Origin of the sequence: Pseudomonas sp. WS 5532 (assembly GCF_012985445.1) — a bacterium.
Taxonomy (GTDB): domain Bacteria; phylum Pseudomonadota; class Gammaproteobacteria; order Pseudomonadales; family Pseudomonadaceae; genus Aquipseudomonas; species Aquipseudomonas edaphica.
Genome location: NZ_JAAQWK010000033.1, coordinates 1 through 48,795 on the forward strand (window position 1 = coordinate 1; position 48,795 = coordinate 48,795).

The following is a 48,795-nucleotide window of genomic DNA, read 5'->3' on the forward strand; positions in this document are numbered from 1 at the left end:
CGATTTCAGATCAAGATCAAAAGCGCAGATCAAAAGACCGCTGACTTCGTCATCGAAAAGGATGTAAGAGCCAGAGCAACAGCAACAGCAACAGCAACAGCAACAGCAACAGCAACAGCAACAGCAACAGCAACAGCAACAGCAGAGCCATACTCGGTCAAAGGTGGGAGCTGGCTTGCCTGCGATGGCATCAACCGGTTGTACCTGATGTACCGAGGTGTCTGCATCGCAGGCAAGCCAGCTCCCACAGAAAAGCAGCTCTTCAGTGTATGCAAATCCGCTTTTCGCTTTTCGCTTTTGATCCAACCACTCAGGTCGGCTTTCAGGCCGCCGTGCTGTAGATCTTGATCTTGATCTGCTTTTGATCTCAGGCGCCCCGTTAACCACGATGGCCGAACGCAGGCTTGAATCCGTGGGTAACCCGGCAGGACGCCGGGTTAGCCGCGCTGGGCCAAGGATGGCCCATCGCGGCGGCCCACGGATTCAAGCCGGAGTGAGGGCATGCCGAGCCTAAGCGAGGCACCGAGTGGTGGGGCGAAGACCTTTTGGTTACTTTTGGGGCGTTTGCCAAAAGTGACCCGCTGTAAGAGCGGAACCAATAGCCGCCGTTACCCAAATAACGGATATACCCCCAACCTACGGCTCCCCCTCCCCAGTCTCAAGCCAGACCCTGCTCAAACTCAACGCGCTCGCCAGTCCCTCCAGATGCACATCCGGCAAACCCCGCAAAAACCAATTATTCAAACGTTGCGGACTAATACGCAACCACTCGGCAAACGCCGTCGGAGGAATTTCGCACGCTTTGAGCGCCACCCGCAGGCGGTGCCCCGAATGCACAAGACAAGTTGGCTGTGCCGCCTGCCCCTGAAGATGCTTATTGCAGATATTCATGAAGGATCGGCTCCCTGCCGTGCTTTTTCCCAGCAGTGACTATAAACACCGCCCGTGGGATTGGGCAGCTGTTCAAAGAGGCCGAAAAAACACAACGAGAAGACACCTACAATCACCGAGGAAAAAATCCTACACACCAAGCAGTGTTTAAAAGCGGACGCAGAGCGTCCATGGCGGCATTCCCACGCAGAGCGCGGGAACGATCAACTGAGCAACGATCAACTGAGCAACACCACCCCACCCGGCAGCTCAGTACACTTGGCCCCATACGCATCCCGAATCAACAGCGCCACGCCCGCTAATTGCTGCAAACTGAACCGCGCCTGCACCCGCCGCTGCCCCAGTTCTTTATTAAGCAACACCAACATCCCCGGCCGATAACGATTGATCTCATCCACCACCGTCGCCAATGTCGCGTTGTTAAATACCAGCACCTGTTCACGCCAAGCGACGACCGCCTGCGCATCCACCCCAATCGGCTCGCCCACACCTCCCGCGCCATAAGTCAGTTGCCGGCCACTGTCCAAGCGCACACTGCGCCCGGAAACATCCACCGTCAGCGAACCCTCGATACAGGTCACGCACACATTGCGGTCGGTGTTGCGCACATTGAACCGCGCCTGCGCCGCAGTCACCCAGCCCTCGCCGGCCTGCACCTTGAGCGGTTGCGCCAGCTGTGCAAGCACTTCGACTTCGCCTTCAAGCAACTCAATCCCCTGCCCGACCCGGCTGATACGCGTCTGTGTGTTGAGCTCCAGGCTGACGCCTTGGCTCAACAGCACCTGGCGCTGCTCACCCACCTCGGTGCGATAGTCGGCCCTCAATCCGGCAAACCCGCCCGGCACGCCCACACGCACCATCACCACTGCCGCCGTGGCCGCAATCGCGCCACCCAGGAACGCACGACGCCCAAACTGACGGTGCGGCGCCGACTGTTCGGTGGCCGCGCCCAATTGCCGCCACAACAGCTTGGCCTGCTCGAACGCCTGGGCATGCGCCGGGCTTTGCGCGACCCAGGCCTGCAGCGCCTTGGCATCAGCCACGGTGGCCCGGCCCGAGGTCAGCAACAGCAACCAATCACGGGCTTGTTCGTGCACAGGGTCAGCGGGCGATTGCCGGGTGGAGGGGAAACTGAAAATGTTCAAGCGCGCACATACTCACGGTTTTATCAGGGACTCGACACTAAGACGGTTTTCCGGCCCCGGGACCGAACCGCTGAATCACTTTTCTTTCCAGGCGCTTGGCACAATGGCCCAAAGCAGCCTTGATTTCCTTCTCTACCATGCGCGTGGAAATACCGAAGCGCTGGGAGATTTCCAGGTGCGGCGCTTCTTCCAGGCGCGCAGCGATCAGGATCTTGCGTCGGCGCGCCGGCAGTTCGTACAGGGCTTTGACCAACGACTGGATCTCTTGCTGGCCACCCACCACCCGCGAAGGGTCCTGGGCCTCATCGGCGCTTTGCAGCAACGCCTCGACTTCACTGCCGGTGAGCAAGCGCGCATCCGCCTGGCGGCGGTCGGCGGCGATGTTCAGGGCCATGCGGTACAGGTAGGCGTTGGGTTGTTGCAGGTTCGGCGGCACGTCCATGCGGTCGACCCGCAGGTAGGTTTCGTGCAGCACATCATTGGCCAGGTCCTCCGAGCCCAAGCGTTTGCGCAGGCGCACCTTGAAGTCTTCATAGGAGGCCAGAAACAGACTGACCATCGCACTGTGCCCGGTGTTCTTCATGCGCCCGCGGCTCCCGTCCCTGCTGTGCATTCCATGCGTATTCCTGTTGTGTCGGGCATCAAAAGTAACGTCACCGGCTGGCGCAGCGCGCTGGGTGCCGGGCGTTCGACCCGGGTTGTCCCAAGGCTGCGCACCAGTGCTTCATCGCGTTGTTCATCGCCGGTGGAGCTGACCAGCCGGCTGTGTTCAATCACGCCATCAGCGTTGACCCACACCTGCACCAACGCCCGAAAGCTGCCGGGCCGGGTCAGTGGCGAACGGCACAGGCTGGCTTCGATCGCCTGTTGCAGCGCGGCGGCGTAACTGGTGTTGATGCGTGCCGTATTGCGCGCTGACGCTCCCCGCAGCAAAGGCGCCGGGGTCGGCGGGACTTGCAGGGTGACCGCATCATCACGTGCATAACGCGCCATCAGCCCACTCCCCGTCAGCAGCACCGCCAGCGCCTCCTGCGCAGTGAACCGCCCGCGCACACCGATGGAGCGCCGGCCCCGCGTCAACTCACGGTCGACCAGCACCGCCATCCCGGTGGCGCGGCTGTAGGCATGCAGCGCGTGTTCCAGGTCCTGCGCGGGCAGGTCCAATGTCAGCAGCGATGGCGCGGCGCTGGCGGGCGTTATGCCAACCAACAGCAACAGCAAGGCCAGGGCACCCATGGCGCGCTTCCAGCCTCCCTGTTCACCCCCCACGCGGCATCGCTGCACGGCTGACGTGTCCTTGAAAACCGTCATCCTGAGGCCCGTTTATGAACCTGATGTTACGGTGATAGCAAAAAAAACATCACGGTGACGGCAAGCCCGCTGAACTACACTTCGCAACACTAACGGCCCCTCTGTGCGGGCCTGCCAGGAGGCTCCGATGAAGCGTTACACCCCATTCGCCGGCCTGTTGCTGTGCGTCGCATTGCCACTGGCCGCCCACGCCGAAACCGCTGCCAAAGGCTGCACGGAAGTCACGGTAGATGGGTACAAGGCACCCGACTATGGCTGCCTGAGCCAGCAAATGGGCAATGACCCGGACGCGGCCAAGGCCGCGCAAAAGAACCGCGAGGCGCAGAACCTCCCGGTACACAAGCGGCCGCCGAACCAGGTGGGGTTGGCCACGCCGGCGGCGACCAGTAACCGCATGGGCAATACGTTCGGGACGTCGGTAAAACCCCAACGCCCCTGAGCAATCAGGCCAACGCCGCAGCCGCAGGCGGCACAACCACCGGGCTACCGCTGGCAACAAAATCTTCTTTGCGCAACACCACCAGGGCAATCAGCGATACCACACCGGTGGCCACGTAGAAGTACCACGGTGAAGTAATGTCGCCCGTCACTTTGATCAGCCAGGTGGAGATCAGCGGCGCGCTGCCACCAAACACCGCGACCGGCACGTTATAGGCCACGGCAATCCCGGTGGAGCGGATGCGCGTCGGCAGCAACTCACTCATCAGCGCGTAGGTGGATGAGGCGTACAGCCCGAACAGGATCGCCACGGCCATCAACGGCGCGAAGAACGACGCGGGCGTTGCGGTGGGTGCCGACTTGAACAGCCAGAACATCGCCAGCGTGGCCAGGGTGCCGATCACCATCAGAAACGGCTTGCGCCCGTATTTGTCAGTGAAGGCGCCACCAAACGGCATCACGAATGCCGCCGAGAAGCTGGCGACAAACACATAGAGCAAGGTGGTGCCGCTGTCGAACTTGAGGATCTTGGCCATGTAGGTCGAGGCGAAGGTCAGCACCAGGTAAAAGATCGAGCTGTGCAAGGTGATGATGAAGAACACCAGGGCGATGGCGCGTTTCCACTGCCAGACCTCGCGCAGCGGCGCGCGGGAGGTTTGCCCGGCGCGTTGCAGGGCCAGAAACTCCGGGCTGTCTTCGAGCTTGAGGCGGATATACATGGAGATAAAACCCAGCGGTGCCGCGATCAGGAACGGCACGCGCCAGGCCCACTCCTGCATCGTGTCGGCGCCCAGAATCCAGGTCATGCCGTTCGCCACGGCGCCACCCAGCAGCAGGCCGAGCACGGCGGTAACCATCAACCAGCACGTGGCAAAACCGCGGCGGCCGGGGCCGGCGTATTCGGAGATAAAGCTGGTGACCGTGCCGATCTCGCCGCCCGCCGAAAAACCCTGCACGCAGCGCACCAGAATCAGCAGGATCGGCGCGGCGATGCCCAGGGTCGCATAAGTGGGCAACAGGCCCAGCATTACAGTGGAGCCGGTCATCATCACCAGCGCCATGATCAAGGTTTTGCGCCGGCCGATCTTGTCCGCCAGCGGGCCGAAGAACAGCCCGCCCAACGGCCGGATAAAGAAGCTCAGGGCAAACGCCGCGAAACTGGCGAGCAGGCTGGTGGTGGGGTCGTCGGAGACGAAAAACGCCTGGCCGATGTACACGGCGAGAAAGCCGTAGACGCCATAGTCGTACCACTCGATCAGGTGGCCGGAGGTGGCACCGAGAAATGCACGGCGGCGCTTGCGCTGCGTGTCTTGCGCTGTATTGCCCATCGAAGGGACTCCTTGTCGGTTGTTCTGTCCATGAAAAGCTAGGAAAGCGCGGCGATACTCGCTGCTTTCAACCACTGCCGCAAGTCGGTCTTGAGGGTTTTGCCGTAGCTGTTCTTCGGCAAATCGGCCCTGAACACATACTTTTTGGGTTTCTTGAATGACGCCATGCGCTGCAGAAACCACGCGGTGAGTTCGGCCTCATCCAACGCCTGCCCGCTGCGCGTGACCACAAAGGCCACCACTGACTCGCCCCATTGCGCGTCCGGCTCGCCCACCACACACACCTCGGACACGTCGGGATGCTGCACCAGCACTTCCTCGACTTCACGCGGGTACACATTGCTGCCGCCGCTGATGATCACGTCTTTGGAGCGGTCGGTGAGGGTCAGGTAGCCGGCCGGGTCGAGAAAGCCGATGTCGCCGGTGAGCAACCAGCCATCCACCAGGGTTTGCGCGGTGGCCTGCGGGTTGCGCCAATAACCTTGCATCACCGTGGCACCGCGCACGGCGATCTCACCGCGCTCGCCGGTCGGCAGCGGTTGGTGCCGGGCATCCAGAATACGGATTTCGACACAGGCTTGCGCATGGCCAACAGACGCCGCCAAGGTTGACCAGCCTGGGCGCTGGCGGTCCGCGATCAGAGCGCGTGGCAATACGCTGATGGTCATCGGGCTTTCACCCTGGCCGTAGATCTGCACCAAGCGCGCGCCGAAGGTGTCGAGCGCCTCGCACAGGTCGGCCAGGTACATCGGCCCGCCTCCGTAGACGATGGTCTTGATGCCGTCGCCGCCATAACCCTGGCGCCGCGCCTGTTCGACCATGCGCTTGACCATGGTCGGCGCGGCGAACAGCGATACATTGCCCAGCTGCGCAGCCAGGCCAAACAGCTCGCCGGCATCAAAACCGCCGGAAGCCGGCACCACATGCCGGGCGCCGCAGCGCACATGGATAAAGTTATACAGCCCCGCCCCGTGGGACATCGGCGCGGCATACACGGCTGCGTCGTCGGCACTCACCGGGTCGACATCCGTGGGGTAACACAGCGACATGGCGACCAGGTTGCCGTGGGACAACATCACGCCCTTGGAGCGCCCGGTGGTGCCGGAGGTGTAGAACAGCCAGGCCAGGTCCTCGTCCAGGCGCGGCACCGGCTGCTCCAGGGTCGGCCAGCCGCGGGTCGGCGGCAGTGTGTGAGCGTCCAGTTCCTTGCAGCGCGCAGGCAAGTCCCGGGATGACGCAAATACCCGGCCGCCGTCGGTAAAGATCAAGCGGGCCTCGGCATGGGTAGCAATCCACGCGGCTTCTGCCGGGTGCAATTTGGCGTTGATCGGCACCACCACGCCACCCAGCCACCAGATGGCGTAGAGCACTTCCAGGTAGTCGCAGCTGTTCTTCATCAACAGCGCCACCGCATCGCCCGGCACCAGGCCATATTGATCGACCAGTTGCGCGGCGCGTTGGCGGACATGGGCGGTGAAGGTTGCGTAGTCGGCGACTTGCCGCGTGCCCTCAAACAACGCCGGGCGTTGCGGATCGCGGCGCTGGGTGTCGTGCAGCCAGTTGGCAATGTTCATGGTTCAGCTCCGACGCGCGTGCAGAACCGAGGCATAGTTGGCCACGGCCATCCCGCCCATATTGAACACCAGGCCGAATTCGGGGTTGGGTACCGCCAGGCCGATCGGCTCGCCGGTCAACTGGCGAAACGCCAGGGCATGCATCGACACACCGGTGGCGCCCACCGGATGCCCCTTGGCCTTGAGCCCGCCGGACAGGTTCACCGGCAACCGCCCGCCCGCGCGCACCACACCGCTGTCGAGCACACGGTGCCCCTCACCTTTGGGCGCCAGGCCCATGGCCTCGTAGATCAGCAGCTCAGCGATGGTGAAGCAGTCATGCACCTCGGCGAAGCTCAGGTCGGCCAGGGTGATATTCGCCCCGCGCAACGCCGTATGGATCGCGCGTTGCGGGCCTTCAAAGGCGAGGATGTCGCGCTGGGCAATCGGCAGGCAATCGTTGACCTGGGTCAGTGTACGAATCTGCACATCACGGCGGAACGCCCGCGCGCGCTTGGGCGAGGCCAGGATGATCGCGGCGGCGCCGTCGCTGATCAGCGAGCAGTCGGTAAGGCGCAGCGAATCGGCCACAAACGGGTTGCTCTGGGACACGTTGTTGCAGTGCTCGAAATCCATCACCCGGTGCATCTGTGCCAGCGGGTTGGCCATGGCGTTGGAGTGGTTCTTGGTGGCGATGGCCGCCATCGAGCCCAACGGGCAGTGGTAGCGCTCGGCATACTGGCGCGCCGCACGGCCGAACAGCTGCGGGAAACTCAAGCCCGCTTCGGCCGGGTCGTTCTGATAACCGGCGCCGGCCAAGGCCTGGGTCACCTCGGCGGTGGTGGTGTGGGTCATTTTTTCCGCGCCCACCACCAATACCAGCTCGGCACTGCCTGACAGGATCGCCTGGACCCCGGCCAGGATTGCCGCCGAGCCGGACGCGCAGGCGTTTTCACAGCGGGTCGCCGGTTTGAAGCGCAGCCCAGGGTCGGCCTGCAGCAGCAGCGAGGCCGGGAACCCGTCGGGCACCAACCCGGAGTTGAAGTGGCCAAGGAACAACGCGTCGATCTCGCTCGCGTCAATCGCCGCGTCCTTCAGGGCTTCGCGGGTGACCTGTACGATCAGATCCTCCAGGCTGGTGCCTTCAAGGCGACCAAAACGTGAATGACCGGCAGCAACAATGGAGACGCAATCAGCTGGCATAATCAATTTCTTCTATTTTTGGCGCGGACATTTACCTACAATGACCCACCGTTGGGCGCGCGCCAATTCGTGCAACTACTTACATGGCTAAGTAGCCCCAGTTGAGAAAAGCGACGAGGCAGGATGCCCAATGAACGCGTTTGCACAGCAGTTCCACGACATAGAACGCCTGGCGTTCCAGCTCTCCCCCGCGCCGCAACTGGTCACCCGCAACCGCGTAATGGTCGACTGTAATGAGGCTTTCCTGCAGTTGTTCGGCTATTCGCGCGACGCATTGGTCAACCAGCTGACGCTGCTGATCTACCCTTCCCAGGCTGACTACCACGCCATTGGCAAGCGCAGCCATGAATGGCTGCTGGAAAGCGAAAACGGCTTTTACTCCGACGAACGTTTCATGCAGCACCACAACGGCGAAGTGTTCTGGGCCAGGTCCCACGGCTACACCCTTACGCCCAAAGACCCGTTCAAGCTGATGATCTGGCACTTCGAACGCCTGGACCGCACCCACCAAGGCACCGGCGACCTCACGCCACGGGAGCGGGAAATCGCCATGCACATCGTCAATGGCCTCAAGTCCAAGGAAATCGCCTTGCGCCTGGCGATCTCACATCGCACGGTAGAGGTGCACCGCGCGCGCTTGATGAGAAAGTTGCAAGCCAAGACGGTGGTGGAGTTGGTGTCGAAAATTATTATGGTGGCGTGACGGAGGTAGATTTTTGTCGGGTTGCGATATCACTCGAAGCTACAGCAGTGTTGCGCGCTGAAAAACGCACCTGTCATGCCCTGTGACTTTCCTGCCTCAAGTGTTCCATCGAGCACGCCCGTACAATTCGCATCCGTGCCGGCCGCCTAAGCTCCTGACTTTCCAAAAACGGCTGGAGAGCAGGCATGGGTAGAAACGCGAATACGGTAAGCCTGGCATTGACGCTGTTGGTCGGGGCCATGATGAACAGCGCGTTTGCGGCAACGCCGAGCGTGGCAGTGGCACCGCAATACGACACCAGCCACGTCTACGTGGCACCCGCTGATGTGGACCGCTTTGCCACGAGCTTCCTCGCGACCTTCGGTGGCAAAAGTACCCCACAGGTGGTGGTGAACGTACTGCCAGTGCCAAGCAGTACCACCTCGCAATTGCTGCAGACGCCAGTCGGTACGGTGTCACTGTTCGGCTTCAGCACACCTATCCCACATCCGTTTGGCCAAGAGCGCAACGGTTATCTGGTCAAAGACATGGACGTGGCACTCAAGGCCGCACGGGAAAATGGTGCAGCCGTAATTGTCAGTGACTTTCCCGACCCCATCGGCCGCGATGCCGTGGTGCAGTGGCCAGGCGGTGTGAACATGCAGCTCTACTGGCACACCCAGGCGCCGAACTACGCAGGGTTCCAGACGGTGCCGGAAAACCGCGTCTACCTGCCAGCCGAGCGGGCCGAGGCGTTTATCAACGCTTTCCTCGGTTTTTCCCATGGCAAGGTCCTGGCTGACGACAAACACGCGCCGGGTATCGATATCGGCCAGGGCGGCCTCTACCGGCGTGTCGACCTGCAATCGCCGTTCGGACGCATGGCCGTACTGGTGACCAATGGCCAACTGCCCTACCCGTTCGGCCATGAGACCACCGGTTACCAAGTCGACGACCTGACGGCTACCCTGGCCAAAGCCACAGGCTCTGGCGCCACTGTGCTGGTACCGGCGTTCGCGAGCAAAGGGCGGCGCAGCGCAATGGTCGAATTTCCCGGTGGATACGTCGCGGAAATTCACCAGCTCAGCGCGACAAAATGAATCGTCGTGCCCCCTGGGGCTTGGCCGTGCTGTGGCCGCTGCTCACCGCCAGCGCCCACGCAGAGGAGCAAGCCACCCGACCGGTGCTCAAAACCAACCGCTGGCAGGAAAACTGGTCGGTGCTGCAAGACCCGGTGCTGCGCACGCAACCGCTGGACAACTTGAAGTACATCCCGCTGTCAAGCGCCAACCCGTTGACGTACCTGTCGTTGGGCGCGAGCTTGCGCGAACGCTTCGAGATGAACGATGCCAGTGGCTTCGGCGTGCGCGATGTGAAGCGTGATCGCTACCTGATCCAGCGCTTTGAGATCCACGCGGACCTGCACCTGGACGAAAACTGGCGGGTGTTCACCCAACTCGAAGATGCTCGGGCGTACGACAAAACCACAGTGGGTGGTGCCGATCAAAACCGTGTCGACTTGCGGCTGGCATTTGCCGAGTACGTGAACACCTTCAGCAGCGGGACGTTCAAGGGCCGTATCGGCCGCCAGGACTTCGCCTTCGACTTGCAGCGTTTTATCTCGTCGCGGGATGGGCCGAATGTGCGCCAGTCGTTCGACGCGCTCTGGGCCGACTGGGAAACCACCCATTGGCGTTTTATCGCGATCGCCAGCCAGCCGGTGCAGTATCAGGACGAGAGACACTTCGACGACCGCTCCAACAGCGACGCTCGCTTTCACCTGCTGCGGGTCGAGCGACTGGTGGGCGGCAGCAATGAGTTGTCGGCCTACTACGGCGTGTATGAACGCAGCGCTGCGCATTACCTGGACGCCGACGGCGAGGAAACCCGCCAGCTGTTCGACGCCCGCCTGGGCGGTGTGGCCCGGGGCTTCGATTGGGACATCGAGGCGATGCTGCAAAGGGGGTCGGTGGGGAGCAAGTCGATTCGGGCGTGGGCCGCTGGCAGCCGTACGGGCTACACGCTTGACGGCCTGGCATGGAAACCACGGCTCGGCGTGCAACTGGATATCGCCTCCGGCGACCGCAAAGCGGGTGACGCTACCGTCGGCACGTTCAACCCGCTGTTTCCCAACGGCTACTATTTTTCACTGGCCGGCTATACGGGCTACAGCAACCTGATCCACGTCAAACAGTCGATCACCGTCAAGCCCATTGCCAAACTGAGCGTACAGACTGCCATCGGCCTGCTCTGGCGACAGACCACCGAAGACGCGGTCTATACCCAACCGAACTTGCCCGTGGCCGGCACTGCAGGCAAAGGTGAACGCTGGACCGGCGCCTACACTCAGCTGCGCACCGACTATGACTTCACACCGAACCTTACCGGCGCGGTGGAAGCCGTGCATTACGCGGTGGGCCGCACCCTGCGCGAGGCCGGTGGTGACGACAGCAATTACCTGGGAGTCGAGCTCAAATTCAGTTGGTAAACCCAAGCAAGCACAGGTGTACAAGCCCTTCGACACGTGCAGGGCAATAGTAACGCGCAGTCATCCCCCTCAATCAAGGAGTTATGCATGAGCACATTCGTTGCCAAAGATGGTACCCAGATCTACTTCAAGGACTGGGGCAGCGGTAAACCTGTATTGTTCAGCCACGGCTGGCCGCTGGATGCGGATATGTGGGAATACCAGATGGAATACCTGAGCAGCCGCGGCTTTCGCACCATCGCTTTCGACCGCCGTGGTTTTGGCCGGTCCGACCAACCATGGACCGGCAATGACTACGACACCTTCGCCGACGATATTGCCCAGTTGATTGAACACCTGGACCTCACCGACGTGACCCTGGTGGGCTTCTCCATGGGCGGCGGCGACGTCGCTCGCTACATCGCCCGCCATGGCAACGCACGCGTAGCCGGCCTGGTATTGCTGGGTGCCGTGACGCCGATCTTTGGTCAGAAAGCGGACTACCCGCAAGGTGTGCCCGCCGATGTATTTGACGGTATCAAGGCCGGGCTACTCAAGGACCGCGCGCAATTTATCAGCGATTTCAATACCCCGTTCTTTGGCATCAACCAGGGGCAGAAGGTCTCGCCAGGCGTGCTCACCCAGACCTTGCAGATCGCCTTGCTGGCATCGCTTAAATCGACGGTTGATTGCGTCACGGCATTCTCCGAAACCGACTTTCGCCCGGACATGGCCAAGGTCGATGTGCCGACCCTGGTGATCCACGGTGATGGCGACCAGATCGTGCCGTTCGAGACCACCGGCAAGGTGGCGGCGCAGATGATAAAAGGCGCGCAATTGAAGGTGTACAAGGACGCGCCGCATGGTTTTGCCGCCACTCACACCCAGCAGTTGAACGAAGACCTGTTGGCCTTCCTCAACCGCTGAAACAACGGCGTCACCCTCTCCTTTCTTTGGCCGGGCTTGCCCGGTCTTTTTTCGTTCAGGCTCAACCGTGATCAAGTGCCAGGCGACCGGGCCCCGCGATCAGAATGCTGGAAAACAGGATCAACAGCAGCCATCCAAACTGCCCTTCAAACAGCGACCACTGCGGGTGTACTACCAGCAAAGCCACCAGCAGCACTGCAAGGATCGGCAAACAGGCCAGGCGCACCCAAACCCCGGCGATAATCAACAACGGGCAGACGACTTCAGCGCCAATCGCCAAGCATAACGTGACATTGGCACCCAGGTGGAACGGGTCTTCGATCAGCGTCAATTGTTGGCTGTAGTGGAGCAGTTTGGGCAGCCCATGTACCCACAGCAAGAACAGCGATGCACTCACTCGCAGAAACAGCAGCCCAAGCGCCTGACTTTTTGATTCATTCATCTGCAACGTCCATAAAAGAAACCGACGTCGATTGTGTCCGCAGAGCCGCGCCCGAGCTTGCAAGCCTGTGCTGACCTTATGGCAAAGAGCCGGCTATGCTGGGCGCCACACAAACTACCCCGGTTGAATCAACCACCCCAGGCTGCGGTCCCACTTCATACGCTCATCGCTACAGGAATCGTAAACATGACTCTGCCCCACGACATGACCCAGATTGAAATCACCACCTTCGGCGGCCCCGAGGTTCTCCAGCCCCGTCAGGTTGCAGTGCCCTCACCCGGCCCCGGCGAAATTCTGATCCGCGTGCATGCCGCCGGGGTCAACCGTCCTGATGCCCTGCAACGCGCCGGCAAGTACCCGATGAAGCCCGGCATGAGCCCGATACCGGGCCTGGAAGTGGCCGGCGAAGTGGTTGCGCTGGGCGATGGCGTCAGTGAATACAGCCTGGGTGACAAGGTCTGTGCCCTGACCAATGGTGGCGGCTATGCACAGTTCTGCGCCGTACCCGCCAGCCAGGCCCTGCCGGTGCCTGAAGGCATGGATTGGATTCAAGCCGCTGCCGTGCCAGAAACCTTTTTCACTGTCTGGGCCAACCTGTTCGGCCTGGGTGGCGCGCACACAGGCCAACGCGCCTTGATCCACGGCGGCACCAGCGGCATCGGCACCACCGCGCTGATGCTCTGCCAGGAGTTCGGCATCCAGGCGTTCGCCACCGCCGGCAGCGCCGACAAATGCGCGGCAATTGCCAAACTGGGCGCCGAGCCGATCAATTACCGCGAGCAGGACTTTGCCGAGGTCATCGCCAAGAAGACCGGCGACCAGGGCGTCGACGTGATCCTCGACATCATGGGAGCCTCCTACCTGAACAACAACCTCAAGGCCCTGGGCATGGACGGGCACTTGGTGATGCTGGGCTTCCTCGGCGGCGGCAAAGCCAATGACGTCGACCTGCTGACGATCCTCGGCAAACGCGCAGTCATCACCGGTTCCTTGTTGCGCGCTCGCACCAAGGACGAGAAAGCCGCAATCGCTGAGCAGCTGCGCGAATACATATGGCCGGTGCTGTCCGCCGGGCGCTGCCTGCCGATCATCGACAAGGTGTACGCATACACCGACGCCGCCCAGGCCCATGCGCGGATGGAAGGCGGGGATCATATTGGCAAGATCGTGTTGCAAGTGAAGTAATCGAGCCCCGGCGACGCGGCGGCACAGGCGACATACAAGTTGCCTGACCCACCGCTTTCGCAGCCTCGCTAAAGCTCGACAGCTCCCACAGGGAATCGGCTGTGTTGCTGGGGGTTCGGTTTGCAGGGCCATCGCATCGAACGCAGATTCACCCAGCGACAAAGCTCAAATGTGGGAGCTGTCGAGCCCCAGCGAGGCTGCGAAGACGGCGGCACTGGCGAAACATAAACCACCTGAACCACCGCCATCGCAGCGGCTTGGCGCACTTACCCGGCGTACACCGGGTAATCGGTATAGCCCAGCTCAGAGCCGCCATACATGCCCTCAGCCCGCAGCGGGTTCAATGGCCAGCCGTTGAAAAGCCGCTGTGGCAAGTCCGGGTTGGCGATGAACGGGCGACCGAATGCGATCAGGTCTGCCAGCCCCGCCTCCAGCAGCTTTGCACCGCGCTCAGCGGTGTAGCGCCCGGCGTAGATGATGCGCCCGCTGAAGGTGCTGCGCACCGCCTGGCGGAAGGTTTCCGGCAGGTCAGGCGCGTTGTCCCAGTCGGCTTCGGCGATGGACACATAGGCAATGCCGGACGCCTCCAGCACCTTGATCGCCTCGATATAGGTGTGATGCGGGTCTTCCTCCACCAGGCCGATGTACACGCGGTCCTGATCAGTGCCGCTGAACAACGGCGAAAAACGCACACCAAGGCGCTCAGGCCCAACCACGGCCGTCACTGCTTCAACGATTTCGCGCAAAAAGCGCAGGCGATTGTGCAACGAGCCGCCGTATTCGTCGTCGCGCTGGTTGGCGTGAGCCGAAATGAACTGGTTGACCAGGTAACCATTGGCAGCATGGATTTCCACGCCATCGAACCCGGCGTCCAAGGCATTGCGCGCAGCCTGTGCGTAATGCCCAACCAACTCCTCAATCTCCAGCACACTCAATGCACGCGGCACCGGCGGCTGTTTCAATTCGCCCACGCCGGGGCCGGTTTCGATAAAGGCTTTCGCCTGCTCCGCCCTCAATGCAGAGGGCGCGACCGGTGCCAACCCTTCTGGCTGCAGGGCGTTATGGGACACACGGCCAACATGCCAGAGCTGGGCGAAAATCACCCCGCCATCGGCATGCACCGCCTCGGTGACTTTGCGCCAGCCGTCGATCTGCGCGGGCGTGTAGATACCCGGCGTCCACGCATAGCCCTGGCCGCGAGGTTCGATCTGTGTGCCTTCACTGACCATGAACCCGGCGCTGGCGCGCTGGCGGTAATATTCGGCCATCAGGTCGGTGGCGATATTACCCGGTTGCGCACTGCGTTGACGGGTCAAGGGCGGCAGCACAACCCGGTTATTGAGGCTGTGATGCCCCAGCTTTACCGGGGTATTTAAAACACGCATGGTCATGAGTAAAAGTCCAAATTCAGGGCGAACAAAAGCATTGGCGGCTCTTGAGAGCCGCCAATGCCTACAACGGTTAGTTAATTTAAGCGGTGAGTTTCAGCAGGGCCTTGGCCACATCGCTGGAGCTGGCAGGGTTCTGCCCGGTCACCAGCAAACCATCTTCAAGCACAAAGGATTGCCAGTCGGCGCCCTTCTCATACAGGCCACCGAGCGCCTTGAAATCATCTTCAATCAAAAACGGCACCACATCGGTCAGGCCCACGGCGGCTTCTTCGGAATTGGAGAAGCCCGTCACACGACGGCCCTTCACCAACGGCTCGCCGTTGACCGCCTTGACGTGACGCAGCGCGCCCGGCGCATGGCAGACAAACCCGATCGGCTTACCGGCGCGCTCAAAGGCTTCGATCAGCGCGATCGACGCTTGCGATTCGGCCAGGTCCCACAATGGCCCATGACCACCTGGGTAAAACACCGTGTCGAAGTCGGCAGCATTCACCGAGTCCAGCTTGACCGTGTTGGCCACGGCCTGCTGCGCGGCCGAATCGGCGGCAAAGCGGCGGGTATCGTCGGTTTGCGCATCCGGCTGGTCACTGACCGGGTCCAGCGGTGGCTGACCACCGGCCGGCGATGCCAGCACCAGTTCGGCACCGGCGTCCTTGAAGGTGTAATACGGAGCGGCAAATTCTTCGAGCCAGAAGCCGGTTTTACGACCGGTATCGCCCAGCTGGTCGTGAGAGGTCAGTACCATTAATACTTTCATTTTCCAGTGCCTCGATCGATGGGTTGCAGTAGATGTTGTGTGAGTAGCAGCGCCTCATCAAACGGCGCGGATGTTCGGGTGATCTTGCTCATGACGCTGGTCCCCAACCACAACGCATACAGGCGCCGGGCCAGGCTTTCGGGGTGTAGCTGTGCCTGCAGCGAGCCGTCTTCAATGCCGTGCTGCAAGGCCTGGGCAAGCAATTCAATGGTGCGTGCAGTGCCGCGCTGCAGGGCCAGACGCATCGGCTCTGAAAGGTCTGACACCTCGGCACCGAGTTTGACGGCAAGGCATTTGCCCGTGTCGGTGCAGCCGGTCTGGTTGTCGACCCAGGATTGCCAATAGCGCATCAACTTGGCAAAGCCTGACAGCTCAGGCTGATTGAACAACTGCTGCATGCCGTTGACGTAGTGGTCGAAGTAACTGTCGAGCAACACCACGCCGAACGCATCCTTGGAGTTGAAGTAGTGATAGAACGAGCCTTTGGGTACTTCGGCGGCTTGCAGTATTTCGTTCAAGCCCACCGCAGAAAATCCTTTACGGCCGACAATCACTTGCGCCGTGTCCAGAATGACCTGCCGAGTACTTTTAGCTTGGTTGTTCATCACGCTTCCCGTCCGATTAGACCAGTCGTCTAGTTCGTTGAGGGGATGTTAGGCGCCACGCAAACCTTCAACAATGTCAGATGCGCAAGGATTCCGGACATGCCACAAAGCCGGTTGCCGTTTACCTGGCACGCGCCGACAATCACCCCTCCCGAGCCCTTGGCCCGCGTTTTTTGGAGAACAATGATGCACAGCGTTGCGCTGATGGTTTACCCGAACTTTCAATCCCTGAGCCTCAGCCTGGGCTCGGTATTTGAATGCGCGAACCTGCTGCGCGGCGAACCGGCCTATGAGTTTCACCTGGTGTCCGAAAGCGGCGGTGCCGTGATGACCTCCCAAGGCTTTTCGGTGAACACCACGCCGATCCGCGCGCAGGGTTATGACACGCTGATCGTCAGCGGCTATCTGGAATTTCGCTTGCCGGAAGCCAACCTGCTCGAGCTGGTCAAGGCCGCCTCCGCCCAATCACGGCGTGTGGCCTCATTGTGCATGGGCATCTTCGTGTTGGCCGAAGCCGGCTTGCTCGAGGGCAAGCGCACCACCACCCACTGGATCCACGCGCCCGCCTTTCGCAAGCGCTACCCGCACATCCAGCTTGAGGAAGACAAACTGTTCGTGGTCGACGGCCAGATCTGGACCGGCGCCGGCATGAGTGCCGGCGTCGACCTGGCACTGGCCATGGTCGAGGCTGACCTGGGCAGCGACCTGGCCCGGCGCATCGCCCGCAAACTGGTGATCGCCCAACGCCGCGGCAGTGAGCAGTCGCAATTGTCAGCCCTGCTGGAACTGGACCCCAAATCCGACCGCGTGCAGCTGGCCCTGGCCTATGCCCGCGAAAACCTGACCCACGACCTGTCGGTCGAAGCCCTGGCCGAGGTTGCCCGCCTGAGCCCGCGCCAGTTCAGTCGGGTGTTTCGCGAAGAAACCGGGCAAACGCCGGCCAAGGCCATCGAATCACTGCGCGTGGAAGCGGCCCGGGCGCTGATGGAAACCAGCCGTCACCCGGTCGAAGTGGTGGCCCGCGAAACCGGCTTTGGTGATCGCGAACGCATGCGCCAGGCGTTTCTGCGTGCCTTCGGGCAACCGCCCCAGGCCATGCAACAGGTGTTGTTCAATCCGGGTTAGGCGCATAACCGAACATCGACTTCACCTCCAGGTAATCCTCCAAGCCAAACACGCCCCACTCGCGACCATTGCCCGACTGCTTGTACCCGCCAAATGGCGCGCCATTGTCAGCCTTGCTACCGTTGAGGTGGACCATGCCCGTGCGCAGTTGCCGAGCCACGAAACGCGCGCGTTCCAGGGTGCCGGCGCTGACGTAACCGGAGAGACCGTAGGGGCTGTCGTTGGCAATTGCGATCGCCTGCGCTTCGCTGTCGTACGGGATGATCACCAACACCGGCCCGAACACTTCTTCACGGGCAATCGGCGACTGCGGGTCGACGTCGGCGAACACCGTGGGCCGCGTATAAAAACCCGTCGTCAGCGCTTCGGGCCGCCCCACGCCACCGCATACCGGCGCCTGGGCGACTGCCCCCAACACCCTCTGCACGCGTTCGAACTGCGCCTGATTGGCCAGCGGCCCGATGGCCGTGGCCGGGTTGCTGTCGTCAAAACACACTTGCGCCGCCACCTCTCGGGCAATCTGTACCGCACCGGCCTGCATGGCCCGTGGAACCAGCAGGCGCGTCGGTGCGTTGCATGACTGCCCGCTGTTGCGAAAGCAACTGCTGACGCCGTGGCGCACCGCTGCATCGAAGTCCGCATCCGCGAGGATCAGGTTGGCCGACTTGCCGCCCAGTTCCTGGCAGACCCGCTTGACCGTTTGCGCGGCCGCCTTGGCCACCGCAACCCCTGCGCCGGTCGAGCCGGTAAAGGAAACCATGTCGATATCAGCATGGCGGGCAATCCCCTCGCCGAGGGTCGGCCCATCACCATTGACCAGGTTGAACACGCCCTTGGGCACCCCGGCGCGATGCAGGATGTCGGCCAGCAACAGGGCCGACAGGGGCGCCTTTTCGCTGGGTTTGAGCACCAGGGTGCAGCCCGCTGCCAGGGCTGGGGCGAGCTTGCAGGTCAGCTGATTCAGTGGCCAGTTCCACGGCGTGATGAGCCCGCACACGCCAATCGGCTCACGGCTGATCAGAGTGCTGCCGTGGAGGCGCTCGAATGCGTAGTCTTTCAGCAGTTCATAGGCCCGTTGCAGATGGCCCAGGCCTGCCGGCACGTGTGCGCTGCGCGCCAGCGACAATGGCGCGCCCATCTCCTGGTGCACGCACTGCGCGAGGGCTTCGCTGTGTTGGCGATAGCCGTCGATGATCGCCGCCAACAGCTCCAGGCGTTGCTCGCGTGACCATTGGCTGTAGCAGTCAAAAGCGCGCCGAGCGGCAGCCACCGCCAGGTCCAGATCGGCGACAGTGCCCAGGCTGATGCGGGTGATGACGCACTCGGTGGCCGGGTTGAGCACCGCCAGGGTTTCGGCCCCCAATGGCTTGACCCATTGGCCGTCGATGTAAAAGTCCCGGTGATTCATCGCGTCGCCTCCAGCGCAGCGCCCAAGGTATGGAAAACCAGCGCGACCTGCTCCTCGCTGATGATCAACGGCGGCGACAGCAGGATATTGTCCCCGGACGCGCGCACCAGCACGCCCGCCTCGTAACAGCGCTGGGCGACTTCCCCGGCCCGCGCACCCGGCGCACCCTCGCGCGGCTTAAGTTCGACCGCACAGAGCAAACCTGTTGCACGCACATCCTGCACCCACGGTTGTTCACGCAGCGCCAGCGCGCGGGCTTGCCACAGCGGGGCAAGCTGCTGAACATGGGTGTTGATAGCCAGTTCCTCGTGCACCTGCAGGGTCGCCAAACCCGCTGCGCACGCCAGTGGATGCGCTGAATAGGTGTACCCATGCATCAACTCGATGGCCTGCTCCGGGCCTTGCATAAAAGCCTCGTACACCGCGCCGCTGACCAGCACGCCGCCCATGGGCACCGCACCGTTGGTGAGGCCTTTGGCCAGGGTCATCAGGTCTGGCGTAACACCGAAAGCCTGGGCGGCGAACCCATGACCGAGGCGGCCGAAACCGGTAATCACTTCATCAAAAATCAGCAGCACGCCATGACGATCACAGATCTCGCGCAATCTTTGCAGGTAGCCCAGGGGCGGTGCGTACACGCCGCCTGAACCGGTGACCGGCTCGACAATCACGGCCGCCACGGTTGCCGGGTCGTGGATCTCCAGCAACTGCAACAAGGCATCGGCATAGTGCGCGCCCTGCTGCGGCTGACCCGGGCTGAAACGTAAGCCCGCGTCATAGGGCAGCGGCAAATGCGCCACATCACCCAGCAACGGGCCGAAGTCGCGCTTCTGGCGGCCAATCCCCGACACCGACAAACCGCCAAACCCCATGCCATGATAGCCCTTGGCGCGGCCGATCAGCTTGGTGCGGCGGCAGTCGCCGCGCGCCTGATGGTAGGCGCGAGCGATCTTTAACGCAGTATCCACCGCTTCGGAACCGGAGTTGGTAAAAAACACTTTATCCAGGCCCGTAGGGGCGGTTGCCACAAGACGATCAGCCAGGGTCAGCGCCGCAGGGTGGCTCATCTTGAATGAGGACACAAAGTCCAGGCGCCCCGCCGCTTCCCGAATCGCCTCGACGATACGCGGCTGGCCGTGACCGGCGTTGACGCACCAGAGCCCGGCCATGGCGTCGAGCATCTCGCGCCCCTCGGTGGTGGTGTAATGCATGCCGGCAGCGCGATCAAACAACATCGGCTGACGGTTGAAGGCGCGCATCGCGGTAAAGGGCGCCCATAGGGAAGAGGTCATTGCGTGCACTCCTTAAGACTGTGTGCGTACGCCGAAAAGGGTTGGCCGTTGCAAGGCACCGGCGTTGGTGTTCACACCTCGGTCGCAATACAAGCGACCCTCCAGCAGGCGGCAGCGCACGTGGTCACCGAATGCGGTTTCAACAAAGCGCCAATCCATGTGCAACTCGCCCTCGGGCATCCACCGCGCCTGGGCAACCACCTGCGTTTGCTCGGGTTGATACTGGTGATGCAGATAGTTGCCGGTCATGCTGGTGGTGGTTTCGATCGGTTGCCGCAAGCCGGCACGTATGTGGTGGGTGCCGCGGTGGTCAACCAGGGTGAAATCGCAGTGCTCTCCCTGGAAATCAAAGGCCAACTCGCGCACACCGTCCTCATTGGGTTCGATGGCGAACCGACCTTGCATGGCGGCGCTGGCGGGCGAGGCATGCAGGCCTGGCAGCCCGGGCAGGCGCAGGCCCTCGATCAGCGCGTCCAAGTGCATTTGGCTGGTTTGAGCATCCGCAGCAGTGCGCCCCAGCGCCGGGAACAGATGCTGCCACAGCGCCTGGTGCAAGCGTTTCTCGCCCAGGCGCAGGCCGCAGGTGAAGACAATCACCGTGTCCTGCTCCGGCAGCACCATGCACTGCTGGCCGAACACCCCCGAGGCGTAATAGCCGCCGTGCTCGGTCATCCACCATTGGTAGCCATAGCCTTCGCGCTGGGCTTCGTTGCCCTTGTTTTTGTCCCGTGGCAGGTACTGCTTGCCGTCGAACTCGCCCATCCATACGTCCTGTACCTGGTTGCGCGTGGCCTGTGCCACCCACTGTGGCGACAACAGCTGGCGGCCCTGCCACTGGCCGTGGTTGAGGTGCAACACGCCGAATTTCAACGCGTCTTCGCTGGTGCAACTCAAGCCATTGCCGCCGGCGTTGAAGCCCCCCGGCGCCAGGTCCCACGCAAGCTTGTCGAGCCCCAGGTAATCAAGGACACGCGCCTGCAGCAGGGCATGCATCGTCTGCCCGGTCACCTGGGTGACAATCGCCGAAAGCATAAAGCTGGAAGCACTGCTGTAGATAAACGCCTGGCCCGGCGGCTCGTCCACCGGCTCGTTGAGAAAGGCCTCGACCCAACTGCTTTGCAGGTTGCGCCAGTCCCCGCCGGAAATCCCGCGTGCATGGCCGGTGCGCATGGTCAGTAAATCCTCCACGGTCATGGCCGCGAGGTTGGCGCTGATGGGCTGCGGGCACAACTCGGGGAAGAAACTGACGACCTTAGCGTCAAGCCGCAGGCGACCGTCGTCCACCAACAGGCCGATCGCGGTGGCGGTCCAACTTTTAGTTGCCGAATGCTGCACATGCATGCGGTGCGCCGAGTAGGGTTGCCAAAACGCCTCGACCACCACCGCACCTTGGCGATAGAGCATGAAACTGTGCAGTTCAAGACCCGCCAGGGACACGGCCTGGATGAAATCGGCAATGCCGGCGGGGTCGACACCGCGTTCATGGGGCAAGGCCCTGGGCAACGGAATGTAGGTCATGATGTCCTCTTTGATGTTTTTATATTTCAAATAATGCAGATAAGGTTTTACTCACGACGGCCTTCATGTATTTGAGCCGCCTATAATTCAGTTTTCCGGGTATTCTTGCCTCCCTTGTCACAGGATCGACTTCACGCCATGCCCCAACTCACCTCGCTGCAGACCAAAGTCGCCGGACAGATCCTGGCCGCCATCGCCAGCGGCGACCTGCAACCCGGGATGCACCTCAAAGAAGTGGAACTGGCCCAGCGCCTGGGCGTGTCGCGCTCGCCGATCCGCAGCGCGCTGTCGTACCTGGCCACACAGAAAGCCATCGAGCCGCTGGCGCAGCAGGGCTTTCGTGTGCCACTGGAAGCCGGCGATGGCTTGGCGCAACAGGTCAGTGCGTTGCATAACGAAGAAGATCAGCTGTACACCCGCTTGATCGATGACCGTTTGAACCAGGTGCTGCCCGACCAGATTTCCGAAAGTGATTTGCTGCGCCGCTACGGTGTCGGCAAAAGCGTGCTGCGCCGGTGTTTGCTGCGCTTGTCTGATGAGGGTGTGATGCAGCGCAAGCACGGGCATGGCTGGCAGTTTTTGCCAACGCTGAACAGCCCGAAGACGCGCTTTGAGAGCTACCGCTTCCGCATGTTGCTGGAGCCGGCGGGGCTGTTGGAGCCGACGTTCACTATCAACCCTGAGCAGTTTCGCCGCTGCCGGGAGCGGCAGATGGAGTTGTTGGAGGGCACGGTTGATGGGCAGCGTTTTATCGAGTGCAACGCGGAGTTTCATGAGCTGCTGGCGGCGGCTTCCGGTAATGGCTATATCTTGCAGGCGATCCAGCAGCAGAACCGGTTGCGACGGTTGACCGAGTTTCACACGGTGAACAATGTGGAGCGGGTCCGGGTGTCGTGCCAGGAGCATCTGGCGATTCTGGATGCGTTGGAGCAAGGCGATAATGAGTGGGCGTCGACGTTGTTGCATCGGCATCTGGATGTGGCGAGCAAGTTGCGGGTGGCGCGAAACAAGAGCTGAGGCGTGTGGATTGGGGGCATATCCGCTGCAGCGGTTACGCCCACCTGGGGCTATGTACCCCGACCCAAGTCTTCCAGCGCCTGACACATGGCTCTGGCGAGCAAGCCCGCCATCGCAGGCCAGCCAGCTACCACACAGAGACAGCGTCTTCAGGGCAAACACGTGCATCACCAAAGCGCCACGGTGTAACCGACGATCACCCGGTTTTCATTCATGTCACGCAGGTAATTGGCCTTGCTCAACCCATTGCGCCAGCGCAATGAAACGCCTTTCAGCGCCCCCGACTGGAATACATACCCCACATCAATATCCCGCTCCCACTCCCGCCCTTCCCCCGCAAACCCCTTCACCTGCGCCCGGTCACCCTTGGCCCAGCGCGTAGAGAATGTCAGTCCCGCAACCCCCAGCGCCGCAAAATCAAAGTCATACCGCGCATGCCAGACCCGTTCATTGGTTTGCGAGAAGTTACTCAGCTGATACTCGGAAAACAGATAGGTATTGGTGCCGTCCACATAGGTAAACGGCGTTGTGCCGTACTGCTCCTGATACCCGCCACCCATGCTATGCCCCTTGTAGCTGAACATCGCCCGCGTACTCAGCGCGCGGTTATCCACGTTGCCCGCCGAACCGGCACCTGAGATGTCCGCATCGAAATATCGGATATCCGTCTTGAGCAGGCCGCCGCCCAGCGCAACGCTGTTTTTCAGCCCAATAAAGTGCTGCTGATAAATATCTTCCAGCTGCGCAAAGTGATAACTCAGGGTCATGCCCGGCGTGAGCCTGTAATCGCCGCCGGCAAATCGAAAACGATCACTTCTGGCGGTGCTTTTGTAAGCCCCGCTCTGACTGGTCAGCCCCATATCCTCGTACTCGGTGGACTCACGCTGTTTGGTCTGGTCAATCTGCCCGCCAATCAGCGCCAGCCCGGCGATATCGGTGGAGGTCACCTGCGTGCCCCGGAACGTCTGCGGGAACAATCGGCTGGTATTGGGTTGCAATGTGGGCAAGTCCGGCAGCAGGTAGCCGCTGCGCAACTCGCTCTGGGCAACACGCACCTTGCCGGTCACGCCGTATTTGGAGTACTCGTCATGCGCACGCCTGGAGTAACTCGGTTTACCCGGCGCAGCATCGTTATCGCGCGACAATAAACCGGAGCCCGAGCGGTCCGGGCTGGAATCGAGTTTCAAGCCGAGCATGCCCACCACGTCAACACCCAACCCCACGGTGCCTTCGGTAAAGCCCGACTTGAGGTTGAGGATAAAACCCTGCGCCCACTCCTCGCGTTTGGATTGCCCGGCGTCTTCGCGGTAGTCACGATTGAAGTAGTAGTTTTTCAAGTCCAGATCTGCATTGCTGTCCTTGATAAAGTCCGCCTGGACCGGGGCGCACAGCAGGCCCCCGCTCATAAGACCGGCACGCTTGAAGATCAGGTTGAGCGTGTTGTTAGGCATGTTGTTGGCTCCTGGCAGTCATTTCGGTGAGTAGGTCTTATTGTTTTTCTGGGCACGACGTTCACCCTCGCGCAGGCATGAAGGCCCGCGCGCCGGATGAAATCAGGGGGTTAAATTGCCGGTCGTATTCGGTAGCCGCCGCCCGGCAGTTTCTCCAGTGGGCTGGCGGCCGCCAGTAACTGGCGGGTGTAGGGGTGCTGCGCGCAATCGAAGATCTGCTCGCGTGCCCCCACTTCCACGACCTCGCCCTGGTGCATCACCGCCACGCGATGGGCGATGCGCTCCACGGCCGCCAGGTCATGGGAAATGAACAGGCAGGCAAAACCGTACTGCGCCTGCAAGCGCTCGAACAGTTCGAGGATCTGTTTCTGAATGGTCATGTCCAGGGCCGAAATCGGCTCATCGGCGACCACCAATTGCGGGCGGCGCACCAGTGCGCGGCCAATAGCGACACGCTGGCGTTGGCCACCGGACAGTTGGTGGGGAAAGCGTTCGACATACTCCTCACCAAGGCCGACATCCTTAAGGGTTTGCGTGACGCGCTCACGCCGCTCGGCGGCATTCAAACCGGGCTCGTGGCGCAGGGGTTCAGCAAGGATCTGGCCGATTTTCATCCGTGGGTTCAGTGATGAATACGGGTCCTGGAAAATCATCTGGCACTGCAGCCGGTGAGTACGGTTGGCGGCCTTGAGGATATCCACGCCCTTGAAGCGGATCGACCCGGCACAAGGTTTGATCAACCCGACCAGCGATCGACCCAGGGTGGTTTTGCCCGAGCCACTGCCGCCCACCAGTGCCAGGGTTTCGCCAGGTGCAATCGCCAGGCTGGCCGAATGCACCACGCGCTGGTACTGGCGCTTGCCCCAGAACGAAGTCGGCCCAGGGTGCTCGATGCACACCTGGTCAATCTCCACCAACGGCGTACTGCTCGCCGGCAATGCTGGCAGCTCGCCACGCCGTGGCAAGGCTTCAAGCAGTTGGCGGGTGTACTCGGCCTTGGGCGCCAGCAGGATGTCTTGGGTACTGCCCTGCTCCACCGCCTGGCCGTGACGCATCACTACCACTTTGTGCGCATAGCGGGCCACGAGTGACAGGTCATGGCTGATAAACAGAATGGCCGTGCCCTGTTCGCGAGTCAGCTCCAGCATCAACTCGATCACGTCCAACTGCGCCAGGCAGTCGAGGGCAGTGGTGGGTTCGTCGGCGATCAACAGCGCCGGGCGCAACAGCATGACCGAGGCGAGCATGATGCGCTGGCGCATGCCGCCGGAGAACTGATGCGGGTAGGACTCCAGGCAACGTTCAGCCGCCTTGATCCCGATGCGACGCAGCATGGCCAGGCAGCGCTCGCGGATCTGCGGCGGGTCGAGGTCAGTGTGCAGCCTGAGCGCCTCACTCATCTGTTGGCCGATTTTTAACGCCGGGTTGAGCGACACCATCGGTTCCTGGAACACCATGCCGATGCTCGCACCACGAATCGCGCGCAATTCTTCAGTGCCGGCCTTGACCAGGTCGCGGCCCTGGAAATCCAGGCGCCCGCCACACACTTGCATCGGCAACGGCAGCAAGCCGATGGCAGCGCGAGCGGCCATGGTCTTGCCGCTGCCCGACTCGCCCACCAACGCCACAATCTCGCCCGGCGCGATACAGAAACTCAGGTCATCGACGGCCAGCGGGCCGTGTTCCCCGACGCGGATCTTCAGGTTTTGCACACTCAACAAAACACAATTGGCGGGCATGTTCATTTCCTCATCCGGGGGTCGAGACGGTCACGCAGTGCGTCGCCAAACAAGTTGATCGCCAACAGCGTCAGGCAGATAAACAGCCCCGGAAACACACCCAGCCAAGGTGCCGAGGCGATATACGGCCGACTGCTGGCAAGCATGTTGCCCCAGGTGGCAGCCGGTGGCGGTACGCCGAGGCCGAGGAAGCTCAGGGCGCTTTCCGAAAGCAGCGCCCAACCGAACATGCTGGTGGCCAGCACACACAGTGGCGCGAGGCAGTTGGGGGCGATGTGCCGCAGCATGGTGTACAGCTCGGAGTTGCCGATGACCCGCGAGGCTTCGATGTACTCCAGCTCACGCAGGGATAACACCGTGCCGCGCACGACCCGCACCACCGAGGGCGTGTAGGCAATGCCCAGGGCCAACACGATGCCGTATTTGCTGGCACCGATAATCGCCATGATGCCCAGCGCCATGAGGATGCCGGGAAACGCCAGCAGCGCATCGTTGAACATCATCAACACGCGGTCGGTCCAACCGCGCAAGTAACCGGCGAGCATGCCGATCACGGTGCCGGCCAGTACCGCCACCGTCACCGTGAGCAAACTCACCCACAGGCTGGTGCGGGCACCGATCAGCAAGCGGCTGAACACGTCGCGACCAAACTCATCGGTGCCCAACCAATGGGCCGCTGATGGTGCTTGGAAACGCGCGATCAAGTCGATCTTCAGCGGATCGAACGGCGACCACACCAACCCCATCAACGCCAGCGCGATCAACGCCACCAGCAGCCCGCCGCCGATCACGGCATTGGCCGGCGCCCACCCACGTCGGCGCTTGGCCGCTACGGGCACGGCAATAGTCGAACTCATAACTTCACCCTTGGGTCGAACAGCGGATAGAGCAGATCCACACACAGGTTGACCAGCACATAGATAAAGGTGATCAACAACAGGCAGCCTTGCAGCACCGGATAGTCGCGGGCAAAAATCGCATCGACCATCAAGCGGCCGATGCCAGGCAGGGTGAACACCGTTTCCAGCACAGCGATTCCACCCAGCAGGTTGCCGAGGATCAGCCCGACCAGCGTCCAGGTCGGCGCAAACGCATTGGGCAACGCGTGTTTCCACAGCACCGCACGTTCCGACAGGCCTTTGGCGCGGGCGTGGGCGATGTACTCCAGGCGCAGCACTTCGATGGTGCTGGCACGCGCCATGCGGGTAATCGCGCCCACTTCAACCAGGGTCAGCGTCACCACCGGCAGCACCATGTAGCTGATCGCTTGCCACGGCGCCTGGGCAAAACTCACGTAGCCCACCACCGGCAACCAGCCCAGTTGAATACCAAAGGCATGCAGCAGCAACAGGCCAAGCCAGAAACTGGGAATCGACAGCAACAAGGTGGCGACGGACACCAACCCAAGGTCGAGCGCGCTGTTTTGTTTCCAGGCCGCGATCAAGCCAATCGGCACGGCGATCAACGTGGCAAACAACACCGCCACCAGCACGATGGTGGCGCTGACGCTGAAGCGGTCCAGGATCAGCGGCAATACCGCCTGCTTGGTGCTGATGGATACACCCAGGTCGAAGCTCATTACGGCCTTGAACCAGATCAGGAACTGCATGACCAGCGATTGATCCAGGCCCAGGGTGTGGCGCATATCGGCCAGGCTTTGCGGGTCGGCCATATCACCGAGCATCAACAGCGCCGGGTCGCCCGGGATCAGGCGAATCAGTGCGAACACCATCACCGAGATCAGCAGCAGTGTCGGAATCGCCATCGCGAGTTTTTGCAAAATAAAACGCAACATGCTCAGGCCTCGTTAGTGGGCCGCGAGGCTGACGCCCCACAGCCTTGGCGATGACACCGGCCAGGAATGGAAGCCCTTGACGCTGTCGCGCAGCGCCGCGGCTACTGTGCCGTTGTAGATGATCACCATGGGCGTGTCGTGGATCATCATCGAGTGCAACTGGTCGAACAGCGCCTGGCGCTTGGCCGTGTCGCTCTCGCGCACCGCCTCACGCAGTACCGCCTGGGCCTGGGGGTTATCCCAGACCTTGCGCGGTTCCTTGCTCTTGTCACCCATCAGCGAATCGAAGCTGGTAGCGGGGTCCAGGCGCGAGGAGTAAGAGAACGCCATCATCTGGTAATTGCCACTCTGGTAGCGCTCCAGTTGGGTGCCCCACTCCAGGGTTTCCATCTGGATGTTCAAGCCACTGGCCACCGCCATTGCCTGGCTGAGCAGGCCCATGTCGAACATCTGCGAATAGCGTTTATTGACGATCATCTTGATCGGCTGGCCGTGGTAGCCGGCCTCTTTCAACAGGCGCTGGGCCAGCTGCGGGTCGTAGCGGTAGCCCTGCTTGGCGGTGGCACTGTAGAAGGGGCTGGTTTGTGCGATGGCCGAGTTGTTCGGCTCGGAGGTGCCGTTGGACAGCGCATTGACCATTTGCCCGTAATCCAGAGAATGGGCGATGGCCTGGCGGATGCGCACATCTTTGAGCAGCGGATCGTTGGTCTGGAACAACAAGCCACAGATGGCCATGATCGGGCTGAATGAAATCTGCACACCCGGTGTGGTTTTCAACTCCTGCGCATCGCTGGCGCTGACATTGGGCAGCAGGTCAATGTTGTTGGACATCAATGCCGCCTTGGCCGACGACGGGTCGGGGATCACCATAAAGCGCACTTCATCCACCAGGGCCTGCTTCTTGCCGGTAAAGCCGTCCGGTGCAGCGTCGTCACGAAGGCTGTAGTCGTGAAAGCGCGACAGCACCACGTATTGCCCGCGTTTCCATTCGGTGAGGCTGAACGGGCCGGTGCCGACAGGGGCTTTCCAACTGCCATCGGCGGCCAGCGAATCGGGGTGCAGGATGCCGCTGCCGGCGCAATCGGGGCGCGCCATCGAAGCCAGGAACAGGCCGCTGGGCTGGTCGAGATGGAACACGACGGTGAGCGGGTCCGGCGTGTCGATGGCGGTGATTTTCGCCCCGCCACGCCCGTCGAATTCGGCCAGGCAACGCCACTGGGTCTTGGGGTTGAGGTAGCGCTCCCAGGTCCACTTCACATCATCGGCAGTTAATGTCGCACCGTTCTGGAAGTGCACGCCTTCGCGTAATTTGAAGGTGTAGGTCAAGCCGTCGTCGGCGCGTTGCACCTCGCGGGCCAGCAACGGGCCAACCGAGGCGTCTTCGCGGTGGGCTACCAGGCCCTCAACGATGTGCAGCATCACGGTGTCGGTATTTTCGTCACGGTTGACGCCCGGCTCGGTGCTGCGGATGTCGGCGTTCAAGCCGACGCGCAAGGTGGTCTGGGCCTGCGCAAAGCCGGCGCCGAGTACGAGGGTGACGCACAGCGTGCCATTAAGTAAGCGATTCAAGGGAGATGTTCTCCTTCGCACAGAAGCGGCCTGGGGCAGGAGCCGGCTTCAAGCCTGTTTGAGGTCGTTGTTGTTATGGCCTGAACGGGATCAGTGCCGCGGATGTTTTTGTTTTTTTAAATTCGCCCGGACATACTCACAGCATGGAGTCGGCTTGTAAATGTTTTTTTAAGTACTTAAAAACATTAAAACCTTCTATTCTTCAACCGATGATGGTTTTTCAGCGCAATAAAAAAGAGGCCGAAGCCTCTGTGGGTGTAAACCAGCGTGCGCCCGCAGGCGCTCGCTTAATGCAGGACCGCTCGCGTAATCAGGTAACTCACCAACTGCGGGTCATCCTCCAGCTCCAGGGTCTGCACCGGGCGCGGCAAATCATCCAGCACCGCACGCCAGAACGCCTGGGACACTTCATCCTGGTCATAGAAACGCACCAGCCAATCGGCCTGGCCGCTGCTCAACACCTGGGTGGCGATGGCACGGCCAATGCCTTTGCGGCGGTAGCGCTTGAGAATGAACAGGTCGGCCAGTTCCAGGGCGTCGATGCCTGGCAGTTCGCTGCCTTCAATCAGCAGGAAGCCGGCGATATAACCGTCCACCAGCAGCAGGTTGGCGCTCCATTGCGGGTCTTGCCAGTAGCGGGTCAGGTGCTCATCGTGGATGTAGAAGCGACCATCCGCCTCGACATCTTCCTGTTCCCAGTCCGAGGACTCATAGGCGTAATACTGGTAAAGGTTGCGGATCAACTCGGACTCTTCGGGGCCAGTCTGGATCAGTTCAACGGTGGTTTCAGGCATGGGGCTCTCGGTGACAAAACGCAGGGCGCCATTGTTCACAAAACACGCGCGCAGGCCAATACATTGCATAACCTTTCTGTTTGCTGAACCGATTGCGGATTTGCCCCGTCCAACCGAAATTCCTGAAACATTTAGAATAAACTTCGTCAGCTTCGACCTTTTCCTCAAGGACCTCTATTTTGACCAACGTCTGTTCCGCCGGCCTGGATGTGGGCTTTGCCTCCCTGGATTACCTGCAGATTTTCATCCTGGGTGTGATCCAGGGCATTACCGAGCTGCTGCCGGTGTCGTCCACCGCCCACATGCGTGTGGTGCCCGCCCTGCTCGGCTGGCAAGACCCCGGCTCGGCGTTTTCGGCGGCGATGCAGTTGGCGGCGCTGGCGGCGGTGGTCAGTTATTTCTGGCGCGATGTGCGCCAGGTCACCACGGGCAGCATCGGTGCGGTACGCCGGGGCGACTACAACGACCCGTGGTTCAAGCTGGCGGTGGCGATTGTGCTGGCGACCATCCCCATCGGCATTGCCGGCCTGGCCTTGTCCTCGACCCTCAACAGCTGCAACTCGCCGTTGCGCGGCCTGATGGTGATCGGGATTTCCTGTGTGGTGATGGCGGTACTGCTGGCAGTGGCCGAAGTGCGTGCACGCCACACCCGGGACATGGGCCAGATGCGCCTGCGCGATGCACTGATTGTCGGGGTTGCGCAGATCGGCGCATTGATCCCCGGCGTATCGCGCTCGGGTTCGACGCTGACCGCTGCGCTGTTCCTCAACTTCAAGCGTGAAGAAGCCGCGCGCTTTTCATTCCTGCTGGGCCTGCCCGCCATCGCGCTGGCCGGTTTGAAAGAGCTGTGGGTGCTGCTGCACGCCGACATGCCCGCCCACGCCTGGCCGCATTTGCTCTTCGGCCTGGTGGTGGCAAGTATCTCGGCGTTCTTCGCGATCTGGGGCCTGATGAAGTTCCTGGAGCGGTTCTCCACCTGGCCGTTTGTGATTTATCGCGCGCTGCTGGGAGTCTTCTTGATTGTGGCGGTCAGCACCGGGTTGCTCAGTTAAGCCCCCGGTTGACGGTCGGCCAGCTCTTCAAGCAAATCGGCCGAAGGCACAAAAAACAGGCCGCCGGTCACGGCGGTACTGAAGTCCAGCAAGCGGTCGTAGTTGCCGACCGGGCGGCCGACGAACATGTTTTCCAGCATCAACTCCAAGGGCTGCGGCGAGCGCGCGTAGCCGATAAAGTAGGTGCCGAACTCGCCGGCGCCTGGGCGGCCAAAGGGCATGTTGTCGCGCAGGATTTTTACTTCTTCGCCGTTTTCGTCGGTGATCACGGTCAGGGCGCTGTGGGAGTTGCTCGGTTTGGTCTCTTCATCCAGCTCGATGTCGGCCAGTTTGGTACGCCCGATCACTTTCTCCTGCGCTTCCACCGTCAGCTCGTTCCAGGCGCTCATGTTGTGCAGGTACTTCTGCACCAGCACGTAGCTGCCGCCTTCAAATTCCGCGTCTTCATCGCCGACGATGGTAAAGCCGACGGCCTTGCGCCCCACCGGGTTCTCGGTGCCGTCGACAAAACCGATGATGCTGCGCATATCGAAGTAACGGAAACCCTGGACCTCATCCACCACCTTGACGCTGTCGCCCAGGGCCACCATCAACTGCGTGGCCAATTCGAAGCACAGGTCCATCTGCTCGGCGCGGATATGCAGCAGGATATCGCCGGGCGTCGACGGCGCCATGCGCCCTGGCACGCCGAACTCGCGAAACGGGTGCAAGGCCGCCGGGCGTGGCCCGCCGAACAGCCGGCTCCAGGCATCCGAGCCAAACCCGCAGACGCAGGTCAGGTTGCCCGCCGGCACGCGCTTGCCCACCGAACGCACCAGCCCGGCGATATCGCCGCACCAGGCGCGCACCTGGTCTTCACTGCCGGGAGCGACGGTTGCCACCATGAAGATCGCGCTGCTGGTGATGGGATGGCAGACGGACTGCGGCTCAAGAGGTGGCTGAACAGGGCAAGTCTTCATGATGAAAGTCCACAGGCTAAGGGCGGTTTTAACCCGCGCAGATTAGCAGATCATCGATGGCAGCTCTCCCACACCTGGCGAATCAGGGTCTTCAGCTTCAGCGCCTCGGCCCAGCGGTCGCTGATTTCACCGCCGTTTGCATCCGTGATTGCATAGGGCGGCGGGCCCAGCTCACAGGTGAACGACAGGCTATTGGGCGCATCGGGCCGGGCCAGCCAGTCTTCGATCCCGTAGCGCCACCAGCCGGTAAAGCGCTCGACCCAGGCCTGGTGTTGGGGGAAGTCCATTGAGACCTGCACCTGTTCACTGCTGGCCACCCGCCCGTGAAAGCCCCAGCTGTGGCGCAATATCGTGCGTATCTGCTCGTCGTCCTCGAACGCACCCGGTTCCGGTAACTCCCGGCCGACGACGTAATGGGACAGGTCGGCAAGCAGTTTCAGGTCGGGCATCTGTGCGAGCAGGTCGAGGGTGAACAGCAGGTCGTTGGTAAGGCGGTAGCGATGGGTTTCCAGCAGGATCGGAAAGTCCACCTGTTCGGCCAGGCGCTGCCAGCCTTCGACCAGGCGGGCCGCCTCGGCCAGCGTGCGCGGGCGCACATCGGCCTGCAGGGTGAGGTGGTGGCAGCCGTAGCGGCTGATCACATCCAGCACGGCGGCCAGGTCATCCACCGATTGCGGGAACAGTTGGCCTTCGATCTGCAAGCCCCTGGCGCTGGCGGCAGCGTGCAGGCGCGCGACCTCGGCGGGTTTCCAGTAATGATCGGTGATGCCGTCGAAGCCGGCGGCGGCGATGCGATCGAGCCGGGCTTCCAGCGGCCCCGGTTCGGTCTGCATGGCCCAGAGGGATTGGAACACCAGCAATTGGTGCATATCAGCCTCGCAGCACGTGTTTAAGGGAAACGTCCGGGTTGGCCAGGTCGGCCGTATTGAGTGCAATGCGCGCGCTGATCAAGCGTTCGCACAGCTTGATGTCCTTGGCCACGCCATTGCCGAGCGCCCAGCCGCAAGCGCCTTGCAAATGCCCGTCGGTATCCAGGTGGAACAACAGCAAACCACCGCCCGGCAGTGCGCGGCTGACCGTCAGCGGGGTCATCACGCCAACGGTCTGCAAGCCCCAGTCGTACTGGTCGGACCAAAAACCCGGCATGGCCTCGAACGGCAACTCACGCCCCAACATATTCAGCGCAGCATGGCGACCTTGGGCTTCGGCATTGCGCCAGGTTTCCTGGCGTTGATACAGGCCTCCCAGGCGAAACTCACACACATCGCCCGCCGCATAAATGTTCGGCGCACTGGTGCGCAGTTGCGCATCGACGCGAATGCCCTGCCCTACTTCCAGCCCCGCTGCTGCAGCCAGTTCGAGATTGGGTTGCATGCCAATGCCGACCACCACCCGATCACACGGCAAGCGCTGCCCATCGACCAGTTGCACCGCGTCGGCGTCGATGGATTCGAGTGCCACATTCAAGCGCACCTCAACGCCTTGCTGGCGGTGCAAATCCAGCAGCGCTTCGCTGATCACCGGCGGCAACACCCGGCCCGCCAAGCGTGGGCCTGCTTCAAGCACCGTGACCTGGCAGCCCAGGCCGCGCGCGGTCGCCGCCACTTCCAGGCCGATAAAACCACCGCCGACCACCACCAGCCGCGTGCCGGGGCGCAAGGCGTCGCGCAGGGCCAGCGCCTCATCATGGGTGCGCAGGTAAAGCACGCTCGCCTGCTCCACAGGCCAGCGTCGCGCCCGGCCGCCAGTGGCCAGCAGCAAACCGGCAAAGTCCAGCCATTGGCCGTCAGCCAGTTGCAGCCGGTGCTGGTGCGGCTCCAGGCGCGTAACCGGGTTGCCGGCGATATGTTCGATGCCCAGCGCGGCCATGCGCTGGCTGTCGCACAGGCTGCAACCCGCCAGGTCCGTACTGCCTTGCAGCAAGCCCTTGGATAACGGCGGGCGCTCGTAGGGCAAGTGCGGTTCATCGCCGATCAGGATCAGGCGCCCGGTGTAGCCTTCTTCGCGCAAGGTCAGCGCCGCACGGCCACCGGCATGGCCGGCGCCGACAATAATCAGGGGTGCGTTCATGCTCACGCCGTCACGGCGAGCAGAACCCGCCCCGCTTCGACCCGCACCGGGTAGGTTTTGAGGTTGACGCACACCGGCGCGCCGAGGGCCTTGCCGGAGCGGTAATCGAAGCGCCCGTTGTGTTTGGGGCACTCGATCACGTGGTCCATCACCAGGCCGTCGGCCAGGTGGATTTTCTCGTGGGTGCACAGGCCGGCAGTGGCAAAAAACTCATTCTCGGCCGAGCGGTACACCGCGTAGGTGTGCGGCCCATGGTCGAAGCGCAGCACGTCTTCTTCGTCAATTTCGCCCACGGCGCAGACGTCGATCCATTGATCGTTCATGGTGTTGTTCTCTCTATGCATGGCCTTCCTTGTGGCGAGCGAGCTTGCTCGCGCCGGGCTGCGAAGCGGCCCCAAGGTCGGCAGTCGAGTATTGTCTGAAAGAATGCGGTGGTTTTTATTGGGGCTGCTGCGCAGCCCAGCGCGAGCAAGCTCGCTCGCCACTGTGAGTGGGGCGCTGCACGAAATAGCTCGGGTCGCTGCGCTGCTTCCAGATCGTCGGTAGGATTTCCTTGTACGCCTCAAGAATATTCGCGTATGGCGGCGGGCAGTCGCTGCGGATCTCTTCGTGCAGTTGCGCCAACGCGTGGTACGGCACCATCGGGTACATGTGGTGTTCGAGGTGGTAGTTCATGTCCATGTAGATAAAGCGCAGCACGCGATTCATGTAGATGGTGCGGCAGTTGCTGCGGTGGTCCAGCACATCTTCCGCCAGGCCCACATGCTGGGTGAGGCCGAACAGGTAGCCGAGCCAGGCGCCATACAGGCTCGGCAGGCCGACCAGCATCAATGGCAGCCAGCTGTGCAGGTACAACGCGGTGCCGATCACCAGCGCATAAATACCGACCCAGATCCGCGCTGCACGGAACACCTTGGGCCATTCGGACTCGGGGATAAAGTCCTGTTCCTGGGCGCTCATCTTGCCGATCGCATGGCGCGCCACGCCGCTGAAGGTTTTCCAGGCCAGCGGCAGGTTGAACAGGCTCAGGCCCATCATCAACAGGCTCGGCGGGCGCGGCTCGACGATCTCCGGGTCACGCCCGACCACGATCGTGTCGGTGTGGTGCCGCGCATGGCTCCAGCGCCATACATGCGGCTCGAAAATGCACATGAAACTCGCCACCTGGTACAGCCCAACATTCATCCAGCGGGTCTTGAAAGCGGTGCCGTGGCCGGTCTCATGCCAACGCGGGTTGGACGCGGTGCCGTAGAGCACGCCGTAAGCCATAAAGAATGGCACGCAGGCCCACGAGCCCCAGAACCAGTAGCCGCCAAACCCCGTGACCAGCAGCGCCGACACCCACAGGGCCGTATCGAGCAACGCCGGGCCGTCGCGGCGCTGCATCAGTTCTTTCATGCGTTTACGCGAGATCGGCGATTGATACCAACTGGCCGAGACCAGGCCCTTTTCTGCGGCGCGGGCAGCTTCAGGTCCGGTGAGGCTGTAGTCGCGCCGGGCACGGTGAGGCGTGTGTTCAGGCATTGTTATTGTTCTCCGCAAGCGGTGGGTAACTGGTGCTTTGCGAACCAACCATAGAGCGCGGATAAATCCGCCTCAAGGCCTTGAATCCATTCCCTATCAAGCTATCATCCAGGCCCAGCGAGGCTTGATAGTTTTCTATCAAGACGCTTGAGAGGCCTGTCATGAATAATAATAAACGCCCGACCATCGCCACCGTTGCCGCCCAGGCGGGCTTGAGTGTGGCCACCGTCGACCGCGTACTCAACGCCCGAGCGCCGGTGAATCCGCAGACCGCCGAACAGGTGTTCCAGGCCGCCGAAGCCGTGGGTTATTTTGCTGCACGGCTGATAGGCCAACGCATTCGTGAGCGGCGCCCCACCTACCGTTTCGGCATCCTGCTGCTGGGCACCACCCAAGCGTTTTACGCCAACCTGGCGCAGTCGATCAGCACGGCCGCGCAGCAGCACGCTACAGCCAACCTGACCTGCCAGTTCGACTACATTCTCGACCGCACGCCCAGTGCCATCGCTACGCAAATCGAGCAACTGGCGGTGCAATGCGACGCGCTCGCCGTCGTCAGCTTCGCCCACCCGTTGATCAACGCCACACTGGCGCAGGTTCGCGAAGCCGGCGTGCCGGTGGTTGCGCTGCTCTCGGATATCCAGGAACAAGCCTTGGAGCCGTATGTGGGCCAGGATAACCACGTGGTCGGGCGCACCATGGGCTGGCTGCTGGCGCGCACCTGCGGCGCACGCAAAGGCAGCGTCGGCATCCTGTTGGGCGGCCATCGTTTTCTCGGCCACCAGGCGCGGGTTGAAGGCTTGCACAGTTACCTGGCCGAGCATGCGCCGGGGCTCAAGCCGCTGGAACCGCTGATCAACCTGGACAACAGCGACATCACTGAAGAAGCCACCCTCGACCTGCTCACCCGCCACACCGACCTGCGCGGCCTGTGCGTGGTGGGCGGCGGCGGCGACGGCGTGATCAATGCCCTGGCGCAGCTGCCCAAACGGCCGGCGCTGTGCTGCATTTTGCAGGAGTCCACCGCGTTGTCGCGTGAGGCGCTGAGCCGGGGTTTGATTGATGTGGTGATGGACTCGCAGCCTCGGCAGACGGCGACCGCGCTGATCGAATTACTGGTGGAGTTGCAGGCCGCCGAGGCCTTCGATCCACTGCGGCACAGAGTGCATATCCCACCGCAGATCGTGACCTCGGAGAACCTGTCCAACTGATACACAACGATCAAAAACTGGCCCACCGCAATCGCAGGCAAGCCAGCTCCCACAGTTTGATCGAGTTTCAGTCCAAAATCGGTGTATTTCAACCGCCTCGGCCAGCGCAACGTGTGGGTGCAGTTCGAGCAGCGCTACAAATAGTTTGGAAGAATATGGAGGTCTAAATGTGGGAGCGGGCTTGCCCGCGATAGCGGTGGGTCAGTTGCAAATTTATCGACTGACACTCCGTCATCGCAGGCAAGCCAGCTCCCACAATTTGACAGCGTTTCAGTCCAGATCGGTGGCGTCGTGCCGCTCAGCCAGTTGCTCCGCAGGCTCGCCGGACACCCGATTCACCCGCCGCCCACGCTGTACCGCCGGACGTGCTTCAATCGCCTCGGCCCAGCGCAGCACGTGCTTGTACTCGTGCACCGACAAAAACTCCGCTGACGCGCCGTACAAACGGCCTTTGACCAAGCCGCCATACCACGGCCAGATCGCAATATCGGCAATGGTGTACTCATCGCCGGCAATGTACTCACTCACCGCCAGGCGCTGGTCGAGCACGTCCAGTTGACGCTTGGTTTCCATGGCGAAGCGATTGATCGGGTATTCCATCTTGCTCGGCGCATAGGCGTAAAAATGCCCGAAGCCGCCGCCCAGGTACGGCGCGCTGCCCATCTGCCAGAACAGCCACGACAAACACTCAGCCCGCGCAGCAGGCTCGGTGGGGAAGAACGCGCCGAATTTCTCGGCCAGGTATTGCAGGATCGCACCCGACTCGAATACGCGAATCGGCGTGTCACCACTGTGGTCCATCAACGCCGGGATCTTGGAGTTGGGGTTGACTGCCACAAAGCCGCTGCCGAACTGGTCGCCATCGCCGATCTTGATCAGCCACGCGTCATATTCCGCGCCGCTGTGCCCCAGGGCCAGCAGCTCTTCGAGCAGGATGGTGACCTTCTGCCCATTCGGCGTGGCCAGGGAATACAGCTGCAACGGGTGTTTGCCGACCGGCAACTCTTTCTCATGGGTCGCACCGGCAATGGGCCGGTTGATGCTGGCGAAAGTGCCGCCACTTTCGGTGTCCCAGGTCCACACCTTCGGGGGTAGGTAGTCGGTCATGCTCACTTCTCCTTGATTTGAGTACTGTTCGATGCAGCCAGTTGGGCCACGTTCCATCCGCCGCCCAGCGCCTTGATCAGGCCCACATTAGCGCTTAATTGCTGGGTTTGCAGTTGCAGCACACTGCGCTTGGCTTCCAGCGCAGCCACTTGGGCGGTGACCACATCCAGATAAGCCACGGCGCCCTGGCGATAACGCGAGGTCGACAGGTCTTCGGCGTATTGTGCGGCAGCGGCAGCGTCACGCTGGTCATCCAGGGCGCTGCCCAGGCCCGTAATCTGCAACAGGTTGTCTTCCACTTGCTCGAAAGCACCCAGCACTACGCCACGGTATTTGGCCGCGGCTTCGTCAGTGGCGGCCTTGGCAATATCCACCTGGGCCTGGCGCGCGCCGCCATCAAAGATTGTGCCGACCAGCGACGGGCCGATGGCCCAGAACAGGTTGGGTGCGCTGAGCAAACGCGCAAACTCATCACTCTGATAACCGCCCTGGGCGCTCAAGGTGATCTGCGGGAACCACGCGGCCTTGGCCACTCCGATCCGCGCATTGGCCGACGCGATGCGACGCTCGGCAGCGGCAATATCCGGGCGGCGTTGCAGCAGGCTCGACGGCACGCCCGTGGGCACGTTGGGCAAGGCAATCGGCGCCACATTCACGGCGACGGTATAGGTTGAGGCGGACTCCCCCAGCATCGCCGCAATCGAATGCTCCAACACCGCCCGTTGCACCAGGCTCTGGTTCAATTGCGACTTGACCGTCGACAGCTGCGTGCGCGCCCGCGCCACGTCCAGCCCGGACACGATCCCGCCGCCGTGCAAGCCTTCGGTCAGGCTAAGGGCTTTGGTGTAGGCGTCGCGGGTCTGTTCCAGCAGTTGGTTCTGCCAGTCGATACCGCGCAGGCGGATGTAACTGTCAGCCAATTGCGCTTGCAGGCTCAGGCGTACCGACGCCAGGTCGGCCCTGGCCGCCTCCGAGTCACTGATGCCGGCCGCAACCGTGTCGCGCACGCGGCCCCACAGGTCGACTTCATAATCCACCTCCAGGCCCAATGTCGCGGAGTTATAGACGTCCGGCGAGGTGGCCGAGCGCAGCGGTTTGGTGTCCGACTGGCGAATACGCTGGCCGCTGCCGATGGCCGAGAGCTTGGGGAACAGCCCCGAACGGTCCTGGGCCAGGAACCCCTGGGATTGCTGGTAATGCGCGAATGCCGCGCTCAGGTCCGGGTTGTTTTTCAGCAACTGCTGCTGCATCGCATCCAGCTGCGGGTCGTTGTAGATACGCCACCAGCCGTCTCGGTTGGCCTGGTCGTCGGGCGCGCCGACGGTCCATGGGCCTTGGGTGTGAAACTGCGCGGCGACAGGTGTTTGCGGCACTTCAAGCGGCGGCGCCAACGAGCAGGCTCCCAGGCTCAAGGTGGCGAGCAGGCCCAGCAAGTTGCGCTTAGCCATGGGGTTTGGCCTCGACGGAAGCAGCAGCCAATTGCACCGAATCATCATCGGCCAGGCCATCCGGCGGCGTATCGATCACGCGGTCAGCCGCTTGCAGGCCGCTGGCGATCTCCACGCTGTCGCCAAAGTCACGGGCGATGGTGACGGTCTTGAAGTGCACATGGTCCTGGCTGTCGAGGGTGGCGACGCGCATACCCTTGTCATCGAACACCAGGGCACTGGACGGTACGCGCAGCACGTCGGCCTGAACCGGCAAATCAAACTGCACGCTGGTGTAGCCACCGGGCAGCAGGCGGCCGCCGGGGTTGTCCACCAGCAGTTGCACCAAGGTGCTGCCGGACGCGGCGTTGACCGCATCGGCGGTGGCGATCACCTTGCCGGTGAAGGTTTCGCCGCGATACTCCGGCACGCTCAGGCGCGCCGTGGTGCCTTCGCGAATCTGTGGCGAGAAGGTCTGCGGCACCTGCACATACACGCGCAGGCGGCTGACATCGGCCACCGCAAACAGCTCTTTGCCGGCGGTGCCCCCGGCGCTGATCAACGCGCCCACGTCGGTACTGCGCGCGGTGACCACACCGGCAAACGGCGCGACCAGATGCTGGAAGCCCTTGGTCGCCACCAACTGTTCGACATTAGCTTTGGCCGCCGTCACTTTGGCCTGCTTGGCGGTCAGGTCGCCGGTGCGCTCGTCGACGTCCTGGCGCGACACCGAGTCGGTCGCGAGCATCGCTTGCCAGCGCTTAGCGGTGGTGTCGGCCAGGTGTTCATCGGCCTGGGCCGAGGCCAAAGTGGCGCGGGCTTGCAGCAGTTGCTGGTCGAGTTCCGGGGTGTCGATTTCGGCCAATACCTGGCCGGCTTTGACGCGCGTGCCGATGTCGACATTCCAGGATTTCAGGTAGCCATTGACCCGGGCAAAGATCGACGCGCGCGAATAAGCCTCCATGCGCCCCGGCAAGTTGAGTACCCGGCCTTGCGCTTGCACCACCGGCTTGACCAGGTTGACGCTGGGCAGTGCCTGCGCGTCGGTCCAGGTCTTGAGGTCACGGGACTCACTGGCACGCACGCTCAGGCCGACACCGACGATGACCACCACCGTCACCCCGCCCACGATCAGCCACAGCAGGCCACGGGACGGCTTTTTTTCAGCAATAGAAACGGACATGTCAAACCCCTTGGGAAACGGTAGTCGCCAGCGTGGCGTGTTGTCGACGCCCGTGGACCAGACTGAAAATCAATGGCACCAGAATCAACGTGGCGATGGTGGCAAACGCCAGCCCGCCGATCACCGCACGGCCGAGCGGCGCGTTCTGCTCGCCGCCCTCGCCCAGGCCCAAAGCCATGGGCGCCATGCCGATAATCATCGAGATGGCGGTCATCAACACCGGCCGCAGCCGCGTGAAACCGGCTTCCAGCGCGGCCTGCACGGCATCGCCATGCACAGCCAGGCGCTCACGGCAGAAGCTCACCACCAGGATGGCGTTGGCGGTGGCCACGCCCATACACATGATCGCCCCCGTCAAGGCGGGCACCGATAGCGGCGTATGGGTGACAAACAGCATCCACACAATGCCCGCCAGTGCCGCCGGCAACGCGGTGATGATCACAAACGGGTCGGCCCAGGACTGGAAGTTGACCACGATCAGCAGGTAGATCAGCACCACCGCGCCCAACAGGCCGAACAGCAAGCCACTGAAGGCCGCGTTCATGGTCTGCACCTGGCCCTGCAAAATCACCTTGGAGCCGGTCGGCACTTCACCGGCGTGGGCCGCGATGATTTTCTGGATATCGGCGGCGACGCCACCCAAATCGCGGTCCTGAATCGCCGTCAGCACCTCAACCACCGGCTGGATATCCGACTGGCTGAACACCGAACTGCTGTGGCTGCGCTGGATATTCGCCAGGCCGCCCAAGGTCTGGTCGGTGGCCGCGCCATTGCTGCCGCTCAGCGGCAAGTTGTGCAGTGCGGCCAGGCTTTCCAGGTTGTATTGCGGGGTTTGCATCACGATCGGGTAGGAAATGCCGTTGGCCGGGTTCAACCAGAACGTCGGCGCCACCTGGCTGGAGCCGGCAAGGTTGACCACAAGGCTGTTGGTCACATCACGCTCGGTGAGGCCGACCAACTGCGCACGGGTGCGGTCCACGTCGATATTGAACGTCGGCAATTGCCGCGACTGCTGGATGCGCGCATCCACCACCCCCGGCACCCGGCGAATATCACGCAGCAACGCGCTGGCATAGGTGAAGTTGCCCGCCAGGTTATTGCCGGTGATTTGCAGATCGATCGGTGCCGAAGACCCGAAGTTGAGGATCTGCCCGACAATGTCCGAGGCCGGGAACGAGAACACCGCGCTCGGGAATTCCCGTGGCAGGGTTTCGCGCAATTGGCGCATGTACTCGGCCGTCGGGCGATGGCCCTCGTTCAGGCTGATCTGGATATCGGCGTCCTGGGAACCCACGGTGCCGGTGTTGTTGTACACCACGTTGATACCGCTGATGGACAGGCCGATGTTGTCGACCAAGGCTTTGAGCTCCTGGGCCGGGACTTTGCGCCGAATCGCGTTTTCGATGTCGGCGATCAGGTGCGCATTACTCTCCACCCGTGTGCCCACCGGAGCGCGGACGTGCAACAGGATCAGCCCGGAATCGACCTCGGGGAAGAAGTTGCGGCCCAGGAACGGCACCAGTGCAAACGACACGGCGACAAACGCCAGCAGGCCAATCACCACCGCGCGACGATGGTGCAAGGCGCTGTGCAACACGCTGTGGTAACGCTCGCGAAAGGCTTCAAAACGCTTCTCGAAACCGCGCTGGAACTTCACCAGCGGGTTGCGCGACGGTGCGTGCCCGTCGTCGCCGTGTAGATGCGGCTTGAGCAGGTAGTTGGCCAATGTCGGCACCAGGGTCCGCGACAGCAGGAACGAGGCGATCATGGCAAAGATCACCGCTTCGGCCATCGGCACGAACAGGAAGCGCGCCACACCATCAAGGAAGAACATCGGCACAAACACGATGCAGATACACAGCAGCGAGACAAACGCCGGCGTCACGATCTGCGCCGCCCCGTCGAGGATCGCCGTCTGCACCGGTTTGCCCTGCTCCAGGTGCCAGTTGATGTTCTCGATGGTTACCGTGGCATCGTCCACCAGGATGCCCACGGCCAGCGCCAGGCCGCCGAGGGTCATGATATTCAGGGTTTCGCCCAGCGCCGAAAGCGTGGCAATCGAGGCCAGGATCGCCAATGGAATCGAGGTGGCAATGATCACCGTCGAACGCCAACTGCCGAGGAACAGCAAAATCATCAGGCTGGTCAGCGCCGCCGCGATCAAGCCTTCACGGGCCACGCCGCTGATGGCCGAACGCACGAACAGCGACTGGTCGCCGATCAAATCGATATTCAAGTTGGGCGGCAACGCAGCCTTGTTGTCGGCAAGCTTTTCCTTGATCCCGGCGATCACGCCCAAGGTCGACGCCGAACCGGTCTTGAGCACCGGCAGCAGCACCGAGCGGTTGCCGTTCACATGCACGATGTTGGTTTGCGGCGGGTTGCCGTCGCGCACGGTGGCCACGTCACGGATCAGCACGGTGGTGCCGTCGGCGGTCTTGATCGGCAGGTTTTCCAGGTCATGGAAGTCCGACGGTGAGTTGTTCAGTTGCAGGTTGAATTCGTAGCTGCCGATCTTCTGGGTGCCTACCGGGGTGATCAGGTTCTGCGTGGCCAGGGCAGTGGCGACGTCCTGTGCCGACAGGCCACGGGCTTGCATGCGCGCCGAATCGAGGTCGATCTGCACTTGCCGGCTCTTGCCGCCAAACGGGTATGGCAGTGCTGCGCCGGGCACGCTGGTGAGCATCAGGCGCACCTGGTTCAGGCCGATATCACCCAGGCGCTGTTCGCTCAGCCCCGGCCCAGAGAGTGCAAGCTGCACAATCGGCACGGTGGAGGCGCTGTAGTTGAGCACCAGCGGCGGCACGGTGCTGGGCGGCAATTGCCGCAGGATCGCCTGGGACACCGACGTCACCTGGGCGTTGGCGGTACTGATGTTGACGCCGGGCTGGAAGAAGATCTTCACAATCCCGTAGCCGTTCATCGACTGCGCTTCGATATGGCGAATGTCGTTCACGGTGGTGGTCAGCACCCGCTCGAACGGCGAGGTGATGCGCCCGGCCATCTGGTCCGGCGGCAAACCGGTGTACTGCCAGATCACCGCAATCACCGGAATGCGGATTTCCGGGAAGATGTCCGTCGGCGTGCGCCAGGCCGCCAGCGGTCCGACAATCAGGATGAAAATGGCCAATACCAAAAAGGTATAGGGGCGCAGCAAGGCGATGCGCACGAGGTTGAGCATAGGAGGTGATCCAGACAGGAGATTGGTCGGTCAAGCAGGCTTCGCCATGCCGTTTTCCCGCCTCGCCCCATGCACTTCCTGGGGATTTTGTAACGACATCCAGGTCACAAAGAGGCATATGCCACGATATCGAACTTAGTGGCATACGCAACTAATTTGTTTCAAGCTGTCTCAGTCTTCATCTGGAACGTCAGTTCGGTCCGAAAGGCCTTGTCCTGACAGGTCGCGCAGGCATAATCAGCCGCGTCGTGTTTTGTATCAGAGAGTATCTGCCCTTGAAATCTGCCCCGCCTTGCTCCGAGAGCCCCAGCGCCTGCGTCAACGGTGCCGTGCGCCGCACCTCGCGCCGCCTGGGCCAGATCTATGACGAAGCGTTCGCGCCCTGCGGGCTCAAAGCCACGCAATACGCGCTGCTCAACCGCATCGCCAAGGCCGGCACGCCGAAAATGGGCGAGCTGGCACAAACCCTGGTGATGGATTTGTCCGCGCTCGGCCACACGCTCAAACCGCTGGTACGTGACGGCCTGGTGGAGCTGCGCGTGGACGAACTCGACCGGCGTACCCGGCGCGTGCTGCTGACCGAACAAGGCAAGCGCACCCACTTGGCGGCCAAGCGTATTTCCACGCAAATGGCCGAACGCTTCGATCAGGCATTCGGCCGTGAAGCGGCGGCGCAACTGCGCCAGACCCTGGACTTTATCGCCTCCGACGAATTTGCCCGCACCTTGTTGGCCAAGGACGCCTAAGCGACCCACCGTGACAGTGAAAATGCACCACTGGCGCGCAGCTTTACCCAATGGTTGCTGATGCATTTGCAGGTAGACCCGACATGAGCGACAGACTCGAAGACATCCTCACCGAGCACTTGAACGTGGTGTTCTGCGGCATCAACCCCGGCAAAGGCTCCGCCGCCTTGGGCCTGCACTTCGCCAACCGCAGCAACCGCTTCTGGCGCACGTTGCACCTGGCCGGCTTCACGCCCCATGAAATTCACCCCGAAGAGGGGCGCACCTTGCTCGACTACCACTGCGGCCTGACCACACTGGTGGAGCGTCCGACGGCGAGTGCGGGGGAATTGGCGCGGCATGAATTCAACGACGCGGCGGTTGCGTTTGAGCAAAAAATCCGCCGCTTGCAGCCACGCTTCGTGGCCTTTCTGGGCAAGGTCGGTTATAGCGCCGTGTCCGGCCAACGCGAGGTTGCCTGGGGGTTGCAGCCGCTGTTGTTGGGCGGCGCAGCGGTATGGGTGTTGCCCAACCCCAGCGGGCGCAATTTGGCGTTCAACCTGGAGCAGTTAGTGGATGCCTATCAGCAACTGCGAAAGGCCATTGCGCAGGACAATCATGTGCCCTTAATCTCCTGATCCCATCACCTGAAAGCAACGGAGGCTTCATGAAACTGATAGGCATGCTGGACTCGCCTTACGTACGCCGCGTGGCAATTTCCCTGGACCTGTACGGCGTGGCGTTTGAACATCAGTCGGTGTCGGTGTTCAGCACCTTCGAGCAGTTCCACGCGATCAACCCGGTGGTCAAGGCGCCGACCCTGGTGCTGGACGACGGCACCTTGCTGATGGACTCCAGCCTGATCCTGGATTATTTCGAAGCCCAGGCCCCCACCGACAAGAAGCTGCTGGCACAAGCGCCGGGCGCCCGCGCCCACGAACTGCACCTGCTCGGGCTGGCCCTGGCGGCCTGCGAGAAAACAGTGCAGATCGTCTATGAGGACAATCTGCGCCCGGCAGAAAAACGCCATGAACCGTGGATAGACCGCGTGACCGGTCAACTGTTGGCCGCCTATTCGCTGCTGGAAAAGCACCTTGCCCAAACCACCGACGCGCCACTGACCCAGGCGGCGCTGACCGCGGCAGTCGCGTGGTCGTTCACCCAACTCAAACTGCCGTCGGTGCTCGACCCCAAGGCATTCCCTAACCTGCAACGTCACGCCGACCAACTGGAACAGCACCCGGCGTTCAAGCGCTACCCCATCGAGTAGCAGGCCTAGACCCAGCCGCCATCCACAATAAAGTTCTGCGCCGAACACATCGCCGAGGCATCGGAGGCGAGAAACAACGCCATATTGGCGATGTGTTCCGGCAGTACGCTGCCGGGCAGGCACTGGCTGCGGCTGATCAGCTCCTTGGCCGCATCATCGACCCACATTGCCAATTGTTTTTCGGTCATGACCCAACCGGGCACCAGGGTATTCACGCGAATATGGTTCGGCCCCAGCTCACGTGCCAGGGCGCGGGTCATGCCATGGGCCGCCGCCTTGCTGGCGGCGTACACCGGGTAGCCAGCAGACGCCATCATCCACCCCACCGAGCCCAGGTTGATGATCGCCCCGCCACCAGCGCGTTTCATCATCGGCACCACGGCCTTGGCAGCAAAGAACGCGTGCTTGAGGTTGACCGCGATCAGCCTGTCGAACATCGCCGAATCGACTTCTTCCAGGGTGTGACGCACATCGTTGGCCGCGTTATTGACCAGTACGGTGATCGGCCCCAACGAGTGCTCAAAGCGTTCGATCGCCGCTTTATAGGCGATTTCATCGGTGATGTCGCAACACACGAACTCAACCTTGTAGCCCTGGGAATGCAGCAGCGCGGCCAGCCGCTCACCCTGGCTTTGCGCCCGGTCCACAAAACCCACCCTGGCGCCCTGCGCGGCGAACGCGCGCACCAGGAATTCGCCGATGCCTGAGGCACCACCGGAAACCAGAACGGTCTTACCCTCAAGGTCGGGGTAAACAGCCTGCTGAGTGGTCATATAAAGGTTGCCTCACTTAATTAGTCTTATTTTATTTTGCAAATAGGCCGTAAAAGGCTATAAATCTGCTGCTGCAACGACAAAATATCGCACATTAGTAGAACTATTCCACTGAAAACAACAAAAGGAAGTTCGACCATGAAGCACCCTCGTCACCTGCTTTCCGGCCTCGCCTTGTCCCTGCTGATTGCCAGCGGCGGCGCCCAGGCTGCGGGCCTCACCAGCGAACACAAACCCTTCGGTAAAACCAATGACGGCACCGCCGTCGAACAGTACATCTTGCGCAACAGCCACGGCATGCAAGCCACGGTGATCACCTACGGCGGCGTGTTGCAGTCACTGCACGTGCCGGATAAAAACGGCAAGGTCGATGACGTGGTACTGGGTTTTGATGACGTGCAGGGCTATCAGAGCGGCACGGCCTTTTTTGGCGCGACCATCGGGCGCTTCGGCAACCGCCTGGCGGGCGGTGCGTTTGAGCTTGATGGCAAGCGCTATCAGGTGCCGCTCAACGACGGGCCAAATTCGCTGCACGGCGGCGCCCAGGGGTTTGACAAGCACGTTTGGCAAGCCGAACCCGTCAAGGGCAAGGACTCGGTCGGCGTCAAGCTCAGCTACCTGTCCAAGGACGGTGAAATGGGCTTCCCTGGCAACCTTAAAACCGAGGTCACCTACAGCCTCAACGATAACAACGAACTGCATATCGACTACAAAGCCAGCACCGACAAACCCACCGTGCTCAACCTCACCAACCACAGCTATTTCAACCTGGCGGGCGCGGGCAATGGCGACATTCTCAAGCAGGTCGCGACCTTGCATGCCAGCCATTACACACCGGTGAATGCCACCCTGATTCCGACCGGCGAGCTGGCACCGGTCAAGGGCACGCCGATGGACTTTCTCAAACCCACGCCGATCGGCCAGCACATCAAGGACGAGCATCCGCAGCTTAAATTTGCCGAGCCGAAACAAGGCGGGTTTGACTTCAACTGGGCGCTCGACACCCAGGGCGATATCAAGCAACTCGCCGCCGAAGTACACGACCCTGCGTCTGGCCGGCGTTTGAAGCTCTACACCAGCGAGCCTGGGGTGCAGTTCTACACCAGCAACTTCCTCGATGGCACGGTGAAGGGCAAAGCGGGCAAGACGTATCAGCACTGGAGTGCTTTTACCCTCGAAACCCAGCATTTTCCTGATGCGCCGAATCAGCCCAAGTTTGCTTCGACTCGGTTGAATCCTGGGCAGACTTATAGCCAGAACACTGTGCTCAAGTTTTCTGCCGACTGAGTGTTGGTGCAACCGGGGTGTGGACGCCGCCGTTTTCCTTGTGACCGGGGGGATACCGGGGCGGTTTTAGGTCTGGGGTTGACTCAGGATTGCTGAGTACATATCCGTTATTTAGGTAACGGCCGCCTATGGTTCCGCTCTTACAGCGGGTCACTTTTGCAAGGACGCAAAAGTAACCAAAAAGTCCTCGCCCCAACACTCGGTGCCTCGCTGTGGCTCGGCATGCCCGCAATCCGACAGTGATTTGGGGGGCCGCCGCGATGGGCCATCCTTGGCCCAGCGCGGCTAAACCGGCATCCCTGCCGGTTTACCCCCCAAATCCCTGTCGAATTGCGGCCATCGTGTTTAACGGGGCGATTTCAGATCAAGATCAAAAGCGCAGATCAAAAGACCGCTGACTTCGTCATCGAAAAGGATGTAAGAGCCGGAGCAACAGCAACAGCAACAGCAACAGCAGAGCCATACTCGGTCAACTGTGGGAGCTGGCTTGCCTGCGATAGCATCAACTCGGTGTGCCTGATGTACAAAGGTGTCTGCATCGCAGGCAAGCCAGCTCCCACAGAAAAGCAGATCTTCGGTGTATGCAAATCCGCTTTTCGCTTTTGATCTAACCACTCAGGTCGGCTTTCAGGCCGCCGTGCTGTAGATCTTGATCTTGCTTTTGATCTGAGGCGCCCCGTTAACCACGATGGCCGAACGCAGGCTTGAATCCGTGGGTAACCCGGCAGGACGCCGGGTTAGCCGCGCTGGGCCAAGGATGGCCCATCGCGGCGGCCCACGGATTCAAGCCGGAGTGAGGGCACACCGAGCCTAAGCGAGGTGCCGAGTGGTGGGGCGAGGACCTTTTGGTTACTTTTGCGTCCTTGTGTACGGACCGGACACATGGTTGACGGGTGTGCGGGGACATGGTGGACACTTCTCGGCGAAGCCAGCTTCGCCGGGAGGCCATCATGCCCTGGAACACGAGAGACGCCATGAGCCTAAAACAAGAGT

43 protein-coding genes and 1 pseudogene are annotated in these 48,795 nt (G+C 61.8%); 15 read left to right on the forward strand and 29 right to left on the reverse strand.

The window, feature by feature from the left end; genetic code table 11:
• Positions 1-348, forward strand: a pseudogene (locus HBO23_RS33710) (hypothetical protein); the annotation flags it as partial.
• Between the two features lie 761 nt (positions 349-1,109).
• On the opposite strand, the gene HBO23_RS31690 reads toward HBO23_RS33710, so the two are convergent.
• Genes HBO23_RS31690 through HBO23_RS31700 form a run of 3 tightly spaced genes read right to left on the reverse strand, consistent with a single transcriptional unit; the run spans position 1,110 to position 3,272 of the window.
• Complete coding sequence (locus tag HBO23_RS31690; RefSeq protein WP_099549188.1) at positions 1,110-2,036, reverse strand: FecR domain-containing protein; 927 nt, start codon at positions 2,034-2,036, stop codon at positions 1,110-1,112.
• Between the two features lie 37 nt (positions 2,037-2,073).
• The gene (locus tag HBO23_RS31695; protein WP_017134603.1) at positions 2,074-2,619 is read right to left on the reverse strand and encodes an RNA polymerase sigma factor; all 546 of its coding nucleotides are present in this window, start codon (positions 2,617-2,619) and stop codon (positions 2,074-2,076) included.
• The gene (locus tag HBO23_RS31700) at positions 2,616-3,272 is read right to left on the reverse strand and encodes a secretin and TonB N-terminal domain-containing protein (RefSeq protein ID WP_017134602.1); all 657 of its coding nucleotides are present in this window, start codon (positions 3,270-3,272) and stop codon (positions 2,616-2,618) included. Before HBO23_RS31700 ends, HBO23_RS31695 begins: the two co-directional genes overlap by 4 nt.
• 202 nt (positions 3,273-3,474) lie before the next feature.
• Between HBO23_RS31700 and HBO23_RS31705 the strand changes: the two genes are divergently transcribed.
• Positions 3,475-3,786 (forward strand): hypothetical protein, encoded by a 312-nt coding sequence (locus tag HBO23_RS31705; protein WP_017134601.1) that lies wholly within the window; start codon positions 3,475-3,477, stop codon positions 3,784-3,786.
• Between the two features lie 4 nt (positions 3,787-3,790).
• Here HBO23_RS31705 and HBO23_RS31710 read toward each other — a convergent pair whose 3' ends face one another.
• The 3 genes from HBO23_RS31710 to HBO23_RS31720 are packed head-to-tail and all read right to left on the reverse strand — an operon-like array spanning position 3,791 to position 7,869.
• Positions 3,791-5,113 (reverse strand): MFS transporter, encoded by a 1,323-nt coding sequence (locus HBO23_RS31710; RefSeq protein ID WP_099549187.1) that lies wholly within the window; start codon positions 5,111-5,113, stop codon positions 3,791-3,793.
• A 38-nt stretch (positions 5,114-5,151) separates the two neighbouring features.
• Entirely contained in the window at positions 5,152-6,687 is a 1,536-nt protein-coding gene (locus tag HBO23_RS31715; RefSeq protein WP_170040790.1) for an AMP-binding protein, read from the reverse strand.
• Positions 6,688-6,690: 3 nt separating this feature from the next.
• Positions 6,691-7,869 carry an acetyl-CoA acetyltransferase gene (locus tag HBO23_RS31720; RefSeq protein WP_170040791.1) on the reverse strand — a complete coding sequence of 393 codons (1,179 nt, stop codon included), beginning with the start codon at positions 7,867-7,869 and terminating at the stop codon, positions 6,691-6,693.
• Between the two features lie 130 nt (positions 7,870-7,999).
• On the opposite strand from HBO23_RS31720, the gene HBO23_RS31725 reads away from it, so the two are divergent.
• The 4 genes from HBO23_RS31725 (at position 8,000) to HBO23_RS31740 (ending at position 11,945) form a co-directional block, all read left to right on the forward strand.
• The gene (locus HBO23_RS31725; RefSeq protein WP_138453870.1) at positions 8,000-8,572 is read left to right on the forward strand and encodes a LuxR C-terminal-related transcriptional regulator; all 573 of its coding nucleotides are present in this window, start codon (positions 8,000-8,002) and stop codon (positions 8,570-8,572) included.
• Positions 8,573-8,757: 185 nt separating this feature from the next.
• Positions 8,758-9,651, forward strand: coding sequence for a glyoxalase (locus HBO23_RS31730; protein ID WP_169988373.1), 894 nt, complete (start codon positions 8,758-8,760; stop codon positions 9,649-9,651).
• Positions 9,648-11,039 (forward strand): alginate export family protein, encoded by a 1,392-nt coding sequence (locus HBO23_RS31735; protein WP_170040792.1) that lies wholly within the window; start codon positions 9,648-9,650, stop codon positions 11,037-11,039. The genes HBO23_RS31730 and HBO23_RS31735 overlap by 4 nt, the downstream gene beginning before the upstream one ends.
• 87 nt (positions 11,040-11,126) lie before the next feature.
• Positions 11,127-11,945 (forward strand): alpha/beta hydrolase, encoded by an 819-nt coding sequence (locus HBO23_RS31740; protein ID WP_170040793.1) that lies wholly within the window; start codon positions 11,127-11,129, stop codon positions 11,943-11,945.
• Between the two features lie 61 nt (positions 11,946-12,006).
• Here the strand turns inward: HBO23_RS31740 and HBO23_RS31745 are convergent, their stop codons facing one another.
• Complete coding sequence (locus tag HBO23_RS31745; RefSeq protein WP_170040794.1) at positions 12,007-12,387, reverse strand: DoxX family protein; 381 nt, start codon at positions 12,385-12,387, stop codon at positions 12,007-12,009.
• Positions 12,388-12,573: 186 nt separating this feature from the next.
• On the opposite strand from HBO23_RS31745, the gene HBO23_RS31750 reads away from it, so the two are divergent.
• A complete protein-coding gene (locus HBO23_RS31750) occupies positions 12,574-13,572 on the forward strand; it encodes an NAD(P)H-quinone oxidoreductase (RefSeq protein ID WP_099549182.1) in 999 nt (332 codons plus the stop codon).
• A 266-nt stretch (positions 13,573-13,838) separates the two neighbouring features.
• Here the strand turns inward: HBO23_RS31750 and HBO23_RS31755 are convergent, their stop codons facing one another.
• The 3 genes from HBO23_RS31755 to HBO23_RS31765 form a co-directional block, all read right to left on the reverse strand.
• Positions 13,839-14,963 carry an alkene reductase gene (locus HBO23_RS31755; protein WP_170040795.1) on the reverse strand — a complete coding sequence of 375 codons (1,125 nt, stop codon included), beginning with the start codon at positions 14,961-14,963 and terminating at the stop codon, positions 13,839-13,841.
• 79 nt (positions 14,964-15,042) lie between these two features.
• Positions 15,043-15,720: a type 1 glutamine amidotransferase domain-containing protein gene (locus HBO23_RS31760; protein WP_170040796.1), complete on the reverse strand. Its 678-nt coding sequence runs from the start codon at positions 15,718-15,720 to the stop codon at positions 15,043-15,045.
• Positions 15,717-16,325 (reverse strand): TetR/AcrR family transcriptional regulator, encoded by a 609-nt coding sequence (locus HBO23_RS31765; protein ID WP_170040797.1) that lies wholly within the window; start codon positions 16,323-16,325, stop codon positions 15,717-15,719. Before HBO23_RS31765 ends, HBO23_RS31760 begins: the two co-directional genes overlap by 4 nt.
• A 186-nt stretch (positions 16,326-16,511) precedes the next feature.
• Between HBO23_RS31765 and HBO23_RS31770 the strand changes: the two genes are divergently transcribed.
• On the forward strand, positions 16,512-17,450 hold the full coding sequence (locus HBO23_RS31770) for a GlxA family transcriptional regulator (RefSeq protein WP_170040798.1): 939 nt from the start codon (positions 16,512-16,514) through the stop codon (positions 17,448-17,450).
• On the opposite strand, the gene HBO23_RS31775 is transcribed toward HBO23_RS31770, so the two are convergent.
• Genes HBO23_RS31775 through HBO23_RS31785 form a run of 3 tightly spaced genes read right to left on the reverse strand, consistent with a single transcriptional unit; the run spans position 17,437 to position 21,668 of the window.
• Positions 17,437-18,858, reverse strand: a complete 1,422-nt coding sequence (locus tag HBO23_RS31775; protein WP_170040799.1) for an aldehyde dehydrogenase family protein — start codon at positions 18,856-18,858, stop codon at positions 17,437-17,439. The genes HBO23_RS31770 and HBO23_RS31775 overlap by 14 nt on opposite strands.
• Entirely contained in the window at positions 18,855-20,150 is a 1,296-nt protein-coding gene (locus tag HBO23_RS31780) for an aminotransferase class III-fold pyridoxal phosphate-dependent enzyme (RefSeq protein WP_170040800.1), read from the reverse strand. The genes HBO23_RS31775 and HBO23_RS31780 overlap by 4 nt, the downstream gene beginning before the upstream one ends.
• Positions 20,151-20,162: 12 nt before the next feature.
• A complete protein-coding gene (locus HBO23_RS31785) occupies positions 20,163-21,668 on the reverse strand; it encodes a serine hydrolase (protein ID WP_170040801.1) in 1,506 nt (501 codons plus the stop codon).
• Positions 21,669-21,806: 138 nt separating this feature from the next.
• Here HBO23_RS31785 and HBO23_RS31790 point away from each other — a divergent pair, with 138 nt between their 5' ends.
• Positions 21,807-22,685, forward strand: coding sequence for a GntR family transcriptional regulator (locus tag HBO23_RS31790; RefSeq protein ID WP_099549174.1), 879 nt, complete (start codon positions 21,807-21,809; stop codon positions 22,683-22,685).
• Positions 22,686-22,852: 167 nt separating this feature from the next.
• Here HBO23_RS31790 and HBO23_RS31795 read toward each other — a convergent pair whose 3' ends face one another.
• From HBO23_RS31795 to HBO23_RS31820, 6 genes are all read right to left on the reverse strand, one after another.
• Positions 22,853-24,136 carry an OprD family porin gene (locus HBO23_RS31795; protein ID WP_170040802.1) on the reverse strand — a complete coding sequence of 428 codons (1,284 nt, stop codon included), beginning with the start codon at positions 24,134-24,136 and terminating at the stop codon, positions 22,853-22,855.
• A gap of 110 nt (positions 24,137-24,246) precedes the next feature.
• The gene (locus tag HBO23_RS31800; RefSeq protein ID WP_099549172.1) at positions 24,247-25,881 is read right to left on the reverse strand and encodes an ABC transporter ATP-binding protein; all 1,635 of its coding nucleotides are present in this window, start codon (positions 25,879-25,881) and stop codon (positions 24,247-24,249) included.
• Positions 25,878-26,732 carry an ABC transporter permease gene (locus HBO23_RS31805; protein WP_099549171.1) on the reverse strand — a complete coding sequence of 285 codons (855 nt, stop codon included), beginning with the start codon at positions 26,730-26,732 and terminating at the stop codon, positions 25,878-25,880. The genes HBO23_RS31800 and HBO23_RS31805 overlap by 4 nt, the downstream gene beginning before the upstream one ends.
• On the reverse strand, positions 26,729-27,670 hold the full coding sequence (locus tag HBO23_RS31810; protein WP_099549170.1) for an ABC transporter permease: 942 nt from the start codon (positions 27,668-27,670) through the stop codon (positions 26,729-26,731). Before HBO23_RS31810 ends, HBO23_RS31805 begins: the two co-directional genes overlap by 4 nt.
• Before the next feature lie 12 nt (positions 27,671-27,682).
• The gene (locus tag HBO23_RS31815) at positions 27,683-29,215 is read right to left on the reverse strand and encodes an ABC transporter substrate-binding protein (protein WP_262378255.1); all 1,533 of its coding nucleotides are present in this window, start codon (positions 29,213-29,215) and stop codon (positions 27,683-27,685) included.
• 311 nt (positions 29,216-29,526) lie between these two features.
• Complete coding sequence (locus HBO23_RS31820) at positions 29,527-30,033, reverse strand: GNAT family N-acetyltransferase (RefSeq protein ID WP_170040804.1); 507 nt, start codon at positions 30,031-30,033, stop codon at positions 29,527-29,529.
• 179 nt (positions 30,034-30,212) lie between these two features.
• Here HBO23_RS31820 and HBO23_RS31825 point away from each other — a divergent pair, with 179 nt between their 5' ends.
• A complete protein-coding gene (locus HBO23_RS31825; RefSeq protein WP_099549168.1) occupies positions 30,213-31,085 on the forward strand; it encodes an undecaprenyl-diphosphate phosphatase in 873 nt (290 codons plus the stop codon).
• On the opposite strand, the gene HBO23_RS31830 is transcribed toward HBO23_RS31825, so the two are convergent.
• The 5 genes from HBO23_RS31830 to HBO23_RS31850 form a co-directional block, all read right to left on the reverse strand.
• Complete coding sequence (locus HBO23_RS31830) at positions 31,082-32,044, reverse strand: Dyp-type peroxidase (RefSeq protein WP_169988361.1); 963 nt, start codon at positions 32,042-32,044, stop codon at positions 31,082-31,084. The genes HBO23_RS31825 and HBO23_RS31830 overlap by 4 nt on opposite strands.
• 50 nt (positions 32,045-32,094) lie before the next feature.
• Entirely contained in the window at positions 32,095-32,913 is an 819-nt protein-coding gene (locus HBO23_RS31835; protein ID WP_170040805.1) for a sugar phosphate isomerase/epimerase, read from the reverse strand.
• A 1-nt stretch (position 32,914) separates the two neighbouring features.
• Entirely contained in the window at positions 32,915-34,114 is a 1,200-nt protein-coding gene (locus HBO23_RS31840) for an FAD-dependent oxidoreductase (RefSeq protein ID WP_138449428.1), read from the reverse strand.
• A gap of 2 nt (positions 34,115-34,116) precedes the next feature.
• Entirely contained in the window at positions 34,117-34,437 is a 321-nt protein-coding gene (locus HBO23_RS31845) for a MocE family 2Fe-2S type ferredoxin (protein ID WP_017134582.1), read from the reverse strand.
• Between the two features lie 115 nt (positions 34,438-34,552).
• Entirely contained in the window at positions 34,553-35,638 is a 1,086-nt protein-coding gene (locus tag HBO23_RS31850; protein ID WP_170040806.1) for a fatty acid desaturase family protein, read from the reverse strand.
• 161 nt (positions 35,639-35,799) lie between these two features.
• Between HBO23_RS31850 and HBO23_RS31855 the strand changes: the two genes are divergently transcribed.
• Positions 35,800-36,849 (forward strand): LacI family DNA-binding transcriptional regulator, encoded by a 1,050-nt coding sequence (locus tag HBO23_RS31855; RefSeq protein WP_170040807.1) that lies wholly within the window; start codon positions 35,800-35,802, stop codon positions 36,847-36,849.
• Positions 36,850-37,119: 270 nt separating this feature from the next.
• On the opposite strand, the gene yghU is transcribed toward HBO23_RS31855, so the two are convergent.
• Genes yghU through HBO23_RS31875 form a run of 4 tightly spaced genes read right to left on the reverse strand, consistent with a single transcriptional unit; the run spans position 37,120 to position 43,747 of the window.
• Positions 37,120-37,956: a glutathione-dependent disulfide-bond oxidoreductase gene (yghU, locus tag HBO23_RS31860; protein WP_170040808.1), complete on the reverse strand. Its 837-nt coding sequence runs from the start codon at positions 37,954-37,956 to the stop codon at positions 37,120-37,122.
• Between the two features lie 2 nt (positions 37,957-37,958).
• Positions 37,959-39,404: an efflux transporter outer membrane subunit gene (locus HBO23_RS31865; RefSeq protein WP_170040809.1), complete on the reverse strand. Its 1,446-nt coding sequence runs from the start codon at positions 39,402-39,404 to the stop codon at positions 37,959-37,961.
• Positions 39,397-40,566, reverse strand: a complete 1,170-nt coding sequence (locus HBO23_RS31870) for an efflux RND transporter periplasmic adaptor subunit (protein ID WP_170040810.1) — start codon at positions 40,564-40,566, stop codon at positions 39,397-39,399. The genes HBO23_RS31865 and HBO23_RS31870 overlap by 8 nt, the downstream gene beginning before the upstream one ends.
• A gap of 1 nt (position 40,567) precedes the next feature.
• Positions 40,568-43,747, reverse strand: a complete 3,180-nt coding sequence (locus HBO23_RS31875; RefSeq protein WP_170040811.1) for an efflux RND transporter permease subunit — start codon at positions 43,745-43,747, stop codon at positions 40,568-40,570.
• Between the two features lie 275 nt (positions 43,748-44,022).
• Here HBO23_RS31875 and HBO23_RS31880 point away from each other — a divergent pair, with 275 nt between their 5' ends.
• The 3 genes from HBO23_RS31880 to HBO23_RS31890 all read left to right on the forward strand — a co-directional run bounded on the left by HBO23_RS31880 (position 44,023) and on the right by HBO23_RS31890 (position 45,742).
• A complete protein-coding gene (locus tag HBO23_RS31880) occupies positions 44,023-44,493 on the forward strand; it encodes a MarR family transcriptional regulator (RefSeq protein ID WP_186354821.1) in 471 nt (156 codons plus the stop codon).
• Between the two features lie 83 nt (positions 44,494-44,576).
• The gene (mug, locus tag HBO23_RS31885; protein ID WP_170040812.1) at positions 44,577-45,110 is read left to right on the forward strand and encodes a G/U mismatch-specific DNA glycosylase; all 534 of its coding nucleotides are present in this window, start codon (positions 44,577-44,579) and stop codon (positions 45,108-45,110) included.
• A 29-nt stretch (positions 45,111-45,139) separates the two neighbouring features.
• Positions 45,140-45,742, forward strand: coding sequence for a glutathione S-transferase family protein (locus HBO23_RS31890; protein ID WP_017134568.1), 603 nt, complete (start codon positions 45,140-45,142; stop codon positions 45,740-45,742).
• 5 nt (positions 45,743-45,747) lie between these two features.
• Here the strand turns inward: HBO23_RS31890 and HBO23_RS31895 are convergent, their stop codons facing one another.
• Positions 45,748-46,515 carry an SDR family oxidoreductase gene (locus HBO23_RS31895; RefSeq protein WP_099549152.1) on the reverse strand — a complete coding sequence of 256 codons (768 nt, stop codon included), beginning with the start codon at positions 46,513-46,515 and terminating at the stop codon, positions 45,748-45,750.
• Positions 46,516-46,653: 138 nt separating this feature from the next.
• On the opposite strand from HBO23_RS31895, the gene HBO23_RS31900 reads away from it, so the two are divergent.
• Positions 46,654-47,802 carry an aldose epimerase family protein gene (locus HBO23_RS31900; RefSeq protein WP_017134566.1) on the forward strand — a complete coding sequence of 383 codons (1,149 nt, stop codon included), beginning with the start codon at positions 46,654-46,656 and terminating at the stop codon, positions 47,800-47,802.
• Positions 47,803-48,795 lie beyond the last annotated feature (993 nt).

Bases quoted from the DNA above. Each gene is read 5' to 3' on its own strand.
- HBO23_RS31900 (WP_017134566.1), top strand. From the start codon at position 46,654: ATGAAGCACCCTCGTCACCTGCTTTCCGGCCTCGCCTTGTCCCTGCTG.
- HBO23_RS31805 (WP_099549171.1), bottom strand. From the start codon at position 26,732: ATGAGTTCGACTATTGCCGTGCCCGTAGCGGCCAAGCGCCGACGTGGG.
- HBO23_RS31715 (WP_170040790.1), bottom strand. From the start codon at position 6,687: ATGAACATTGCCAACTGGCTGCACGACACCCAGCGCCGCGATCCGCAA.
- HBO23_RS31830 (WP_169988361.1), bottom strand. From the start codon at position 32,044: ATGAAGACTTGCCCTGTTCAGCCACCTCTTGAGCCGCAGTCCGTCTGC.
- HBO23_RS31845 (WP_017134582.1), bottom strand. From the start codon at position 34,437: ATGAACGATCAATGGATCGACGTCTGCGCCGTGGGCGAAATTGACGAA.
- HBO23_RS31840 (WP_138449428.1), bottom strand. From the start codon at position 34,114: ATGAACGCACCCCTGATTATTGTCGGCGCCGGCCATGCCGGTGGCCGT.
- HBO23_RS31875 (WP_170040811.1), bottom strand. From the start codon at position 43,747: ATGCTCAACCTCGTGCGCATCGCCTTGCTGCGCCCCTATACCTTTTTG.
- HBO23_RS31725 (WP_138453870.1), top strand. From the start codon at position 8,000: ATGAACGCGTTTGCACAGCAGTTCCACGACATAGAACGCCTGGCGTTC.
- HBO23_RS31775 (WP_170040799.1), bottom strand. From the start codon at position 18,858: ATGAATCACCGGGACTTTTACATCGACGGCCAATGGGTCAAGCCATTG.
- HBO23_RS31770 (WP_170040798.1), top strand. From the start codon at position 16,512: ATGCACAGCGTTGCGCTGATGGTTTACCCGAACTTTCAATCCCTGAGC.
- mug (WP_170040812.1), top strand. From the start codon at position 44,577: ATGAGCGACAGACTCGAAGACATCCTCACCGAGCACTTGAACGTGGTG.
- HBO23_RS31795 (WP_170040802.1), bottom strand. From the start codon at position 24,136: ATGCCTAACAACACGCTCAACCTGATCTTCAAGCGTGCCGGTCTTATG.
- HBO23_RS31870 (WP_170040810.1), bottom strand. From the start codon at position 40,566: ATGTCCGTTTCTATTGCTGAAAAAAAGCCGTCCCGTGGCCTGCTGTGG.
- HBO23_RS31785 (WP_170040801.1), bottom strand. From the start codon at position 21,668: ATGACCTACATTCCGTTGCCCAGGGCCTTGCCCCATGAACGCGGTGTC.
- HBO23_RS31735 (WP_170040792.1), top strand. From the start codon at position 9,648: ATGAATCGTCGTGCCCCCTGGGGCTTGGCCGTGCTGTGGCCGCTGCTC.
- yghU (WP_170040808.1), bottom strand. From the start codon at position 37,956: ATGACCGACTACCTACCCCCGAAGGTGTGGACCTGGGACACCGAAAGT.
- HBO23_RS31890 (WP_017134568.1), top strand. From the start codon at position 45,140: ATGAAACTGATAGGCATGCTGGACTCGCCTTACGTACGCCGCGTGGCA.
- HBO23_RS31710 (WP_099549187.1), bottom strand. From the start codon at position 5,113: ATGGGCAATACAGCGCAAGACACGCAGCGCAAGCGCCGCCGTGCATTT.
- HBO23_RS31790 (WP_099549174.1), top strand. From the start codon at position 21,807: ATGCCCCAACTCACCTCGCTGCAGACCAAAGTCGCCGGACAGATCCTG.
- HBO23_RS31755 (WP_170040795.1), bottom strand. From the start codon at position 14,963: ATGACCATGCGTGTTTTAAATACCCCGGTAAAGCTGGGGCATCACAGC.
- HBO23_RS31745 (WP_170040794.1), bottom strand. From the start codon at position 12,387: ATGAATGAATCAAAAAGTCAGGCGCTTGGGCTGCTGTTTCTGCGAGTG.
- HBO23_RS31720 (WP_170040791.1), bottom strand. From the start codon at position 7,869: ATGCCAGCTGATTGCGTCTCCATTGTTGCTGCCGGTCATTCACGTTTT.
- HBO23_RS31700 (WP_017134602.1), bottom strand. From the start codon at position 3,272: ATGGGTGCCCTGGCCTTGCTGTTGCTGTTGGTTGGCATAACGCCCGCC.
- HBO23_RS31810 (WP_099549170.1), bottom strand. From the start codon at position 27,670: ATGTTGCGTTTTATTTTGCAAAAACTCGCGATGGCGATTCCGACACTG.
- HBO23_RS31780 (WP_170040800.1), bottom strand. From the start codon at position 20,150: ATGACCTCTTCCCTATGGGCGCCCTTTACCGCGATGCGCGCCTTCAAC.
- HBO23_RS31800 (WP_099549172.1), bottom strand. From the start codon at position 25,881: ATGAACATGCCCGCCAATTGTGTTTTGTTGAGTGTGCAAAACCTGAAG.
- HBO23_RS31705 (WP_017134601.1), top strand. From the start codon at position 3,475: ATGAAGCGTTACACCCCATTCGCCGGCCTGTTGCTGTGCGTCGCATTG.
- HBO23_RS31820 (WP_170040804.1), bottom strand. From the start codon at position 30,033: ATGCCTGAAACCACCGTTGAACTGATCCAGACTGGCCCCGAAGAGTCC.
- HBO23_RS31850 (WP_170040806.1), bottom strand. From the start codon at position 35,638: ATGCCTGAACACACGCCTCACCGTGCCCGGCGCGACTACAGCCTCACC.
- HBO23_RS31865 (WP_170040809.1), bottom strand. From the start codon at position 39,404: ATGGCTAAGCGCAACTTGCTGGGCCTGCTCGCCACCTTGAGCCTGGGA.
- HBO23_RS31765 (WP_170040797.1), bottom strand. From the start codon at position 16,325: ATGAACAACCAAGCTAAAAGTACTCGGCAGGTCATTCTGGACACGGCG.
- HBO23_RS31760 (WP_170040796.1), bottom strand. From the start codon at position 15,720: ATGAAAGTATTAATGGTACTGACCTCTCACGACCAGCTGGGCGATACC.
- HBO23_RS31740 (WP_170040793.1), top strand. From the start codon at position 11,127: ATGAGCACATTCGTTGCCAAAGATGGTACCCAGATCTACTTCAAGGAC.
- HBO23_RS31750 (WP_099549182.1), top strand. From the start codon at position 12,574: ATGACTCTGCCCCACGACATGACCCAGATTGAAATCACCACCTTCGGC.
- HBO23_RS31855 (WP_170040807.1), top strand. From the start codon at position 35,800: ATGAATAATAATAAACGCCCGACCATCGCCACCGTTGCCGCCCAGGCG.
- HBO23_RS31895 (WP_099549152.1), bottom strand. From the start codon at position 46,515: ATGACCACTCAGCAGGCTGTTTACCCCGACCTTGAGGGTAAGACCGTT.
- HBO23_RS31730 (WP_169988373.1), top strand. From the start codon at position 8,758: ATGGGTAGAAACGCGAATACGGTAAGCCTGGCATTGACGCTGTTGGTC.
- HBO23_RS31695 (WP_017134603.1), bottom strand. From the start codon at position 2,619: ATGAAGAACACCGGGCACAGTGCGATGGTCAGTCTGTTTCTGGCCTCC.
- HBO23_RS31835 (WP_170040805.1), bottom strand. From the start codon at position 32,913: ATGCACCAATTGCTGGTGTTCCAATCCCTCTGGGCCATGCAGACCGAA.